We start from the raw sequence: 56,866 nt of genomic DNA on the forward strand, positions 1-56,866 counted from the left end.
GAAGCTAAGCCTCTCAGCGCCGATGGTACTGCCCGGGGGACTGGGTGGGAGAGTAGGACGCCGCCGGACATCATTCCGAAAAGGGGGTCAGAGCACATGCTCTGGCCCCCTTTTCGCTGTCTGTCGTCCGAGTACGACCGCCTGGAGACTCCACGGCGTTGCCCCACGAACGAAGAGGTACCTGGCTCATGACTTCACCCCGACGTGGCGCCGGCGGCGCCGACCGCGGCCGCGGCTCCGGTGGCAACCCTGGGCAGGCTGGTCGTCCGCAGGGCCGTGATGGTGCCCGTCCGGCTCGGCCGGCGGGACACCGCGGCCAGTCCGGCGGTACCGGGGGCGGCGGAGGCGGGTACCGCGGAGCTGCGTCACGTGATGATCGTGGCGGTCAGGGTGCTGGGCGCCCTTCGGGCGACCGCCCGCAGTGGCAGGACCGTCGCCCCGCCGGCGGCGGTGGCGCTGGTGGTGGCGGCGATCGACTCCGTGGGGACTGGCAGGAGCGTCGTCCCTCGGGCGGTGGCGAGCGTCCCCGTGGCGACTGGCAGGACCGGCGCCCCAGCGGTGGGCAGCGCCCCGCCGGCGGCAGTGGGGGTCGACCCCAGGGCGGGCAGCGGCCGGACCGCGGTGGTCGCCCGACGGGTGACCGGCCGGCGTGGCAGGACCGTCGCCCCGCCGGTGGCGACGGCGGCCGCGACGCCCAGGACCGCGGGTCGGTTTCTCCCCAGCGCCCGCCGGGTGCACGCGAGCGCGAGCGTCTGAGCGGCGACTGGCAGCCCAGGTACGGTGCGGGCCGGCCGCAGCGCGGCGGTGACGAGCGTGGCCGACCGGGTGGTGACCGTGCCGACCGTGGCGCGCGCCCGTTGGGTGACCGCCCGGCCTGGCAGGACCGCCGCCCGTCGGGTGACCGCCCACAGCGTCCCTCGGGCGACCGCCCCGATCGTGGCAACCGTCCCTCCGGCGACCGTCCGGCGTGGCAGGACCGTCGCCCCTCGGGCGACCGTCCCGACCGTGGTGGGCGGCCGGCGGGTGACCGTCCGGCGTGGCAGGACCGCAACGGTTCCGACGACCGTCCTGACCGGGTGAACCCGGCGTACGGGCGCAGCGAGCGGCCGGGTGGCGATCGTCCCGACCGTGGCGCGCGCCCGTCGGACGACCGTCCCGCCTGGCAGGACCGTCGTCCCTCCGGCGACCGGCCGCAGCGTCCCTCCGGCGACCGGCCCGCGTGGCAGGACCGTCGTCCCTCCGGGGACCGTCCCGAGCGTGGCGCCCGTCCGTCCGGGGACCGGCCCGCGTGGCAGGACCGGGGCCCTGCGAGCGACCGTCCGCAGCGTCCCTCTGGCGACCGTCCCGACCGTGGCGGCCGGCCGTCCGGCGACCGTCCGGCGTGGCAGGACCGCCGTCCCTCAGGGGAACGGCCGGCCGGCGCGGGGCGTCCCTCCGGCGACCGTCCCGCGTCGCAGGACCGTCGCCCCTCCGGCGACCGTCCCGACCGTGGTGGTCGCCCCTCGGGTGACCGTCCGGCGTGGCAGGACCGCCGCCCCTCCGGGGGTGAGCGGACCGGGGGGTTCGCCGAGCGCAGGCCCGCCGGCCCGCCGATCCCCGAGTGGGCCGACCCCCGCCAGCTGGACTCGTCGGTGCGCCAGGCCCTCCGGGGTCTGGACTCCCGCAACGCCGAGGTCGTCGGCCAGCACCTGGTCGCCGCCGGTGGCCTCGTCGACGAGGACCCCGAGACCGCCCTGGCCCACGCTCGTGCAGCCCGGGACCGCGCGTCCCGGATCGCCGCCGTGCGGGAGGCCGTGGGGGTTGCCGCGTACCACGCCGGTGACTACGCCGAGGCTGCCAGCGAACTGCGGGCGTACCGCCGGATGAGCGGCGACCAGGGCTACCGGGCCGTCCTCGCCGACTGCGAGCGCGCCCTGGGCAAGCCCGAGGTGGCCCTGCGCCTGGTGTCGGAGGCCCTCGCGGCGCGGCCAGAGCCCGAGGAGATCGTCGAGCTCCAGCTCGTCGAGTCCGGGGCACGACAGGACCTCGACGAGCTGCCTGCCGCGGCGCTCGTCCTGGAGAGTGCCCTGGGCGGGCGACCGGATCCGGAGTCGCTGCAGGCCGGCGACCTGGGCCGCCTCCGGTTGGCCACGGCCTACGCCGACCTGCTCGTGGTCCGGGGGGACGCCGAGCTCGCCGACCAGTGGTTCAGCGCCATCATGGCCGCCGACCCCGAGGACGAGACCGGCGTGTCCGAGCGGTTCTCCGGCATCGAGTTCGACGAGGACGACGACGACCTCGAGGACGGCGACGACCTCCAGGACGACCTCGACGACGACCTCGACGACGACCAGGCCGACGACGAGGTGGGTGACGAGCCGACTGCAGTCCCCGAGGCCGTCGACTCCTCGGATGCCGGCGACACGGGTGACTCCGACCTCGACACCTCCGTGGACACCGCCGGTGGTGCGATGGTCGAGCCACAGGCGGCCTCCGGGTCTGAGGCGGTGGCAGAGGCGGCCGCAGACGGTGCCGGGGACAGCTCCGAGGAGACCGACGACGACGAAGACCTCGTCGACGGCGAGGACGTCGGGCCGGGCTACGACCCGGACGAGGACGACGTCGAGGCCGAGGTCGCCGAGCTGCTGGGAGAGATCCCGGCCCCCGGGTTCTCCGACGAGCAGGCACCCAGCACCACGAGCGTCCCCCGGTCGGGTGCCGCCGGGCACACCGGGCTGTTCCAGGCCGCCGAGATCGCCGAGGACACCCACGGTGACGACGACGGCGACGAGCAGGTCCCGACCCGCAGCTGACGGTCGCCGTCCACATGCACCGGGCCCGTCCACAGATCGTGGGCGGGCCCGTCGTGTGTCCACCTGGGGGGTGAGGCTCCTGCCATGAGCCTGGCCCTGATCGACCGCAACGACGTCGTCCTCCGCGGACGCCTGTCAGCACCCGTCGAGCTGCGTCCCCTGCCCAGCGGGGACACGCTGCTCCTGTTCAAGCTCGTCGTCCGCCGCGAGTCACCACGCCCGCGGGGTCCCAAGAGCGACGTCCTCACGTGTGTCAGCACCGCCAAGGGCCTGATCACCCGGGCGCAGGCATGGCACCCCGACGACGTCATCGAGGTCGACGGCGCACTGCAGCGCCGCTTCTGGCGGACGCCGAACGGCACGGCGGTCGCCTACGAGGTCTCGGTCCGTGGGGCTCGCAAGGCCACCCGGTCCCACGCCCGGCGCGAGACCGCGGTGGACGGTGCGTGAAGGTGTGAGCCGCGCGAGGACGCCTGCCTCAGTGAGGCCGCAGCACCAGGCCCGTGCGCGGCTTGGGCACGAAGAGCGTGGACTTGCGGGGCATGCGGGCGCCGGACCGCGCCACCGCAGCCACGTCGTCCGGCGTGGGGGAACGCAGGAGCAGCGCCACCCCGGCGGTCTCCTGGGCGGACCGCAGGGCCTCGTCGGGGTCGTGGGCGACGAGCACGTGCGCCGGGTCGTCGGGGAGCCCCCAGAGCGCGCCGACCAGGCCGTGGTGGGCGAGGACCACGTCGAGTGCCCGCCAGCTCGCGGGCTGGTCGGTCGGCACCCGGTCCCGCACCGCCGTTGTCGGGTCGCCGAGCTCCAGCAGGTCGTGGCCGTCACTGAGCAGGATCCGGCCCCGGTCGCTCCCGCGGGTCCACTCGTGGACGGCTGCGACCACCCCCTCGGCGGGCACGGGCAGCTTCGTCACGGTGAACCCGGTGGCGGCCGCGCCTCCTGCCGCGGTCAGCTCGAGCCCCGGCACGACGCGGTGGATGGCGCGCAGCCGCAGCCCGCCGGGTCCCATGGGCGTCAGCAGGGCGAGGACGGAGCCCGACCCGGGTGCCCCCGAGGCAGCGTGCGCGCGGGCGGCGGCGAAGCGGTGGTGGCCGTCGGCGATCACGGCACCGGTCCGTCCCAGGCCGGAGACGACGCGGTCCAGCAGGTCGGCGTCCTCGACCCGCCAGAGCGTGTGCCGTACGCCGTCCGGGTCGGCCACCGTCATCGTCGGTCGACCGGTGGCCACCCGGTCGGCCACCGCCGCCACGTCGGCGTCGGGGTCGTGGGCGAGCACGATCGGCTCCAGGTCGGTGCGGGTCGCGGCCAGCAGCAGGCGTCGGCCCTCCACCGCGGGCGCGTACGTGTCCTCGTGCGGCAGCACCGCACGCGACCCGTCCTCCGGGACGGCCACCGCAGCCAGCCAGCCGGTGGTCTCGGAGCCGTCGGCCGAGAGCATCCGGTACAGCCACAGCGCTGGGCCGGCGTCCTCGGTGAGCACTCCCGAGGCGCGCCAGGCAGTCAGCGTCCCGGCCGCCGACGCCGCTGTCGCGGCGGGGTCCGCGGCGGTGGGCCGGTCGTCGTCCACACCGGGCAGGATCAGCCGCACCACGTTGTGCGGGTCGGCGGCTGCCAGACCCGCCCGCCCCTGCGCGGTGACCAGGTCGTAGGCCGGCGAGCTGACCCGGGACAGGTGGGCCGGGTCGTGCTGCGCGTAGACCAGGGCCCCGAACGCCGCGACCCGCAGGGTGTCCGACCGTGACGACGGCGGGGGACCGGGGGGTGGCGTGGGCATCCCGCGATCGTAGGAGCGGCTCCCGGACGGACGCCCGCCCCACCGACCGCCGGCCCCGGCAGCCGCGGGACGGACGGGCCACAGCGTGCGACCCGGGGGGTTGTGGTGCGATCAACCGGCAGACCGACCCGGTCACCGCCACCACCACCCCGGAGGACCCCGTGACCGTCGAGCACCCCGAGGTGCCCCTGCTGGCCGCAGGCAGCGCCCAGCCGCCGACCGCCGTCCACGACGTTGCGCTGCTGGACCTGGACGGCGTGGTCTACGTGGGCCCCGACGCGGTCCCGGGTGCCGCCGAGGCCCTGCGGGCAGCCCGTGACACCGGCATGCGCCTGGGCTTCGTCACCAACAACGCCGCGCGTACCCCCGAGGAGGTCGCCCGGCACCTGACCGAGCTCGACGTGCCGGCCGAGGCCGCCGACGTCATCACCAGCTCCCAGGCCGGTGCCACCGTCGTCGCCGAGCGGTTCGGCGACGGCGCCGCGGTGCTCGCCGTGGGTGGTCCCGGCGTCGCTGCTGCGCTGCGGGCCGCGGGTCTCCAGGTGGTCGACAGCGCCGAGGACGGCCCGGTGGCCGTGCTGCAGGGCTACGGCCGGGACGTCGGGTGGGTCCAGCTGTCCGAGGCCGTCGTGGCGGTGCGCGGGGGAGCGGTGCACGTGGCCACCAACACCGATGCCACCATCCCCTCGCCGCGCGGGGTCCTGCCCGGCAACGGCGCGCTGGTGGGTGTGGTCAGCGCCGTCACCGGCCAACGGCCGGTCGTGACCGGCAAGCCCGACCCGGCCATGCACGCCGAGTGCGTGCGACGCACCGGGGCCCGCACCCCGCTGGTGGTCGGCGACCGGCTGGACACCGACGTCGAGGGAGCCCAGCGGGCCGGTGCGCCCAGCCTGCTCGTGTTCTCCGGCGTCACCACCCCCGACGTCCTGCTGGCCGCCGGCCCCGAGCACCGGCCCGACCTGATCGCCGACGACGTCGCCGGCCTGACGCGCAGCCACCCCGAGGTGGTCCGCGAGGGTGCCGACTGGGTGTGCGGTGGGTGGCGGGCCACGTCGGACGGGGAGGGCGGGCTGCTGCTGGCGGGCCCGGACGGCGGCGCAGCGGGCACGGACGACGGCCTGGACGGCCTCCGCGCGCTGTGCGTCGCGCACTGGGCCGACCACCGTGCCGACGCGGCCCCGGCCCGGGTCAGCGCCGCCGACGGGAGCGGCGACGAGGCGGCGGCGGCGTTGCGGCGCTGGCAGCTGACGGAGGGCTGAACCCTGGACCGCCGGCGAGCGCCCGGGACCTCAGAGCAGGGAGCGCAGGCGCAGCATGTCGCGGAGGCCGGCCTCCAGCTTGACCCGACCACTGGCCCAGGCCGAGCCGAACGACAGCTGCCCGGCGGTGAGCTCCAGCAGGTCGTCGCTGGTCATGGTGAACCGGATGTCGGCCTTGGGCACCGACGGGCTCTCGGGCACGGCGGTCACGTCGTGCGCGGAGCCGCTGGCGAGGCGGCCCTGGACCACCTGCTGGAGGTCGGTCAGGCGGCAGGAGACGGTCCGGTCCAGGCCCTGCGCGGCCGGGTTGGCGGCCAGCTTGCCGACGAACCCCTCCAGGGCGCTCATGCACTGCTCGAGGGTCGCCACGCTCGGGTGCCTCCACGGTCGGCGGGTCGGCAACGCGTCTGCGGCGCCCCGGGCACGCTACCCCGGGGGTCCCGCGGCCCCGGTCCTGTCGGTGCCGGGCAGTAGCCTCGGGGATGAGCGGTGCCGGTCGTCGCGGTTGTCGCGGCACGCCCTGGCCCACCGGTGCAGGCCGGGGGAGAGGACGGTCCGTGGGTCCCCCGTGGACCTGCCGCCGGGACCCAGGCACCTGCACACCGACACGGCCACGAAGGCAGGGAGGGGCACACGTGACGCAGACCGGTCGCCCGCTGCCCGGACCCCCGCGGCCGGTACCCGGGTCCCCGAGCCCGACCGCCCGTCCCGGTCCGGCACCCGCCGCGGTCTCGGAGGGCGACGGTCCCGATCCCGCGGCCGCCCCCTCCGGCTCCCCGGCCGACCCGGTGGACACCCTCGCCGAACGACTGCAGGCGGTGCCGGTCGCAGGCCACGCGGCCGTGCTGGAGGCCGAGCACGAGCGGCTGCAGCGCCGCCTCGCCACCATCGACCAGCTGTGACCGCACCCCGACCCACCCCGTGCGCGACGACGGTGGGCTCCTGATGGCCCGCCGTGCCCGGCTGGACGCCGAACTCGTCCGGCGCAAGCTGGCGCGCTCCCGGGAGCACGCCCAGACCCTCATCACCGAGGGCAGGGTCACCGTCGGCGGGCAGCTGGCCACCAAGGCGGCCACCGGCGTCGAGGCCGGCACGCCGGTCGTCGTCCGCACCGACCCGGACGCGCCCAGCTGGGTGTCCCGGGGGGCGCACAAGCTGATCGGTGCGCTGGACGCGTTCGGTGTCGACGTCACCGGCCGGCGGGTGCTCGACGCCGGCGCTTCCACCGGGGGCTTCACGGAGGTGTCGCTGGACCGTGGCGCCCGGGAGGTCGTGGCCGTCGACGTCGGCTACGGCGAGCTGGCCTGGTCGCTGCGCACCGACGAGCGGGTCGCCGTCCACGAGCGGACCAACGTGCGCACCCTGACACCCGAGGACATCGGCGGCACCGTCGACCTCGTCGTCGCCGACCTGTCCTTCATCTCCCTGCGCCTGGTGCTGCCCGCCCTCACCGGGTGCACTCGGCCCGACGGGGAGCTGCTCCCCATGGTCAAGCCCCAGTTCGAGGTCGGCCGGGAACGGCTGGGCACCGGTGGCGTGGTCCGCGACCCCGCACACCGGGCCGACGCCGTCCTCACCGTGGCCGGGGCAGCCGCCGACCTGGGCTGGGGCACCGCCGGGGTGGTCGCCAGTCCGCTGCCCGGCCCCGCCGGCAACGTCGAGTTCTTCCTCCGGCTGCGGCGGGACGCCGCACCCCCCGACCCCGAAGCCGTCCACCGAGCCGTCCAGGAGGGCCCCCAGTGAACCTCGAGAACAGCGTCACGCCGGACACCGACCAGGCCTGCGCGCCCGCCTCCGACGGGGTCCGCCGGGTCCTGCTGGCCGCGCACACCGGGCGCGCCGACATCATCGCGCTGGCCCGCACCGCAGCGGCCCGGCTGACCGCGGCCGGGATCGTCGTCCGGCTGCTGGACGACGAGGCCGTCGACCTGCAGATCGAGGGCGCCGAGGTCGTCGCGTTCGGGCCCGAGGCCGCGCAGGGCGCCGAGATCGTGCTCGTGATGGGCGGGGACGGCACGTTCCTGCGTGCCGCCGAACTCGCGCGCTCCACCGACGCCGCGCTGATCGGGGTCAACCTGGGCCGGGTCGGGTTCCTCGCCGAGACCGAGCCCGAGGCCGTCGAGGAGACCCTCGCCGCCATCGAGCGCTGCGAGTACTCCGTGGAGGAGCGGCTCACCCTGGAGGCGCACGTGTTCGACGCCGACGGGGAGCGGGTGGGCGGCACCTGGGCGCTGAACGAGGCCTCCGTGGAGAAGGTCGAGCGGTCCCGGGTGCTGGACGTGGTGCTGGCCATCGACGGACGGCCGCTGACCAGCTTCGGCTGCGACGGCGTGCTGGCCGCGACCCCGACCGGCTCCACCGCCTACGCCTTCTCCGCGGGTGGCCCCGTCGTGTGGCCCGACGTCGACGCGATCCTGCTGGTGCCCACCAACGCGCACGCGTTGTTCTCCCGGCCGCTGGTCACCTCGCCCAACGCGGTGCTGACCATCGCCATCCCGCCGGACGGGACCCGGGCCCGGGTGTCCGCCGACGGGCGCCGGGTGGTCGACATCCCGGCCGGCGGCCGGGTCGACGTGCGCCGCTCGGACCGGTCGGTGCGCATCGCCCGGGTGCACCCCACGACCTTCGGCGACCGGCTGGTGGCCAAGTTCGGGCTGCCCGTCCGGGGGTTCCGGGACGCCCGGTCCGCGCACGCCGGCCCCGGCCGGGAGCTGGCCCCGACGCGGCGCAACGTGCTGCTGCGCGACGACACCGCGGAGCCGGCCTCGACCCCCGGCACCGGTGAGCAGCACGGAGGGGCACCGCATGGCACCGCGTGAGCGGAAGAAGGCCACCCCGGCGCCCTCGCCGGCGGTCCAGGCGGCGCCCGTGGCGTCGGCGCGGCACGGGGCGCTGAGCGAGGTCCGCATCCACGGCCTGGGTGCCATCGACGACGTGACCCTCGACCTCAACCCGGGGTTGACGGTCGTGACGGGGGAGACCGGTGCCGGCAAGACCATGGTGGTCACCGGGCTCACCCTGCTCTTCGGCGGGCGAGCGGACCCGGGCCGCGTCCGGGCGCAGGGTCGAGCCGGGGTCGAGGGTCGGCTCGTGCTGCCGCCGGACAGCCCGGTGTGGGCGCGGGCCGCCGAGGCCGGCGCCGAGGCCGACGAGGACGGCAGCCTCATCCTCGCGCGCACGGTCAGCGCCGAGGGGCGGTCCCGGGCCTACCTGGGGGGACGCAGCGTCCCCGTCGGCGTCGTCGCCGAGATCGCCGAGGACCTCCTGGCCGTGCACGGCCAGACCGACCAGCTCCGGCTGACCCGTCCGGCCGAGCAGCGCCGGGCCCTGGACAGGTACGCCGGTCCGGCGCACCTCGAGCTGGTCGAGGCCCACCGGGCCGCGCACGCCCGCTGGCGTCAGCTCGCCGAGGACCTCGAGCGCCGACGGACCCAGACCCGCGAGCTCGCGCAGACCGCCGAGGTGCTCCGGCGCGGTCTGGAGGAGATCGCCGCCGTGGCACCCCAGCCCGACGAGGACACGGCACTGGACGCCCAGGCCACCCGGCTGGGCGACGCCGACGCCCTGCGTGGCGCCGCCGACGAGGCCCGGCTCGCGCTGGTCGGTGACACCACCGGCGACCTGGGCGGTGGCGAGGACCTCCCGCAGGACGCGACGACCGCGCTGGCAGCCGCCCAGCGGGCGTTGGCGGCCTCCGGCGACCCGGCCCTCGTCGCCCTGGCCGAGCGGCTGGGTGACGTCGGGGCGGTCGTCGCCGACGTCGGGGTGGAGCTGGCCGGGTACGTCGCCGACCTGGACGCCGACCCCGCCCGCCTGGCCGAGGTGCTGGACCGCCGAGCCGCCATCACCACGCTCGTGCGCACCTACGCCGACCACGGCGCCGGGGTGGGTGGGGTGCTGGCCTGGGCGGAGGACGCCACCGACCGGCTGTCCCAGCTCGACGTCTCCGACGAGGCCCTGGAGGCGCTGACGGCGTCCCGGGACGCGGCCCGTGCCGAGCTGCGGGAGCTGTCCGAGCGGGTCTCGGCCGGCCGGACCGCCGCCGCCGAGGGGTTCGCCGCCGACGTGGGCCGCGAGCTGGCCGGCCTGGCGATGAAGACCGCCCGGGTGTCCTTCGCCGTCACCACCGACCTGGAGTCGCCCGGTCCGGAGGGGGCCGACGAGGTCGCGCTGCTGCTGGCCGCGCACCCCGGCGCCCCCGCCCGCCCGGTGCACAAGGGCGCGTCCGGCGGCGAGCTCTCCCGCGTCATGCTGGCCATCGAGGTGGTCTTCGCCGGTGCCGACCCGGTGCCGGTGATGGTCTTCGACGAGGTCGACGCCGGGGTCGGGGGTCAGGCCGCCGGGGAGATCGGCCGAAGGCTGGCCCGGTTGGCGGGGGAACACCAGGTCGTCGTCGTCACCCACCTGGCGCAGGTCGCGGCGTTCGCCGACACGCACCTGGTGGTCGACAAGACGCCGGACTCCGGGGCCGGGGTGACCGCCACCGACATCCGCGCGGTCGCCGGCGAGGACCGGGTGCGCGAGCTCGCCCGCATGCTGTCCGGGCTCAGCGACAGCGACACGGGGCAGGCGCACGCCCGCGAACTCCTGGCGGTCGCCGGGCAGCCCCAGTGACCTGAGCGGAGGGCCGGGACCGGCCGGCCGAGGTGCCCAGCGCACGCCGGTCGGTGCGGTCAGGCCCTCCGCTTGTCGTAGCCGGCCAGCCCGAACTGCAGCAGCGCGAGGCCGCGTTCCCCGCGGGCCCGCAGCTCCTCCACGAGGTCGTCGGTGCCGTCGGGGCCGAGCACCCGGTCCCGCGCGAGCTCCAGCAGCGCCTGGTAGAGCCCGAGGACGGCGTTCGCGGTCAGCCAGGGCTCCAGTTCGCCGGGCTCGGCGCGGGTCTCCAGGGTGATCTGCTCGGCCAGGGCGTCGGTGAGCTGCCCGAGGATCTCCCGCTCCCGCACCTGCAGGGTCCGGGAGCCGCGGATGACGCGTGCCATCTCCGCCACGGTGCCCGCGGCGCGCGGGTCACCGAGCCGGCTGCACGCCGCGACGATGAACGTGCCGGCCGCGGCGGCGACGGACTCCCCGGCGCGCCGACGCCGCACGGCGTCCAGCAGGGCTGCCTGCATCGGCGGGTCGGCCTCGAAGACCAGGCCCTCCTTGACCGGGAAGTGGTTGAAGACCGTCTTCTCGACCACCCCGGCGCGCTGGGCGATCTCCAGCACACTGACGTGGTCGAAGCCGCGCTCCACGAACAGCGCGGACGCCGCGTCCACGATCGTCTCCCGGGTCTGCTGCCGCCGGACCTCACGCAGGTTCTGCCCGCCGCGGCGGCGCTTGGGCGCGGGCGCACCGGAGGCGGTGCTGCCGGTCGGCGGCGTGTCCGCCGGGGTCGCGGCGGCCCGGGCAGCGGTCGCCGCAGCGCCCTTCGCGGCAGCGCCTTCCACCGCAGCGCGCTTCGGCACGGCGCGCTTGGTCGCAGCGCGCTTCACCGGAGCGCCCTTCGGCGCGGCGCTCTTGGTCGCAGCGCGCTTCACCGGAGCGCCCTTCGGCGCGGCGCTCTTGGTCGCAGCGCGCTTCACCGCAGCGCCCTTCGGCACGGCGCTCTCCGGCACGGCGCGTTCGGCCACCGCACGCTCGGCACGGTCGTCGTCACGCAGTGACGTGTCGTCCACCACGGGGTCGGCGTCCGGCTGTGGACCGGCGTCGGTGGACGACCCGGCGGGGGAGCCGTCAGCGCCGGCAGCGGGGGCGGCGTCCACGTCGGGACCGGGGTCCGGGACGACCGTCAGGCCCGCGTCCAGGACTGCGTCCACGGTCGGCACCGCGGGTTCGGCGACGGCGAGCTCGTCCTCCTCCGGGGAGGCGGCGCGAGCGGCCTCGCGGGCGTGGGCGCGCGCCTGGGCTGCGACGACGTCCTCCGCGCGGACCTCGGCTGCCGTCGCTGTAGCGACCGGCACCTCGATCCCGGTCGCCTCGGACAGGACAGTCGCTGCAGCTCGCCTCGTCCGGGCCCCACCAGTCACCCGAGCCACGCTAGACACCCCACCGGCCGGCCCTCCACGCCGCTCCGGGCGGCGGCCGGGCGAGTCGCCGGGGGGTGGTGTCGTTCACCCTCCGTGAGCGGACGAGTGCGTCTCAGCCGGCCGCGGGAGCGCGTCGGGCGGGAGCGTGATCAGCCCCGCGTGCGACCATCGCGGCCATGCGCATCGGCACCATCCGGCGGAAGAGCGCCGCTGACACGGCCCCTGGGGTGACCGGGACCGTGCGACTGGACCGCCGCACCAAGAACCTGACCAAGCGGCTGCGCCCGGGCGACATCGCGGTCATCGACCACGTGGACATCGACCGCGTCAGCGCGGACTCCCTCGTCTCCTGCAAGGTCGCCGGCGTCGTCAACGCCGCGGCCAGCACCTCGGGCCGTTACCCGAACCTGGGTCCCGGGATCCTCGCCGCGGCCGGCATCCCGCTGCTGGACAACGTCGGCAAGGAGGTCTTCGCCGACCTCAAGGAGGGCACCACCGTCCGCCTGGACGGCGACACCCTCTACGTGGACGACACCGCCGTCGTCACCGGCACGGAGCAGACCGACGAGACCATCGCCGTGGCGATGACCGAGGCCCGCGCGGGTCTGTCCACGCAGTTGGAGGCCTTCGCAGCCAACACGATGGAGTACATGAAGACCGAGCGGGCCCTCCTGCTCGACGGTGTCGGCGTCCCGGACGTGGCGACCCAGATCGACGGCCGGCATGTGCTGATCGTCGTCCGTGGGTACGACTACAAGGAGGACCTCGGGGCGCTGAGGTCCTACGTCCGGGACTACCGCCCGGTGCTGATCGGGGTCGACGGCGGGGCCGACGCGCTCATCGAGGCCGGCTACCAGCCGGACATGATCATCGGGGACATGGACTCGGTCTCGGACTCCGTGCTGCGCTGCGGGGCCGAGGTGGTCGTGCACGCCTACGCCGACGGCCGCGCCCCCGGTCTGCAGCGCGTGCTGGACCTCGGTGTCGAGGCGATCACCTTCCCGGCCGCGGCGACCAGCGAGGACATCGCGATGCTGCTGGCCGACGAGAAGGGCGCCACGCTCATCGTCGCGGTGGGCACGCACGCCACGCTCGTCGAGTTCCTCGACAAGGGCCGCGGTGGCATGGCCTCCACGTTCCTCACCCGCCTGCGGCTGGGCGGCAAGCTGGTCGACGCCAAGGGCGTCTCCCGGCTCTACCGCAGCCGCATCTCGACCCTCGCCCTCGTCCTGCTGGTGCTGGCCGCATTCGTGTCGATCGGGGCCGCGCTCGCCGTCTCGACCACCGGTCAGATCTACCTCGACCTGCTGGTCGACCAGTGGGACAGCCTCGTGTTCTGGTTGGAGAACCTCTTCTCGTGATCGACTTCCGTTACCACCTCGTCTCGCTGATCGCGGTCTTCCTGGCGATCGCGCTGGGCATCGTCATCGGGACCACCGCCCTCAACGGCCAGCTGACCGACAACCTGCGCACCCAGGTCACCGGCCTGCAGGAGGACAAGCGGGCCCTGGAGGACGAGACCCAGGGGCTGCAGGCGCAGCTGGACGCCACTGGCGGGTTCGCCGAGGAGGTCGGCCCCGCGCTGGTCGCCGGCACCCTCACCGGTCGCTCGGTCGTGCTGGTCGTGGGCAACGAGGACGTCGACAGCGACGTGGTCGACGAGATCAGCTCGCTGATCACCGACGCCGGCGCGACCGTCACCGGGACCGTGGAGCTGTCGCCGGCCTACAGCGACCCGGCCACCGCGCAGAGCCTGCAGACCTACGTCACCGGCCCCGGCGGCCTGCCCCCGGGCATCACCGCCCCGGAGACCAGCGACACCGCCGAGCTGGTCGCCAGCCTGCTGGCCCAGGTGCTGGTGATCGCCCCCAGCGGTGCGGTCGCCGAGGACGGCAGCGTCGTCCCCGGCACGGCACCGGACAGCACCGCCACCTCCCAGGTGCTCGCCGGCCTGGCCGCCCTGGACGTGCTCAGCGTGGGCAGCGACTCGGTGAGCGCGGCGGACTACGCGGTGTTCCTCACCGCCGGCGCCGTCACCGGGGACGACGCCGAGGCGCGCAACGCCGCCCTGCTGGACCTGGTCAGCGCGCTGGACGCGCAGGGCTCGGGCGCCGTGGTCAGCGGCAACGCCGCATCCGCCGGCGACGGTGGGCTGGTCGGGGTCATCCGGGCCGACACCGAGGCCTCCACGACCATCTCCACGGTCGACAACGCGAACGCCCCCGAGGGCCGGATCAGCACCGTGCTGGCTCTGTCGAGCGAGGGCCAGGGGACGTCGGGCCGGTACGGTACGGGCGAGGACGCGCAGCCCGTCCCGCCGGTCCCCGCCCGCTGATGGCCTCCCGGCTGGTCCTCGCCGCCCTCGGCGCGGGCGTCGTCCGGGCCGGGCTCGCCGGGGCGCTCGAGGCCGCCGAGCGGCCCGCGGCCGCCCGCTGGCGGCGCACCAACTACGCCCGTCGGCCGCTGACCCTGCTCGGCGGCCCGGTGCTGGCCGCGGCCGCCACCGGGTCGGCGGTGCTGGGCGCCCCGGCGGGGACCCGTGCGGCGGCCGCCCTGGTGGGGACGGTGGGTGCGGTCGTCGGGGGCTACGACGACCTGGCGGGTGCACGTCCTGAGCAGGCCCGGGACAAGGGCCTGGCCGGCCACCTGGCCGCGCTGCGGGCCGGCCGGGTGTCGGCCGGCGCGGTCAAGGTCGCCGGACTCGGTGCGGCGGCGGCCGTCGCGGCCGTGCTGACCCGCCGGGGGACCGGCGCCGGCGCATGGGTGGACGGCGTGCTGACCACCGGCCTGGTGGCGGGCACCGCGAACCTGGTCAACCTGCTGGACCTGCGCCCGGGCCGGGCCGCCAAGGCCGGCTCGCTGCTGGCCGCCGGCACGCTGGCCGGTCCCGTCGGCGGTCTGGTCGCCGGCCCCCTGGGTGCCGCGCTGGCGGTGCTGCCCGAGGACCTGGGCGAGCAGGTCATGCTCGGTGACTGCGGAGCGAACTCCCTGGGCGCGCTGCTGGGTCTCCGGTTGGCCGGTGCGGAGTCCCGGGCGGCCCGCGTGGGCGCACTGGCACTGGTCACCGGGCTCACGCTGGCGAGCGAGAAGGTGAGCTTCACCGCCGTCATCGAGTCCACCCCGGGCCTGCGCGAGCTGGACCGTCTCGGCCGACGCCCCGCCTGAGGTGACCCGCCAGCAGGCCGTGCGCGGCGTCGCCGGGGCTGCCGCGCTCATCGCGGTGCTCACCGTCGTCGCCCGGCTCGCCGGGTTCGGGCGCAGCGTGGTGTTCACCAACACCGTCGGTGCCGCCAGCACCGGTGACACCTACCTGGCCGCCAACAACGTCCCCAACATCGTCTTCGAGGTCGTCGCCGGCGGGGCGCTGGCCAGCCTGATGGTCCCGATGCTGGCCGGCGGGATCGCCGCCGGGGACCGGGAGCAGGTGCGCCAGACCGCCTCGGCGCTGCTGGGCTGGGCGCTGCTGGTGCTCACCCCGTTGGCCGTCGCGCTGGCGCTGCTGGCCCGCCCGATCGCCGTCGGTCTCCTCGGGGACGACGCCGCCGACCCGGCCAAGGTGGACCTGGCCGCCCGTTTCCTGGTCGTCTTCGCCCCGCAGGTCGTGCTCTACGGCATCGGGATCGTGCTGACCGGGGTGCTGCAGGCGCACCGTCGTTTCGCCGGACCCGCGCTGGCCCCGCTGCTGTCCTCGGTCGTCGTCGCCGGGGCCTACCTGACCTTCGCCGGCATCGGCGGCGCGCGGGCGGCGGAGGACCTGTCCCGGCCCGCCGAGCTCGTCCTGGGCGTCGGGACGACGCTCGGGGTGGTCGCGCTGGCCGGCTGCCTGCTGCTGCCGCTGCGCGGTCTGCGCCTGGGGCTGCGGCCCCGGCTGCGGTTCCCGGTGGGGGCGGCGCCGAGGGTGCGCCGGCTGGCCGTGGCCGGGGTGCTGACCCTGGCCGGGCAGCAGCTGGTCGCCGTCGTCGCGATCCGGCTGGCCAACGCCGGGGGCGTGCCCGACGGCACCCAGGTCGTGTACTTCGCCGGCATGACGCTCTTCCTGCTGCCCTGGGCGGCGCTGGCGGTCCCGCTGGCCACGTCGGCCTACCCCGGGCTGTCCGAGCGCGCTGCCCGCGGTGACGACGAGGGCTTCCGCCGGGTGCTGGCCCCGGTGGTGGTCCTGGTGGTGGCGCTGTCGGCGCTCGCCGCAGCGGGACTGGTCGCGGTGTCCGGGCCGATGGCGCGGGTGTTCCTCGCCTCCGACCGGGACGCCGCATCGGCGGCCGCCCTGGCCCCGACCATCGTGGCGTTCGTGCCCGGCCTGCTCGGTTACGGGCTGGTCGCGGTGCTGACCCGGGCCCTCTACGCCCGCGGGCTCTGGAAGGCGCCCACCGTGTGCGTCGGCGGGGGATGGCTGGTCGCCGTGGCCGCGGACCTGGTGCTGGCCGGTGTGCTGCCGGGCGACCAGCGGGCCGTCGCGCTGGCCACCGGCCACACGATCGGGGTGACCGTCGCCGGGCTGGGCCTGCTGATGGTGGTCCACCGGGTGGTCGGGGCGCAGGGGCTGGCCGGACTGCCGCGCACCGGCTCCGTCGCCGTCCTGGCCGGGGTGCTGGGCGGTGCTGCGGGGCTGGCCGTCTCCCGCGCGCTGGACTCGGACCCCGTGCCCGGTGGCGGGGTGCTCGCCGCGGTCGGCATCGGCGTCCTGGCCGGGGGCACGGTGCTGGTGGTCGCGGCGGTGGTCATGATGGGACTGGCCCGGCGACCGCTCACGGCCGCCGTGCGCGGGCTCCGGTCCGGCGGGGACGCGGACACCGGGACGGACCGGGCACCGACCGAGGGCACGGACCGAGCAGACAGGGGTGACCGGTGACCGAGCAGGAGCAGCAGGTGCTCGCCGGGCGCCGGGTCGCGCAGGTGCTGGCCACCAGCACCGGCGGGGTCGGCACGCACGTCCGGTCGGTGCTGGCCGCGCTGGGCCGTGCCGGGGCGCAGGTCCGGGTCTGCGGGCCGGCTGCGACCGACGCACTCTTCGGTTTCGCCGCGCTCGCGGCCTTCCGGCCGGTGGGCATCTCGGCCGGGCTGGACCCGGTCGCCGACCTGCGGGCCGTCCGCGCGCTCGCCCGGGCCACCGCCGACGTCGACCTGGTGCACGCCCACGGGCTGCGCGCCGGCCTGGTCGCGGCCGCCGCCCGCCGCGCCGGCCGGGCCACCCACCCGCTCGTGGTCACCCTGCACAACGAGCTGCCCCCCGGCGGGGGGCTCAAGCGCGCCGTGCTCGCCCGCGCGGAGGCCGCCACCGTCCGGGCCGCCGACGTGGTGCTGGCGGCGTCGGGGGACCTGGCCGAGAACGCCACCCGGCTCGGCGCCCGCGACGTCCGGGTCGCCCCGGTGTCCGCCCCGCCGCTGCCCGCCCCGCAGCGGGACCGGGCGCAGGTCCGCGCCGACCTCGACCTGGACGGCGACCGGCCGCTGGTGGTCGCCGTGGGCCGGTTGCACCCGCAGAAGGGCTACGACACCCTGCTGGACGCCGCACGCAGCTGGACCGACGCCCTCGTCGTCGTCGCCGGTGACGGACCGCTCGAGCAGCCCCTGCAGTCCCGCATCGACGCCGAGGGCCTGCCGGTGCGGTTGCTGGGGCGGCGCGCCGACGTCGCCGACCTGCTCGCCGCCGCCGACGTGTGCGTGCTGCCCTCGGTCTGGGAGGCCCGCTCGCTCACCGCCCAGGAAGCGCTGCGCTCGGGCACCCCGCTGGTCGCGACCCGGGTCGGCGGCATCCCCGAGCTGGTCGGTGACGCCGCGGTGCTGGTGCCCGCCGGTGACGCCGGTGCACTCGCCGACGCGGTCACCGCCGTGCTCACCGACCCGGCGCTGCGCGACCGGCTGACTGCAGCAGGGCCGGCCCAGGCGGCCCGCTGGCCCGACGAGGCGGGCACCGCCCGCCAGCTCGTCGCCCTCTACCGCGAGCTGCTCGGACCGGCGGACCGGTGACGGTCGCCCGCCGGGCCCTGGTGGTCCTGCTGGCGTCGGTGGCCGTGCTCCTCGGCCTGGGAGCGCCGGCCGGTGCCGCCGAGGAGACCTCCTACGCCGCGGACCGGGTCGTCGTCCTCGGCGTCCCCGGGCTGGTCTGGTCCGACGTGGACCCCGACGTCATGCCGCAGACGTGGACGCTCGCGCAGGAGTCCGCGATCGGCGCGCTCAGCGTCCGGGCCGCGCGCTCCACCACGTGCGTCCTGGACGGCTGGGCCACCCTCGGGGCGGGCAACCGTGCGCGCTGGGCCCAGGCCGTCGAGCCGATCCCGCCCGTGCCGCTGCCGCCCGACCCCGGCGCGGAGGCCCAGGACGACCTGCCGGCCGCCGTCCCGGACATCTTCGGACCCGACACCCCCGAGGACACCTCGCTGTCCTACTGCGGGCTCCAGGAGCAGGTCGCCAACGTCGGGATCGCCGCCCCGGCGGTTGCCGTCGCCCGGGTCGCCGAGGACGAGGCCACCGCGCGGTTCGGCGCCGAACCCGGCGCCCTCGGGGACGCCGTCCCCTGCGTCAGCACCGTCGGCCGGGCGGCGTCCGTGGCCGCCGCCGGCCCGCAGGCGACGCTGACCCAGGTGGGGGAACTGCCCGCCGACGCGGCCGGCATCGCCGGGGTGGTCGCCGGGTGTCCGCTGACGCTGGTCTCGCTGGGCGACCTCACCGACGCCGGCGCGCCCAGTGCCGACGAGACCGACACCGGCACCCAGCCGCTGCCCCGCGGTGCCGCCCTGGGCCAGGTCGACCAGGCCGTCGGCGCCGTGCGCGCCGCACTCACCACGCTGCCCGGGGACACCCTGCTGCTCGTCCAGGGTGTGTCCGAGGTCAACGACGGCCGCCCCCAGCTGCACGTCGCGATCGCGAACGGCCCCGGCTACGACGGCGGCTGGCTCACCTCCGCCAGCACCGGGCGGGCGCCGTTCGTGCAGCTGATCGACACCGCGCCCACCGCGCTGCGCGCCCTGGGACTGGACGAGCCGACCTCGATGAACGGCCAGCCGATGAGCGCCACGGGGGAGCGGCCGGCACTCGCCCGGGCCGTGGCCGACCTCGACGAGGCCAACACCCGGGCGATCGTGCACAACCGCACGACCGGGGACTTCTTCTGGATCCTGGTGCTGGTGTCGGCGGTCGTCGTCGGACTGGGGCTGCTCACCCTCGGCGGCTGGCGGGCCCCGCGGTACACCCCGCAGCGGCTGCGCGACTGGTGGGCCCGCCGGCAGCCCAGCATCGCCACCCGCAACCGGCTGCGCCGCTTCGTCCGGCCGGTCTGCCTGGCCGCCGCGTCACTGCCGGTGGCCACCTACCTGGCCAGTGCCGTGCCCTGGCAGGACGGCGGCGCCCCCCGGACGGCGCTGGCCGGCTCCGTCGCCGTCCTCACCGCGCTGGTCACCCTCGTCGCCTCCCTCGGCCCGTGGCGGCGCCGGCGGCTGGGCCCCGCGGTCGCCGTCCTCGTGGTCACCCTGGTCACCCTCCTCGGAGACGTCGTCACCGGCTCGCACCTGGAGCTGGACGGCCTGCTGGGCTACGACGCGATCGTCGCCGGCCGGTTCACCGGCTACGGCAACCTCACCTTCGGCCTGCTCGCGGTCAGCGGGCTGCTGCTGACCGCGGGCCTGGCCGTGGTTCTGGCCCGACGCTCGGCGGGTGGGGGACGGCGGCAGGTGCTGCTGGTGACCCTCGTCGTGGGTGTCGTCGTCACCGGGCTGATCGGCGCGCCCTCGCTGGGCCGGGACTTCGGCGGCGTGCTGGCCGCGGTGCCGGGGTTCCTGCTGCTGGCCATGCTGCTGGCCGGCATCCGGGTCACCGTCGTCCGGCTGGTGGCCGTGCTGGGCGTGGCCGTGCTCGCCGTGGGCACCGTCGCGGTGCTGGACTGGCGGCAGCCCCCCGCGGAGCGCAGCCACCTGGGCCGGTTCGTCGCCCAGCTGGTCGACGGGCAGGCCTGGACGGTGGTCAGCCGCAAGGCCGAGGCCAACCTGGGCATCCTGGTCGGGAGCCCGCTGTCCTGGACCCTGGCCGTCGCCCTCGTCGCGGCGCTGTGGCTGCTGCGCCCGGGTGGCCTGCTGCGCAGCCGGCCGGTCGGCAGCCCCGGGGACCTGCCCGCGGCCGACGTCCTGGTGCTGCGGGCCGCCCTGGTCGCCACCGCGCTGAGCCTGACTATCGCCGCCGCGGTCAACGACTCCGGCGTCGCCGTCCCGGCCACCGCGGCGACCCTGCTGGTGCCGCTGCTGGTGTGGTTGGCCGCTGCCCCGCGGCGCCTGCCGGACGGTGACGCAGCACCCGCGGCGGACGACGGGGGAGCGGCTGGGGACCGTGTTAGCGTGAGCGCCCGTGGGTCGACTGGCTGAAACGCGGAATCTGCTCCCCAACTCGCAACCGACGAAGTTCGTCTTCGTGACCGGTGGCGTCGTCAGCTCCCTGGGCAAGGGACTGACCGCGAGCTCGCTGGGGGCCCTGCTCTCGGCCCGCGGTCTGCGGGTGACGATGCAGAAGCTGGACCCCTACCTCAACGTGGACCCGGGCACGATGAACCCGTTCCAGCACGGCGAGGTCTTCGTCACCGAGGACGGCGCCGAGACCGACCTGGACATCGGGCACTACGAGCGCTTCCTGGACGCCGACCTCACCGGGCGGGCCAACGTGACGACCGGGCAGGTCTACTCCGACGTCATCGCCAAGGAGCGGCGCGGGGAGTACCTGGGCGACACCGTGCAGGTCATCCCGCACATCACCAACGAGATCAAGGCCCGGATGCTGGCCGGCGCAGACTCCGCCGAGCGGGTCGACGTCGTCATCACCGAGATCGGCGGCACCGTCGGCGACATCGAGTCGCTGCCCTTCCTGGAGGCCGCGCGCCAGGTCCGGCACGAGCTGGGCCGGGACAACTGCTTCTTCCTGCACATCTCCCTGGTGCCCTACATCGCGCCGTCCGGTGAGCTGAAGACCAAGCCGACCCAGCACTCGGTCGCCTCGCTGCGCAGCATCGGCATCCAGCCCGACGCGCTGGTCTGCCGTTCCGACCGGGAGATCGGCGAGGGCCTCAAGCGCAAGATCAGCCTGATGTGCGACGTCGAGGCCGAGGGCGTCATCTCCTGCGCCGATGCCCCCTCGATCTACGACATCCCCAAGGTGCTGCACACCGAGGGCCTGGACGCCTACGTCGTCCGCCGGCTGGGGCTGCCCTTCCGGGACGTCGACTGGACCGTCTGGGGCGACCTGCTGGACCGGGTGCACAACCCCCAGCGCACGGTCACCGTCGGCCTGGTCGGCAAGTACATCGACCTGCCCGACGCCTACCTGTCGGTCACCGAGGCGCTGCGTGCCGGCGGGTTCGCCAATCACACCCGGGTGCAGATCCGCTGGGTGCCCAGCGACGAGTGCCAGACGCCGGAGGGTGCGGCCACCGCGCTGCACGGCGTCGACGCGGTCTGCATCCCCGGCGGGTTCGGTGTCCGCGGCATCGAGGGCAAGCTCGGCGCGATCCGGCACACCCGGGTCAACGGCATCCCGACGTTGGGGCTGTGCCTGGGGCTGCAGTGCATGGTCATCGAGACCGCCCGCGACCTGGCCGGCATCCCCGACGCCAACTCCGCGGAGTTCGACCCGGACACCGAGCACGCCGTCATCTCCACGATGGCCGAGCAGCTCGACGTCGTGGCCGGCGACCGGGACATGGGCGGCACGATGCGGCTGGGCTCCTACCCGGCCGCGCTGGTCAAGGGCTCGGTCACCGCCGCCGCCTACGGCTCCACCGAGATCACCGAGCGGCACCGGCACCGCTACGAGGTCGCCAACGCCTACCGCGACCAGCTGTCCGCGGCCGGCCTGGTCTTCTCCGGCACCTCACCGGACGGCACGCTGGTGGAGTTCGTCGAGCTGCCCGCCGACGTGCACCCCTTCTTCGTCGGCACCCAGGCGCACCCCGAGCTCAAGAGCCGTCCGACCCGGCCGCACCCGCTGTTCGCGGCGTTCGTCAAGGCCGCAGTGGGCTTCCAGGAGTCCGCCCGGCTGCCGGTGCCCGAGGCCGCCGAGATGGGCATCTGATGTACGAGGTCCTCGCCTCCGAGAAGGTCTACTCGGGGCGGGTCATCTCGCTGCGGCGGGACACGGTGGCGATGCCCGAGGGCGGCACGTCGGTCCGTGAGGTCGTCGCGCACCCGGGTGCGGTCGGTGTCGTCGCGCTGGACGAGGACGGCGCGGTGGTGATGCTCAAGCAGTACCGGCACCCGATCGGTGAGCACCTGTGGGAGCTGCCGGCGGGCCTGCGCGACGCCGAGGGCGAGCCGCCGCTGGAGACGGCGAAGCGCGAGCTGGCCGAGGAGGTCGGGCTCGCCGCGGAGCGCTGGCAGCTGCTCACCACCTCCTACTCGACGCCGGGATTCTGCGACGAGCAGGTCGGGCTCTACCTGGCCGAGGGCCTGTCGACCGTGGACCGGCCCGAGGGCTTCACGGTGGAGCACGAGGAGCTGGACATGACCGTCGAGCGCGTGCCGCTGGACACCGCGGTGCAGATGGTCTTCGACGGCACGGTGCGCAACGCGCTGGCCGTCATCGGGCTGCTCGCCGCGACCCGCGCCCGCACGTCCTCACCGCAGCTGCGCCCGGTCGACACCGGCTTCTGAGCCCAGGCGCAGGCCCAGCCGGCGCAGTTCCAGCTCGGCGAGGGCCTGCGTCGCGGCCGGGTCCCGGTCCCGCCAGGCGGCACCGGTCCCGGCCGGCAGCGCGGCCAGCGCGGTGAGCGGGGCGGTCGCGACGGCGCGGGCGGCCAGCAGCTCGAGGTCCAGCCGGGTGGTCGCGGCCGCCTGCCGGGCCCAGCCCAGCCGCCACGGCAGCCAGCGCACCAGCGCCCAGCCGACGGGGATCACCACCAGCGCGACGGCGAGCACCAGCGCCAGGGTGGCGACGGCGTCCTGCAGGCCCTGCCCGGCCCCGGCCACCCCGCTGCCGGAGTCGCCCAGTGCCTGGAAGGGCACCGCCAGGTCGTCGCCGACCAGCGGCACGTCCTCGGCGACCCCGGCAGCGTCGCCCATGGTGACGCTGATCGAGCGACCCAGGTCCTCGACCGCGACGCCGGGCTCGGCCAGCACCAGCACCGCGCGGTGCACGACCCGGGCCAGCCACACCCACAGCGCCGCCCAGGCGAGCAGGCCGACGTCGGCGGCGAGCTGGCGGCTCCGCAGGGCGGGTCGTTCGGCGTAGAGCAGCATCGCGGGGCCCCCGGTCTCCGTCGGGGCCGGCGGACCCCGTGCCCGGCCATTCTCGCGGTGCCGGTGCCCCGGCGTGTCCCGGGGCGGGAGCGGCGGGCGTCCGGTGGAGTGGGGGGCGTGGCCGACGTCGCGGTGGAGCGGGTGGTGACCGGGTACCTGGACCACCTGACCGTCGAACGCGGGCTGTCGGCCAACACGACCAGCTCCTACCGGCGGGACCTGCGCCGGTACTGCGCCTTCCTGGACGCCGCCGGGGTCCGGGGGCTGGGCGAGGTCGCCGAGTCCGACGTGACCGGGTTCCTCACCGCCCTGCGCACCGGGGACGACGAGCACCCGCCGCTGTCGGCCACCTCGGCGGCCCGGGCGGTGGTCGCCGTCCGCGGGCTGCACCGGTTCGCCCTGCTCGACGGTCTGGTGCCCGACGACGTCGCCGCCCAGGTCAAGCCGCCCGCGCCGGCCCGGCGGCTGCCCAAGGCGGTCACCGTCGAGCAGGTCGAGGCGCTGCTGGAGGCCGCCGGCCTGGACGAGGGCCCGCGCGGGCTGCGGGACCGGGCGCTGCTGGAGCTGCTGTACGGCACGGGGGCGCGGATCTCCGAGGCCGTCGGGCTGGCGGTGGACGACCTGGACCTGACCCACGGGTCGGTCCGGCTGGCCGGCAAGGGCGGCAAGCAGCGGGTGGTGCCGGTGGGCAGCTACGCCGTCCGGGCGGTGGAGGCCTACCTGGTCCGCGGCCGTCCGGCGCTGGCCACCGGGTCCGGCGTGCGGGGTGCGCTGTTCCTCAACGCCCGGGGCGGTCGGCTGTCCCGCCAGTCGGCCTGGGCGGTGCTGCGCACGGCGGCGGAGCGGGCCGGGCTCGCCGAGGTCGCGGACCTGTCGCCGCACACCCTGCGGCACTCCTTCGCCACGCACCTGCTCGACGGCGGGGCCGACGTCCGGGTGGTCCAGGAGCTGCTCGGGCACGCCTCGGTGACGACGACGCAGGTCTACACGCTGGTGACCGTGGACCGGCTGCGTGAGGTGTACGCCACATCCCACCCGCGTGCCCTGCACTGACCTCGGGAAGCGCGCCTTCCCGCGCTACGGCGTTGCTCTGGGTCGATGTCTGCTCACCACGGGTGGTCACACACCCGTGCAGCACTGCCGATGACGGTGTCGGAGGGCGACAAGTCGACACGGCGACAGCCGGGACGACCCGCCACCGGGGACTGCACCAGCTGCACCGAGGGAAGAGGCACCGAGGATGGCGACACCCGTCGTGACGAGCTCCGCCGTCGCGCACCCGCACGTGGGGGCGCCGGAGGTGGAGATGGGCGTGCCCGCCGGCCGCCAGGACCCCGCGCGTGCGCGGCAGCGTCCGCTGCCCACGCCCAAGCCCATCGACCGGCACGGACCGGCCCGCATCGTGGCGATGTGCAACCAGAAGGGCGGCGTCGGCAAGACCACGTCGACCATCAACCTGGGTGCCGCCCTCGTCGAGCAGGGCCGCCGCGTGCTGCTCGTCGACCTGGACCCGCAGGGCGCGCTCTCGGTGGGCCTGGGCATCCAGTCCCAGCAGCTGGAGCGCACCGTCTACAACGCGCTCATGGAGCGGCACACCACGCTGCGCGACGTCATCGTCCGCGACGTCGGCAACGTCCGCGGCCTGGACCTGGCGCCCTCCAACATCGACCTGTCCGCCGCCGAGGTGCAGCTGGTCTCCGAGGTCGCCCGCGAGCAGTCGCTGCTGCGGATCCTGGCCGAGGTGCGCCAGGAGTACGACTACGTCCTCATCGACTGCCAGCCGTCCCTGGGCCTGCTGACCGTCAACGCGCTGACCGCCGCGCAGGGCGTGATCATCCCGCTGGAGTGCGAGTTCTTCTCCCTCCGCGGCGTCGCCCTGCTGGTGGACACCATCGACAAGGTCAAGGAGCGCCTCAACCCCTCCCTGGAGGTCGACGGCATCCTGGCCACCATGTACGACTCGCGGACCGTGCACGCCCGCGAGGTCTTCAGCCGGGTCGTCGAGGCCTTCGGCGACACCGTCTTCCAGACCGTCATCACCCGCACCGTCCGCTTCCCCGAGACCACCGTGGCCGGTCAGCCGATCACCACCTGGGCCTCCACGTCCATCGGCGCCCAGGCCTACCGCGACCTGGCCAAGGAGGTCCTCGCACTGTGACCCGTCGCCCCGTCCTCCCCGGCGCGAGCGAGCTCTTCTTCCGTCGCACGGACGCCCCCTCCGTCGGCCCGGCCCCCGCGCCGGTGTCCGAGCTGCCTTCCCTCGCCGCCGCCGCGTCCTCCCCGGCGCTGCGCGGCAACGCCTCCCGCCGTCCCGAGGACGACGACGCCCCCGTCGGCGTGGACGACGCCGCCCCCGGCGCCACCCCGCTGCAGCTGGTCCGGGACACCCCCGACGAGCTGTCCTCGGTGCGCAGCGCCCTGCCTGCCGTCGGGCCGGCGGTCCGGGCCCGGCGGAGCGCCCGTGAGCGCACCAAGCACGAGGAGAAGATCACCGTCTACTGCTCCGCAGAGGAGCTGCTGGCCATCGAGAGCGCCCGGCTGGTCCTGCGCGGCCAGCACGGCGTGGTGGCCGACCGCGGGCGGATCGTCCGCGAGGCGGTCGCGGTGCTGCTGGCCGACCTGGAGTCCCACGGCGAGGACTCGGTCCTGGTGCGGCGGCTGCGGCAGGGCTGACCGGAGGGGCGGGTGGGGGACCGGGCGGTGCTCGGTCCCCGGTCCTGTCGGTGGGTCGCCCTAGGCTCGGCCCCGTGATCACGCCGTGACCGCGCTCGCCGAGCGCCCCGACGTCGCCCCGGGCGACGCCGGGCGGTTCACCGTGCGGCTGGTCAACTTCGAGGGCCCCTTCGACCTGCTGCTGCAGCTGATCGGCCGGCACCAGCTCGACGTCACCCAGATCGCGCTGTCCCGCGTCACCGACGACTTCATCGCCCACCTGCGGGCCCTGGGCGACGAGCTCGACCTGGACCAGGCCTCGGAGTTCCTGCTGGTCGCGGCCACCCTGCTCGACCTCAAGGCCGCGCGGCTGCTGCCGGCCGCCGACGTCGAGGACGAGGAGGACCTGGCCGCCCTGGAGGCCCGGGACCTGCTCTTCGCCCGGTTGCTGCAGTACCAGGCCTACAAGCGGGTCACCGGGTTCCTGCGCGAGCGGGAGGCCGAGGCCGCCCAGCGCTTCCCCCGCGACGTGGCGCTGGAGCCCCGGTTCGCCGCCCTGCTGCCCGAGGTGCTGCTCGGGGTCACCCCCGAGCAGTTCGCCGCGCTGGCCGCCCAGACGCTGACCCCCAAGCCGCCGCCGACGGTCAGCGTCACCCACCTGCACGCCCCCGCCGTCAGCGTGTCCGAGCAGCTGCTGCTGGTCCGCGGCCGCGTCGCCGACGCCGGGCGCATCGACTTCGCCACCCTCGCGGGCGACTGTGTGCACACCCTGGAGAAGGTGGCCCGGTTCCTGGTGCTGCTGGAGCTGTACCGGCAACGACTGGTCGACTTCGAGCAGGAGACGCCGCTGGGCGAGCTCACCGTGCTCTGGACCGGGCCGGTACCGGGGGAGGACCCGGGGGCGGTGCTGTGACCGGCCCCGACGTGACCGGCCCCGACCCGACCGGCCCCGACGACGGGTTCTCCTGGGACCGGGTCGCCGCGGAGCTGGCCGCCGCCGAGGCCGCCGACGAGCAGGCCGAGGTCGACGACTGGGACCAGGCCGCCACCGCGCTGGCCGCCTCGCTGGGCATCCCGGTGCGCCAGGCGCCGGAGCTGCCGCCGGCCGTCCCCGAGCCGGCCGCGGCACCACCACGGCCCCGGGTCGAGCTGGAGGACCTGCCGCTGCGGCCGCTGGACGAGGTGTCGGTGGAGGAGGCGTCGGTCGAGGACAGGGCGCCCGACGTCCCCGACGACGCCGACCCGCACGCACTGCTCGGCGCCCTGGAGGCGCTGCTGTTCGTCGTCGACACCCCGGTGGACGAGGGCACGCTGGCTGCGACCCTGCGCTGCCCGGTCGGCACGCTGCGCCGGGCGCTGGCCGAGCTGGGGGAGTCCTACGACGCCCGCGAGGCCGGGATGGTGCTCCGCCGGGTCGGCGAGGGCTGGCGGCTCTACACCCGGGAGGCGCACGCCGGGGTCGTCGAGCGGTACCTCCTGGAGGGTCAGCGCAGCCGGCTGACCCAGGCCGCGCTGGAGACCCTCGCGGTCATCGCCTACCGGCAACCGGTCACCCGTGCGCGGGTCTCGGCCATCCGTGGCGTGGGTGTGGACGCGGTGGTGCGTACCCTGGTCAGCCGGGGTCTGGTCTACGAGTGCGGTACCGACCCCGACAGCGGTGGGGGGCTCTACGCCACGACCCCGCTGTTCCTCGAACGGCTGGGTCTGACCGGCCTCGACGAGCTCCCCGAGCTCGCCCCGCTGCTGCCCGAGGCCCAGACCGTGCTCGACGAACACCCAGGATCTTGAGGACCACCATGAGCGAGAACACCACCCCCACCGACGAGCCCACCCCTGAGCAGGGTGACGAGCAGGGCGTCTGGTCCGAGGACATGGAGCTCGCCCCGGCCCACCCCGGCGACCGCGAGGACGCCCCGGAGCCGGAGGAGAAGCACGCCGAGCGGCTGCAGAAGGTCCTCGCCCGCGCCGGTGTCGGCTCCCGCCGGGTCTCCGAGGAGATGATCGACGAGGGCCGCATCGCGGTGAACGGCAAGACCGTCCTCGTGCAGGGCATGCGGGTGGACCCCCGCACCGTGCAGATCGCCGTGGACGGCGTGCGCATCGAGGTCCGCAACGACCGGGTCACCTACGCGCTCAACAAGCCCTTCGGCGTCATCACCGCGATGAGCGACGACCGCGGTCGGCCCACCGTCGGGGACATGGTGGGCGACCTGCAGAAGGGCATCGTGCACGTCGGGCGGCTGGACCAGGACACCGAGGGCCTGCTCATCCTCACCACCGACGGCGAGCTCGCCCACCGGCTGGCGCACCCCTCCTACGAGGTCAAGAAGACCTACATGGCGCAGGTCTCGGGCAGCGTGCCGCGCGACCTGGGCCGGCGCCTCAAGGACGGCATCACCCTCGAGGACGGGCCGGTCTCCGTCGACGGCTTCGAGCTGATGGACACCCACGCCGGGCAGTCCGTCGTGGAGATCGTGCTGCACGAGGGCCGCAAGCACATCGTGCGCCGGCTGCTGGCCGAGGTGGGCCTGCCCGTCTCCCGGCTGACCCGCACCGCCGTGGGCCCGGTCCAGCTGGCCCGGATGCGCACCGGCGTCATCCGCAAGCTGTCGCGCGCCGAGGTCGGCTCGCTGCAGGAGCTCGTCGGGCTCTGAGCGCCCCGCGCAGCGCAGGGGGCGGGTGGCAGCCGCTCTCTAGACTCGATCGAGGTGCCCGGCGACCCGGGCACCGGTTCCACGATGTCAGGAGAGTGCAGTGGCCGTCCGAGCCATCCGGGGTGCGACCCAGGTCGACGCCGACGACCGCGACCAGGTCCTCGAGGCGACCCGCGAACTCGTCGCCACGGTGCTCGAGCGCAACGAGCTCACCGGCGAGGACCTGATCAGCATCCTGTTCACCGCCACCCCCGACCTGGTCAGCGAGTTCCCCGCGCTGGCCGCCCGGGAGCTGGGGCTGGGCGACGTGCCGCTGATGTGCGCCACCGAGATCGCCGTACCGCACGCCCTGCCGCGGGTGCTGCGGCTGATGGCGCACGTGGACACCCCCCGGCCCCGGGCCGAGGTCCAGCACGTGTACCTGCGTGGCGCCGTCGCCCTCCGCCGGGACATCGCCCAGTGACCGCCCCCTTCCAGGGTCAGGTCACCCTCGACGGCCCCTCGGGCACCGGCAAGTCCAGTGTCGCCCGCATGGTCGCCACCCGGCTCGGTGCGGCCTACCTGGACACCGGCGCCATGTACCGGGCGGCCACCGTCGCCGTCCTGGACGCCGGCGTCGAGCTGGAGGACGCCGGCGCCGTCGAGCGGACGGTGGCGGCCGCCGACATCCGGGTCGGCACGTCCGCCGACACCGAGACGGTGACCGTCGACGGCGTCGACGTCGCCACCCGGATCCGCGGGGGAGAGGTGACCCGGGCCGTCTCGCCGGTGTCCGCCGTCCCCGCCGTGCGGCGGTTGCTGGTGGACCGACAGCGGTCCCTGGTCGCCGACGCGCACGCCGTCGTCGTCGAGGGGCGGGACATCGGCACCGTCGTCCTGCCCGACGCGACGGTGAAGGTCTACCTGACCGCCGCCCCGGAGGCCCGGGCGCAGCGGCGGGCCGGACAGCTCGGCGTCACCGACGCCGGCGAGGTGGCGGCCCTGGCCGCCGACCTGCGCCGCCGGGACGAGTACGACAGCAGCCGCGCGGACAGTCCGCTGCGGCCGGCCCAGGACGCGATCGTCGTCGACAGCACCGACCTGGACCGCGATGCGGTCGTCGAGGCCGTCGTCGAGCTCGCGCTGCAGGCCGCACGAGCAGGAGAACGCACATGAGCAAGACCCCGAACCCCGTCGTCGCCGTCGTCGGACGGCCCAACGTGGGCAAGTCCACCCTGGTCAACCGTTTCATCGGCCGCCGCGCCGCCGTCGTGCAGGACATCCCGGGCGTCACCCGCGACCGGATCAGCTACGAGGCGCTGTGGAACGGCAAGACGTTCACCGTCGTGGACACCGGCGGCTGGGAGCCCAAGGCGTCCGGCATGGCCGCCTCGATCGCCCGGCAGGCCGAGTACGCGATGAAGACCGCCGACGTGATCGTGCTGGTCGTCGACGCCTCGGTCGGCGTCACCGAGACCGACCTGTCGGCCGCGCGCGTGCTGCGCCGGTCCACCACCCCGGTGATCCTGGTCGCCAACAAGGTCGACGACGAGCGCGGTGAGGCCAACGCCGCCGAGCTGTGGTCCCTGGGCCTGGGCGAGCCGTTCAGCGTCAGCGCGCTGCACGGCCGCGGCGCCGGTGACCTGCTCGACCTGGTCCTGGACGCGATGCCCGAGGCGCCCCGCGAGTCCCTGGAGGAGGGTGGCCCGCGCCGGGTGGCCCTGGTCGGTCGGCCCAACGTGGGCAAGTCCAGCCTGATCAACCGGCTCTCGAAGTCCGAGCGCTCGGTCGTGGACTCCGTCGCCGGCACCACCGTCGACCCGGTGGACTCCCTGGTCACCCTGGGCGGGGAGCAGTGGCGCTTCGTGGACACCGCGGGCCTGCGCCGCAAGGTGGGGACGGCGAGCGGCACGGAGTACTACGCGAGCCTGCGCACCGAGGCCGCCATCGAGGCCTCGGAGGTGGCGATCGTGCTGCTGGCCGCCGACGAGGTCATCAGCGAGCAGGACCAGCGGGTCATCACCCAGGTCATCGAGTCCGGCCGCGCGCTGGTCATCGCGATCAACAAGTGGGACACCCTGGACGAGGACCGGCACGCCCAGCTGGAGAAGGAGATCGAGCGCGACCTGTCCCGGGTGAAGTGGGCGCACCGGGTCAACATCTCCGCGCTCAAGGGCCGTGGCGTGAACAAGCTCGCCGACCACCTGCGGGACGCCCTCGCCTCGTGGGAGTACCGCATCCCGACGGCAGAGCTGAACAACTTCATCCGCGCGCTGGTCCAGGAGACCCCGCCCCCGCCCCGAGGTGGCAAGGTCCCCAAGATCAAGTACGTGACGCAGGCCGACGTCCGCCCGCCGCGGTTCGTGGTCTTCTCCACGGGGTTCCTGGAGGCCGGCTACCGGCGCTTCCTGGAGCGCAAGCTGCGGGAGAAGTGGGGCTTCGAGGGCACCCCGATCGACGTGTCGATCAAGGTCCGGGAGACCAAGGCGCGGGACGCCCGCAAGCGCTGACCCGCTCCCCGGGGCCTCCAGGGCGTCGGGTAGTCTCTTCCATGCAGCTCACCGGCGCCACGGCGTCGCGAGCTCGGGCTGTAGCGCAGCTTGGTAGCGCACTTGACTGGGGGTCAAGGGGTCGCAGGTTCAAATCCTGTCAGCCCGACAGAGATAGAGCAGGTCAGAGGCGGGTCGACCGAAACGGCCGGCCCGCCTTTCGGCTGAGTACAGCCACGGGTACAGCCACGCGGTGCTTGGGACGTCCCGAGACGCGGTGAGCGGTGGCGCATCGACGATCGTGGGCGTCCTCGGGTGTGACTTCAGCGAATCACTTTCGCCTGGCGCTCATCCGTGTCACCAATCGTGGGCTGCGTCGATCCCGTCAGCGGCTTCGCGTCGTAGCGCAGGCGCGATGTTCCCCTGTACACGTCCGCTGTGCGATCCAGCCGTGAGCTTGTGCACCGTCACCACGGCTGCACAGGCAGCGCCCCTCCTGCATGCGTGTCACCCGGGGTGCATCAGGTGTGTCTGGGTTGGCCCGGTCCCGGTCCAGACGCCGGGATGGGTTGACCGTCACTGTGGGGTGAGACTCCGCGTCTGTCTCCCTGCGTCCCGACGCATCACAGGGTCATCTGCCGCGCCGGCGATGGTCCATGGGCGGGGCTTGCACATTGAAGCGCACCCTCCGTCTGCACCATCAGCACATCGAGCTCCGCGGGCCTGAGTCGTTGCCATGGAGGCGAACGAGCCGGTGGGGGGCAGTCATGTTCGCCGTGCGCCCCGTGACGCCGGTTGTTGCCTCCCCGTCCGAGCAGAACACGTGTTCCCGCTGGCTGCCCGCAGGCTCACCGCCGGGCAGGCCATGGTGCGGGTCGTCGTGGTCGCCGACGAGACCTGCGACGACGCCGGGTCGGTGCACCGGCTGGTCACCCGCTGGGCGGAGAACGAGCACCGGGCCGGGCTGACCACCGCCGAGCGGGCCGACGTCATCGGGTAGTTGTCGGCGCTCGGGGTCAGCGCCATGCAGGTCGCCCGGCGCACTCGTGCCACCAAGTCCGAGGTGACCGTCGCCCTGGCCGTGACCGCCTCCGAGCTGGCCCGGGCCGCCACCGTCACCTGCAGGCACTGGGCTACGTCCTGGGCGACGTCGAGCGCCGCGCCTGCTGGCAGGACCCCCTCCCCACCGACTGACCCCATCGCTCACTGACACCGGCCCCGGTGGGCCGCACGCCCAAGTGCGGCCCACCGGCGATCCAGCCCCAGGGCACTCGCCCTGGGGATGCCGGCCGGCGGCGGTGGTCGCGCGCACCCGGCGCTGAGGCGTGCGGCAGGCCTGACGGCCCGAAGCGCTGGCAGCAGCGGACACCCTGGCAGCCCGGATTTGCGCTCACCCGGCCCTCCGTTCGCAAGGCGGTCAAGGCCTACGGAGTGCGTAGTACCTGAACCGGATCCCGCAGGCTGGCCGTGATCGCTGAGGGCACCTGGGCCAGAACAGCGCCCACGACGGCGCAGACGGGCACGGCCCAGATCAGGTCGAAGGGCAGCAGGGTGCCGAAGCGCCAGTGGACGATGACGAGACTGAGGACCAGCCCCACGAGGGCACCGGCGGAGAAGACCAGTAGACCTTGAGTCATGACCAGGCCGATGATTCCGGCCCGAGTGGCACCCAGCGCTCTGCGTCGGCCGAACTCCTGGCGCCGGGAGTGCACCATCAGAAAGGACAGGAACGCCAGGACCACGGAGCCTGCAGCAAGTGTGATGAGCACGAAAGTCTGCCCGAACCGGTTGACGGTCGTGGAGATGCTTGCCCGTAGCTCCTCGGCGTCATCAGATTGGCCGACGACGATCTGACCTGGTTTGGTCGATTCCGACAGGGCGGCCAGGATGCGCGCGGTGGCCGACGTGTCAGCAAGGGCCACGCAGGTCACGACCAACGAGTGGACTGTCTCCGCATCGGAGAAGACCAGGACGTGGGATGGCGCCCCTGAATAGTCGCTCGAGAACGTACCTACGACGGCCCACTGTCGTCCGGCAGCGTCCTCCACAACTCCACCGAGTGAGCTGATCCGCAGACTGCGCGCATCGTCGACCTCCACGACCGCTTCGCCGGGGCCGGCGGGGAGACGCCCGTCCCGCATGGTGATCGGCACCTGGCCCCAACTGCCGGCGACTGCCCGACCCGATACCCGCCCGGCCTCAGGGAATGCGCCGTTGTAGACGTCGAAGGCCGTTCCGAGGCCCCAAGCAGACTCGACGGTCGACAGCAATCTCGCCTGATAGGCCAAGGACGCGGGGATCAACCCCAGGTTCTGGTCATCTGTCAGGGTCACGGTGCGCAGGTCGGGCCGCGCGAAAGTCTGCTGCACCTCTTGTCGCTGCGCTCCTACCTGTCCCGCCAGAACGAGGATTCCGGTGACCACGGCGACCATCACGATCGCGAAGATCGCGGAGAACGTCTTGGCGGCCAGGGCAGTGGCCCACGATTCGCGCAGCAGTACCAGCAGGCTCATGGCAGCACGACTCTTTCGTCGCAGCGCGCGACGACGCGGTCGTCGTGGGTGGCGATGATCACGGTGCTGCCCGACTCCGCAGCCCTGCTGAGCGCCCCGAGTACGGCGTCGGCCGAATCGCTGTCCAGGTTGCCGGTGGGCTCGTCGGCGAAGACGACCGCTGGCTCCATGAGCAACGCTCTGCAGACCCCAACCCGTTGAGCCTGCCCACCCGACACCTGACCCGGCTTCGAGGTCATCGGGATGGCCACCTGTAGTTCGGCCAGCAGAAGTTGGGCCCGTCCTCGCAGGGTCTTCCGAGTCGACTTGGAGTAGAGGCCGGGTTCGACGACAGCATCGAGAACCGTGCGGCGGGGGTCCAAGACAGCGTCCTGGAAGACGAAGCCGAACCTGGTCGCCCGTGTCCTCGCTCTGTCGGGATCGGATGCCGCGGTCTGGGACTGCCCTTCGAAGTACACCTCGCCCGACCACGGCGTCAGCAGTCCGGCGAGGAGGTAGAGAAGCGTGCTCTTCCCGGTACCCGAGGGGCCAGTCAGCGCGATCATCGACGCGCGCTGGAGGTGCAGGTCCATGTCATCGAAGATCGGACGGTTCTTCCGGTAGCCGTAGGTCATCCCTCGGGCCGACAGGAGGGGTTCAGTCATCGGCGGCGTCGACGAGGACCACTTGGCCGACATCGATCCCGGTGACCAGCGCCATCCCTCCCGAAGAGCCGACCACGGTCACGTCGATCTCGATGCCGTCGGGGACACGGAGGAACGTGGTCTCGTCCGGGCGGGTCTGGATGGCCTGGATCGGCACACCTGTGCCCGTCTGGGCTGGGATCACCTGGACGGCCACCTGGACCACGGCCGATGCCTGGCCGTTCAACAGGACGGTGCACTCGGTGGTGGCCGTGCACACGCTGGTGCCGTCAGGTGCGTTGATGGGGATGTCGAGTCCGCCGTCCTGGGATGCGGCATCCGAGGCCGTCGTACCCGGCACGGCCGGTCCGGTGACGCCCTGGCCACCCGTCCCGAATGTCGCCCCGACGCCGGCCGGGACCAGCTCGGCCTGCGCCGGCGTCACGCGCAAGACCAGCGTGGGGGAGCCGGCGAGGACGAGCAAGGGACGGGTTGTCGAGGTCATCCGTTGACCGACGGTGAAGTCGACGGCCGGTCTCACCACCAACGGAAGGCTCGTGAAGTACATGAGGTCTGATGGCTGCACGACCCCGTCCTGGGTCGTGCCCAGGTCCTTCTGCCACCTCATGACCGCAGCAGTCATCGCCTGGGTGAACGTCGAATCGGTGCGGCAGTCCCGGAGGTACCTACCCGAGCACAGGAAAGACCGCAGCTGCGTGACGTCCTGCCCACGGTCACCAAGCTGCAGGGCCCGGAAGGAAGGCACGTCACCGACCGCCGCGGTGGTCGGCCTGAGGTTCACCTCGAAGAGCCTTGAGCCGCTGTCGATGGTGGAGCTACCTGCCACGTCCACTGCCGTCACGGTGCCGTCTCCGTTGGCGTAGGGGCCAGGGACCGTGACATCGGACAGGGTGCCGGAGAACGTCAGTGTCCGCCCGATGCTGACTTGGTCGGTGGTCCAACGGTCAGGTTCGCCATCGAGTGTCGCGGATCCCGCCGGCTCGGCCGAGATGTCGGCGATTGTGACGCGGCCGGCCCAGAATCCGAGCGCCAGGAGCAGGACTATCGCCACGGGCACGGCCAGGACCCGCAGCGTCGGTCGCCGTGGTTTCACCATCGGTTAGTTCAAGGCGGTGAAGTCGTCTGGGCACGCCTCTTGTGCTGCGTCCAGCGACACCGGCGCGGTGGCGTCCAGGACGTTGAAGGCGCCGTCGGCGTCGAGGTAGACCTGCTCGGAAGGCCAGTCCGTGAGGGGGAAGCCAGCCGCGACCAGGCAGTCGTGCAGCCGGCTCAGGCTGGCGTAATCCTGCTGGAGAGAGGCCGTCGAGTCCGCCGGGAGTAGGCCTTGGGACTCCAGTTGCGAGTTGCATTCGGTCAGAGCGTCCTGGTACTCGGTCTGTCGCGCAGAGTCGTCGTCCTGGAAGTTCACCGACCCGTCCTCCCCGCGTGTGACGGCGAAGCCCTCGTCCAAGAGGCACTGGTAACGGGCGTTGTTGACGGCCGCGTCGTCAACGGCGGTCGTCGCGGTGGCCGCCATCGCGGGCGCGTCCTCGCCGGAGCAGGAGGACAGCGCGCACATCAGGCCGATCGCAGCGACTGTGGCCGCTGTGCGACGGAGCGGAGCGGTGAGCATCACTGCGGGAAGACCTCCACGGTCACTAACGAGCACGTTTCGCGATCATCGGGTCGATCATCGGAGACCGTACGGGTCTGACCTGGGGGAATGACATTGGAGGAGTACTGCTCGTCCTCGATCAGGCCGGCCCGATCGATCCGCACGGTGACGGTGTAGGCGGCGGACGCGTCCGAGGTGTTCGTGATCGCCAGGTCGATGGACCCCGGTGCGCACGTGATGGCGACGTCCGGCTGCGGCGCGGCCTGGCACGCGGACAGCGTGATGCCGGCCGCGCAGATCGTCCCTAGAACGCGTACTTGCCCATGCCTGTTCTGCATCACGCTCCCAGTCCTTCCATGACGAGGTCGGCGAATCTCGTTGACTCCACGTTGCACACGGACATCTCGGCTGGTGAGGACCGGATGAAGATGTGGGAACCACCCAGGCAGTCCCCTGTACGCAGGGTCATCTGGAACCTCAACACCTCAGGTTCGACCGGCCAGGAGCCGGTCACACGATGGATGAGGAATGACGCCCCGAAGAGGACTTGACTGTCCAGCTCATCGACTGGAGACCCGCTCAGCGCCGTCCGCAACCGGTCGAGCAACGGCTCCAGCGCCGGGGCTGCGTCGATGAGGTGGTCCTGCCCATCGAGTGCACCCAGGAAGAGGAGAATCGAGGGGGCCGTGACGGCCACGTCCTCGCCTGCCCACTCGGCCAGCGCCGCGTCGGTGATGCCGGGGAAGGGCAGAGAGACGTCCATGGCCGTTGCGTACTCCGCCAAGGAGCTCCAGCCAAGTGCGTGCTCCAGGTCTAGTGGGGATTGCAGGTCTTCGGTCTGCGCGGTCGACGTGACCAGGTCCTCCCTCGCGCTGGCCGTCCCGGAGGAGCGATCCGCCATGTAGAGCAGTGCGGTCCCGGCGAGCTCGTGAGACAAGTCCTGGTGCAGCTGACGGGTCGTTGCGGCCGTCATCGCGATCATCGCCTCGGGGGAGAAGAAGCTCCCGGCAGCAGGGGATCCTTGCTGCCAGCGCAACATTCGGAACGATGAACCAACACTGCCCACGAGCTGGGGGACCTCCAGCACCCGTCCATCAGGCAGGCGTCTGCGCTCGTCGAACTGTCCGGCTGCCCTGCGGGCCTCATCGGCGTGGCCGTTGGTGACCAACGCTCGCACGAGGAAGGCGCGGGACCAGTCGTCGGAGCCGGCATCGGCCAGAGCCGCCGACCTCAGGTCGGCGAGGAGGTCGTCATCCACGGGGAAGTCCACGGCGCCCAGCTGGGCGAACGCCAGGGCGGCGTCTCGTGGCACACGCAGGTTGTGGGCGCCAGGAACGTATGACTGCGGTAGGAGGCCGGTGACGTCGAGGATCTCGCCGGCGAGGAGTGCTGGAACGAGATCAGAACCGTCAGCGGCATCCCTCAAGGCTGTCTCCTGCACTGCCGTCACAGTCGGTCGCTCACTCGCGGTAGTCAAGGTCCAGGCCATCCATGCGTGGTCGATCGACTGATCGAGGAACCCGTCCTCCCACCATGTCTCGATGTCCTTCGGTGACCACAGCCCAGCCGGCGGTAGACCCGCCACCGTCATCAGGTACGCCGCCTCCACGGGGGGCAGCTCGGCTGTGAGTCCCGTCCAGGTGTCAGCTGGTGAAGCGACCCACGTCATCGGTTCGCCGAGGTCTTGTTGGACCGTCGCATCCAGGAGTTCGGCCTGGGTGGACATGCTCAGCGCCCCCCAAAGCTCTGGGGGGTATAGCAACCCGTCGGGGGACGCGAACGACGACGCCAACGACACGCCCGACCTTTGCGCCTCATCGGTCGCCGAAGTCGTGCAGCCGGTGGTGACGAGCAGGACGGCGATGAGCGCAAACACCAGTTGGGGGGAGCCTCCGAAGAGTTTCCCCCCAACCGTGCGCGCGTGTATTACCAGGTCGTCCAGCCGGAGTTGACGCTCGTCGAACCGCTGCTCAGCCTGGACCGAGCGGCCACGGAGACGCTGAAGATGCTGGGGCGGGCGGTCCCGGAGACGGAGTTCGAGCGGCCGTAGCCGCTCTCGGTCGCCGTGGCCAGGGTGGTCGAGTTGCCGGTGATGGTGGCACTCGGGTCCGCGGAGATCGAGACGGAGACGTTGATGCCGTTGGCCTTCACGTCCGCGCGGTGGGTGAACGACCGGTTGGCCGAGAGGGACGCACCCGCGCTGTAGCTGCACGCATTCAGGTAGACGTTGCAGGAGTTCGCCGAAACGGAGTACGTGACCCCGCCGGTGGTGATGGAGCTCCCCGAGCTGAACGCCTGTGCCGGGCTGGCCGCGAGGGCGCCCAGGGTGAGTGCCGCGGCAAGCGGGACGCCGACCCGGCGGACGAGTGTTGACGACATGTGAGACCCCTTCGCGAAGGCTGTGAAACGGGGACCGCTTCACATGCCCACAGAAGACTGGGGGGTCGCCTCGGTGAAATCAAGACCGACAAGGCTCGCATTTAAGACTGTGTGGGCCCGCAAATGGCCGGTGCTGAGCTGTGGGGAACGCGTGAGACCGTCAGGCCGGGTAGAGGATCAGCTAGCGCCCAGCTGGCACCGCCCGCAGCCTGGCCCCGGCCGCAGCGCGCCAGCCCCCGGGTCGTCCTCAGGTGGCCGGGTGCCCCGCGACCTGGGCGTCCACGCCCTGGGTCTTCAGCTCGGCGGCCATCTCCTTCGCCCACTGACCGGTGCCCGCCGGCGGTGACCGGCCACCCAGCTCCACCTGGGCCAGGGTCGCCAACCCGCTGGGCTCGGCCGCGGTCAGGGTGGCGTCGTGCTCCCCGGGACGTGGGCCCGGCCACCACCCGCCGCCGGAACGGGTCGGTGCCCGGCAGCGCCGACAGCAGCTCGAGCACTGCGTCCCGGGCCACCTGCAGTACCGGCTCATCAGGCTCAGATTCCCGACTTCCCCCCGGACCGCGAGCCTCCCCGGCCACCCAGGCAGCGCACCCGCGGGCAGCGGCACATCACCCTGCCCCGCTCCAGCCACCCACCCCAGACGCGACCACCAGAGCCCCACGGCCCCACGCTCGACAACCCGGCTACGCCGGCACCGACCCCACCGGGCCATCCCCACCGTGGCCGACGGCGACGCCGTCGATCCGCTCGCACCAGAACTCGTCACAGTCCCGACGCTCGACTCGGGGTCACCGGCACCGTGCCCCGAAAGTCAGGACCAGGGAACCCGGGTGCGGTCTCCAGCAGGCGCCACGCCCGCGCCCGCCAGATCGCGTCCTCGACGTCGCGCTCCCAGGCGTAAAACAACCCGGGCTGGACGTCATCGCCGGCCGAGAACAGTGGAGTGGTGACCCACACCGCACGCGGCAGGGCCACGGCACGGTTGTCCACCGCGACAGCGGTAGAAGCGCCCCCGTCAGGACGCTCACAGCCGTGGCCTCTGGGGTGCGGCACGCGGTAACGATCCCAGTAGACGTCATGCTGCGTGCCTGACTTACTGCTTTCAGTTAGCCCTAGGCTGTCCGGTCGGGCCGACCACGAGGTGGCCCGGAAGCCGGGGGGCCAGCGTGGATGCAAGCGTCGTCGTCGGAGTCGTGGTCGGTGTCGCCGGGCTGGGGATGTCAGGGCTGACCTACCGCCTGGGTCAGCGCTCCCAGGGCATCCTGGAGGTCCAGCACCACGAGCAGCGACGGCCGCGGATCACCGCCCGCGGCTACCGGCTCAACGGGCCTGCCGGGCCGCCGCACGTCGTCCTGGTCCACGAGCATGGCCCTCGGCTCGCCGAGCTCACCCTCTCCGTGCTGCCGCCCCTTGCCGGCACCCGGGCCGCCGGCCAGCTCATGGAGACCGGGCGCGGCACCCCGCTGGACACCATCGTCCTGCCCGGGCCGATGCGGGTGGGGGACCAGCGGCAGGTGCGGGTCACCCTGGCCCAGAGCGACCGCGGACCGGATCTGCGCCTGCGGATCACCGCCCGCGCCGACCAGCCCCGCCCCTGGTGGCACCCGGGCCGCCCGGCCCGTGAGGAGTGGAACACCGACGTCGTCACCGTCACCTACGACCTGCCCGGCGCGGTGCACTCCCCGGTCGGGGTGAGACTGCCCCCGCGGCGGCTCGGCTGACCTCGGCCTTCGATCAGGTGCAGCGCCCTTTGACCGTTCCGGTACCCGCCATAGCTGGTGCCGCTGGCGACCTTGCCCAGGTCACACCCGACTGCCACCCTCGGTGCAACTCGGGGGTGCAGGTATGCGTTTCGGTTTCAGCGTCGGAATCTCAGCCATCGCAACGGCCACGGCCATCGTGGTCAACGTGGCCACCGACTTCAAACACGACTGGCGTGCGTGGGCGGCAGTGGTTCTGCTGACCCTGGTCGGTGGTGCCGTGAGCTACTGGGCTCGCCCCCGACCTGCGACTCCCCCCGTCCCGAATACCGTGCCTGCTGACATCGCCCGGGCCGGGGCGGTGTGGAATATCAGTCACGTCGGACGGAACGTCCACGTCGGCAACCGTATCGGGTTGCAGGGAGGGCCCATGGTCGCGCTCGTCGCGCTCATCCTCGTCGCCGTCCTGGTGCTCTACTTCTTCGCCGGGCGCGACATCGGGCAGGTCCCCGCCGCCGCTGCTGACGCACCGCCGGGCCCACGCATCGAGGCTCAGGTCGCCGATGGGAACTGCGGGAACTACGGCTGGCTGGCGCCCGGGACGTTGGACGACCTCGTCGCCGCGCCCCCGAAGGGGCAGGACGAAGGCTGGCTCGACTGGGGACCCACCACCCGCGGTGCTGCTTACAGCCAGATGTTGCTCACACTCACCATCGATGCCGCCTCGGATGCCCAACTCGTCATCGACGACATCTCGGTCCGCGTCGTCGACCGAAGTGCCCCTCTTGAGGGCGTAGCGGTCGCCGGCGCCTGCGGTTCGCCCAGTGCGTACCGGTTCAGCACCGTGGACCTGGCGGCTGAGAACCCGACATCGACTCCCGCCGGCCAGGACGACTTCGATCCCCCACCTGGGGCGCCGGCCTGGGCGCTCACGCCCCTGACCTTCCCCTACGAGGTCTCGTCAACGGATGCGGAGGCATTTGCCGTGCACGCGGACCTCGACGACGGGACGGTCACGTTCGAACTCGACGTGCGGTGGAGCAGCCAGGGTGAATCGGGAACCGAGACGGTCCTCGGCCCCGGAGGTGAAGCGTTCCGGGTGACCTCAGGTGGTGCCTCGAACACGTGCGACTACAGCGGTGGGCCGGTGGACGTCAGCCGCTGCTCCTGACGTTGTCAGCGCGGCGTGGTGGGCAGGCCTCGTCTCTGAACTCGTCGGCGTTCTGGCGGGGCGGCCAGCCCGCGAGGAGTAGGACACCGACGTCGTCACCGTCAGGTACGACCTGCCCGCGCGGTGGTGCACTTCCCGGTCGGGGTGAGACTGCCCCGCGGCGGCTTGGCTGACGTCGACCTGCTGGGAGGCGCGGTCGACCCGCGGCTGGTGCTCAGAGCCGGGGGCTGACCAGAGCAGAGATGCGGACGGCGTAGACCCGGAACACACTCGAGCCCGTGACCCAGTCCCGGTCCGACCATCCGGGGAACCGGCACCCACCTCAATCGAATCGGGAACGGCTCGATCCCGTTCGCGCCGTTGAACCCTTCACGGGGGCGACTGGGGTCGGCTCGTGATCGGCCCTGGCGACGACGTCGAGGCAGCGATCATGCGAGCGCTCGGGCACCCGGCGGACAGTGCGGCGTCGCCGGGTCCCCCGGACCGGCTCACGGCGGCGTGCGCCCGGGTGCTCCCGGTCGCAGGGGCTTGTTTGAGCGTCACCTTCGCCGCGGACCGTCGACTGCCCATCGGGGCCGCTGACGGGCTCAGTGCGCTGGCCGAGCGGCTGGAGTTCGCCACGGGGGAGGGTCCCTGCTTCGACGCCCAGCATGGTGGGCGGCCGGTGAGCGCCTCGGCGGAGGTCCTGGCCCGTCGGTGGCCGGTGTACTGGTCGGGGCTGATCGCCAGCACCCCGTATCGCAGTGCGGTGGCCGTGCCCGTCGGTCCGCCGTTGTCCGGGGTCGCGGTGCTGGGGCTCTTCCTGGAGTCCAGTGAGCACCCGCCCCGGGCGGTGGTGGCGGCCGCGGCGGCCGCCGGGTTCGCTGTCGGCGGGATCCTGGCCCGCGACCTGGGTGGCGGCGATGATCTGGTGCTGGGTGTCCCGACGTGGTTGGACACCCCGGGCACCCGGGGTCGGCAGCAGGTGTGGCAGGCCATCGGGTACCTCAACGGGCAGCGCGGTGTCCGCAGCGATGAGTCCCTGGCCCTGCTCCGCAGCCACGCCTTCCACCACTCGCTGGACCTGAAGTCAGCAGCAGCAGCCAGCGTCCTCGGTGGCGAGCTGCCCTCCATGTGAACCCGGACCAGGCTCACGCGGCCCAGAGGGCTACGGTGCTGGTCAGGCCGCCCCGGCGGTGCTCGTCCGCCCAAGGGCGCACTCACGTCACACCCCACCGGTGTGACCGTCACGGCGTAGCTGCCCGGCAGCACGCCGGGATCGGTGCGACCCCGATGAGCAGTCACATCCCCGACGACGACACCGCCGATGACCGCGCCGCCGATGACCGGGTGGCTTCGGTGTCCGGTGATCCGGACGCGCTGGACCGGGAGACGCATCGGGCAGCCGGGCAGCCGATCACCTCACCGCAGCTGGGGTCGGTCGACGTCGCCGGCCTGGATGCCCTGGGTCGCCTGCTGCTGGGGTCGGAGTCGATCGCCTCGGTGCTGCACCGGGCGGCCAGCTACGCCCACCGGGCGTTGTCGGTGGCCCAGGAGGTGTCGGTGTCGCTGATCTCAGGCGGGCACCGGGCGTCGGCTGCCTGGACGGGTCTGCTGGCCTTCGAGCTGGATGAGTGCCAACACGACACGAGGTACGGGCCGTGCCTGGAGGCCGCCCGCACCAACAGGGTCGTCGTCATCGAGGACACCGCCACCAAGACCCGGTGGCCGGAGTTCGTGGCCCTGGCGGCCCGGCAGGGGGTGGGGTCCACGCTGTCGGTGCCCATCCCGATCGCCGGCGAGGCCCAGGCCGCCTTGAACCTGTACGCCTCCACGGCGGGGGCCTTCGAGCCGCTGGCCGTGGCCGGGGCCCGGCACGTGGCTGGGCAGGTGGCCGCGGCGATCGCGAACATGCACGACCTGGAGACCGCCCGCAGCGAAGTCACCAACCCGCAGGCCGCGCTGCAGACCCGCGCCGGCATCGAGCAGGCCAAGGGCATCCTGATGCCGTACACGGCTGCAGCGCCGAGGAGGCGTTCGCGATCTTGTCCAAGGAGTCCCAGGACACCAACACCAAGCTGCGCGAGGTCGCCGAGCAGGTCGTGGCCCGGATGCGGGGGCGGTCGACCGGTCTGTAGGCGCTGCCGTTGCACCGAGCGATGTGGGATCTCGGGTGCCCGGGCCGGGATCGTGGCGAACTGCATCCTCGCGCAACGAGGGGCCCAACAGAGTGGCCAGGCGTGGTGCGGTGGAGGTACTGGTGAGGCAGGAGGGTGCGGGGGATGCCCCTGCTGGCTCCTCCGAGGGTCACCTGCATCTGGCCGCCTCATGGCAGCGTGATGCACCGCCCCCACCGGCCGACCCAGCACGGCTGGTCCTCCAGCTCCGTTCGCTGCGCGGGCTGAGCAGTGTGCGCCGCCAGGTCGGGGAGTTCCTGCGGACCTCGTTGCCCCCAGCGCTGGGCGATGGTGTCGTCGACGACGCTGTCGACAGCGCGGTGCTGGTGATCGATGAGATGACGTCGAATGCCCTTCGACACGGACGACCCCCCTTGGACTTGCACATCGGGGACGAGCCCGGCCGCTGGACGGTCGTAGTCACCGATGCAGCGCCGGACCTGGTGCCCGTGCCCGCCGTGAACCGGCCGGCTGGTGCTGGCGGCTACGGCCTGTACGTGATCACCGACCTCACCGCCAGCCACGGCGTGCACTACGAACGGGACCGCAAGATGGTCTGGGCGACCGTGCTCAAGCCGGACGGCCCATGACCTGCCCCGGTCGCGACGTGGGCAGGTCCGGCAGGCCAGCCGCCTGGATCAGGCCGCTGGCCGGCGGCCGAACGCCCGCTGCTGGCCGACGCCGCCCTCACGGGCAGGCACGTCAACGACGTGCCCTGCAAGGCCAACGAGGTCCGGGAGGCGTGCCAGGTGCGGCCGCGGTGCGTGCAGGGTCAGCGGGATGGCGTGCCGGCTGGCGGTGTGGCTGGTCTGCACGAGCAACCGCAGGCCGCAGGCGCCACAGAACGACACCCGGGACAGGTCGATGGCCACCGAGGCCGGCGCAGTGCGCCACACGTTGTCCAGGGCTCGCGCCAGCGGGTAGCTGGTGAAGGAGTCGATCTGTCCGCCGACAGTCAGCAGGGGCCGCCCGGGCACGCTCAGCACCACCCAGCAGTCCCCATCGTCGTGCAGGCGCTCGCCGGGCAGGATGCTCGCGACGGGCTTCATCTGCGCCGCGGGATCCTGCACGGGAGCACACATGGCTGCCTCTCCGCCCAGCAGCTCCGCGACCCGGCTGTTGCCGGACTGGCTGAACTGAGCCCCCCCGCTGGTCGCCCACCCCAGGACCTGGGGTGGGCGTGGGGGACTCTCCTCCGCCCCGGCCCGCACTGTCCACCGACCGAAGGCTTGATCTCCCAGCTCGTGCACCGGGTGGCACTGTGCGGGACCCAGATCACGACATCTGCTCGCGGAGCCAGCAGGGACGACGCGCCCTCGTGCAGTCGGAGGAGTGCGCTGATCACGAGGACGACCGTGGCGCGCCAGGGGATGCCTTCGCTACGGCGGGCAGGGAGGCCCACAGCCCGTGGATCGACATGCCGCGCCGAAGGTGTGTCCACCGCGGTCCCGGGCCGAGCGAGTGAGTCGGGGCAGAGCGGGGTTGTGCGCGGCGTCGTCACGTCAGATGCCCACTGCGTCGACCAGGTCGTGGAGCCACATGCCGGCGGCGTCAGCGGCCTCGAAGGAGGGGCGAGGTCGCCGAGGTCGGGAACAGGGGAGCGGGCTTGCGGGCCAGGCGGAACCATTCGTCGATCGGTTGCGGGCGTCCGGTGAGGTAGCCCTGGGGGCTGTCGCATCCCAGCTCGTGGGCCAGTCGGATGCTGTGTCGAACGATGGCGACGGCGGCTGGGTCGCTGTTGATGCCGGTGATGAGTGCTCGGTCGAACTTGACCTCGTCCACGGGCAGGCGGTGGAGGTAGGCCAACGAGCTGTAGCCGGTTCCGTAGTCGTCGATGGCGATGCTGAGACCGTTGCGGCGCAGTGCCCACAGGGTCTGGATGGCTCGTTGGGGGTCGATCATGGAGCTGTCCTCGCTGTCCTCGCTGTCCTCGACGGTCAACGCTGCCGGGGGGGCGTGACCGACGCACCGCGCGATCGATTGGTGGTCCCCGACGGGCACGCGCGACGGTCTGCGCCATCCGCCACGAGTTCTGACGACGGCATGCGGGGCCGGTCTGGTTCACGTGCGTTTCGATCCGTGGGCTCAGGTAGGACGGGGACTGCTCACGCCCCCGGGCTCCGCTTCGGCCGGTGCTGAGAGCTCCGGACATCACGCCCGGTCCCGCGTGAGGGCCCTCTGAGCACCACCTGCGGCAGCTTGCCCGTCTGCTGGAGCTCCCTCGCGATGTCGAGCAGTCTGCGGTTGGTGTTCTGGCTGGCCGTCGCGAGCACTGTGAACGCTGCGTCCTGGGTGATGCTGTGCCGCTCGACGAGCATCCCCTGCGCGATGCCGATGTCCCGGCCGCTGGCCAGTGCCAGACGCAGGTGGTCGTTCTCCGCGCGCAGAGCCTGGACCGCGGGGGGCTCGACCGCGACCTCGGCGCAGCGCTCAGAGGTGGCGTCGGTGACCGCACGGGTGCTGGGAGGACCTCCGCCCGGTGCGGGCTGTGCTCGAGCGGGCGCGGTCACTGGCGTGCACCCAGCGGGCGGCAGGCACGCCGGTGGGATGCCGGGGCGCGATGGGTGGCTGAGCCACCCCAGCCGAAGACGGGCTTCCGGCACATACGGCACCGCCGATCTGTCAGAGGGAGGGGGCGGGGACGCGCGGGAGCGGGGGAGCGGGCAGCTCAGGCCGGGGCGAACCCGGGAGGACCACCCACACGTGCTTGCTGGCATCAGCGGGCCACCAGCCCGAGCGGCACGCCGTCGCGGCCACCATGCCCATGCCCATGCCACCTTGACCGGGGTCACGGGTGTGCGTGGGACGGACCGGGATCTCCGGCGCGTGGTCGGCCACGTCCAGCAGGATGCCTTCTGCGATGACCGATACGGTCGCCGTCACCGGGACCCGGCCGTGCCTGATGGCGTTGGACATCAGCTCGTCCAGTCCGGCGACGGCCTCGTAGGCCTGGCCGTCGTCCAACTGCGGCGTCCCCGGTGCCCCGCGCACGAGTAGCGCCCGGAACTCCCGGCGGACACGGGCGAGATCGGACAAGCCGGTGGGATGCCACATCCAGCACGACACGGCCGCCGGCGCCGGCCGGTTGACCCACTCGACTGGTGCGATCTGCCCCGCTGCTCCAGAAGTCTCCGCAGGTCTCAGCACGCCGGTGAGCACACGTGCGCGCTCATCGGGACACCGTCGCCGCTGTCGACCGGGGCATCGGTACAGCCGGGGCGGCAGGCACCGAGCCCTCCAGCAAGCACGTGGCTCCGGCCACGTGGGTGCGGGTGACGTCCAGTCGGCGCCGCACCTCGTCGATCAGCTCACTCTCGCCGTGCGGGACTGTGGCCAGCACCCGCTGCCCGGGCACCAGCGCCGCGTGACCGAAGGCGATCTCGGCGAGTCGGGTGCGGGTGTCGTGGGTCAAGGACTGGAGCGACACCCACATGCGGATGACCACCTGGGGGCCGGGGACGACGTCGGCCTGGGCCACGGTGAGGCCACCGCTCACCACGGTCACCTGGTCGGGGCCGGTCAAGGTGACGGTCTCGACGGGTGGCTGCCCGGAGGTGGCCAGGGCATCGGTGGCCCGGCTCCGAGAGTCGGTCCAGCGGTGACGGTCGTCGTTCCGGGACGTCATGACCCCGACTGTGAGCTCGCCGTCCCGGGGCGGGTAGAGCCGAAGGTCCTCCCGTGGGGGCGACGGGGACGTCCGGCTGGGTCGGGACCGGGGGCCTTGCCCGGGCTGTTCTACTGAGCCGCAGGCGCTCACACACGAGGCGACCCGAACACGTCGGCGGTGCGGGTGGCCTCTGGCGGCCGTGCACGTGTTGCTCAGTCAGGCTTGTCATGCCCGAACAGACGCTGCCCTCCCACGCCGTCGTAGGGGACCCCGACCTCGGTCCGCCCGCCGGTCCTCACAGCTCGGCGATCACCGTGGTCCAGCCGACCGCGGGCGCGGCCGAGCCCGGTGAGATGGACCCCGCCGTCATCCACGAGCTGCTCGAGGACGCCTTACGAGCCACCGACGTCTGTTTCGTGATCACGGATGCCCGGCAACCCGACAACCCGGTCGTCTACGTCAACCCGGCTTTCACGCAGGTCACCGGCTACACGGCCGCAGAGATCTTGGCCCGCAACTGTCGCGTGCTGCAGGGCCCCACGACCGACCGGGCGGGCATCGCCGAGCTGCGTGCAGCCGTCGCTGCCGAGGAGCCGGCAACGGTCACCCTGGTCAACCACCGACGGGACGGCACCGCATTCTGGAACCAGCTGACCGTCACTCCGGTGCTCGACCGCGCCGGGGAGCTGGTCAGTTTCGCGGGTGTCCAGTCCGACGTGTCCGCACGGGTCCGTCGGGATCAGGACCTGGTGAGGTCGCTGCAGGCCGAACAGGCAGCCCGCGCGCACGCCGAGCACGTTCAGGACCGGCTGCGGCTGATGGTCGAGGCCACCGGCCAGCTGAGCGCCAGCCTGGACACCGGGACGCTGCTGCGCAGCTTGGTCGGGCTGTGCGTCCCGTCGCTGGGCACGTGGGCCTACGCGTTGAGCACCAGCGTCGGCGGCATCGTCTTGGAAGCGGCCGGCGCCCACGCCGACGGACGATCGGCAGAACTGGGCCAGCTGTCCGCGTCGCTGGTGGGCTGGCCCCAGCCACCAACGCTGACCCCGCAGACCCCCCATGGACATGCCACCGCCGACGGCGGGCGGATGTTCCGCACCGCCGAGGAACTGGCCCTGGCCGAGGGATTGGGGATGCGCTCGGTGATGACCGTCCCCATGACCGCCAGGGGCCACACCCTGGGGGTGTTGGTCCTGGTGTCCGCCGCCGGTCCTCTCGCCGCCGACGACATCGACGTCGCCCGCGACCTGGGACGTCGCGCGGCCATGGCCATGGACAACGCCCGCGTCTACCAACAGGAACACGCCACCGCTGAGACTCTCCAGCGGGCCCTGCTCCCGGCACTGCCGGTCTTCCCGGGCGTCACCGCACATGCTCATTACATGGCCGCCTCGGCATCTGCAGCCGTCGGCGGGGACTTCTACGACCTGCTCGCCCTGTCTGACGGGTCCATCGGGTTCGTCATCGGCGACGTCGCCGGCCCCGACATCGACGCCGCGGCGCAGATGGGCCAGCTCCGGGCGCTGCTGACCGCGTGCGCCCATGAGGCGCCCGACCCCGACCCGGCAGCTGTGCTGAACCGGCTGGACCGACTGGTCTTGAGCCTGGGCCTGCCCCTGCTGGCGACGGTCGCCTACGCCCGGGCCCACCGGCTACCCGGAGGGAGCGGCCGTTGGCGGCTGCAGGTGGCCAACGCCGGCCACCCGTCCCTCGTGGTGTGCGACCCCGACGGCAGCGTCCGCGAGCTCGACGAGGTGCACGGCCTGATGTTGGGGGTCACCACCGACCGGCCCCGGACCTCGGTCACCGTCGACGTCAGCCCCGGGACCACGGTCCTGGGCTACACCGACGGCTTGGTCGAGCACCACGGAGCCGATCTGGACGACGGGACCGGTGAACTGCTGGACCTGCTGCGCGCGGTGGGGGCCCGACCTGCCGCGGCAGCCATCACCCGTGCGGCGATGACCATGGCCGACAACCGGCGCGACGACGTTGCCTGTCTCAGCCTCACCCTCGACTGACCCGACCCACTCACGTCGAGAGGCCGCGCACGTGCACGGGCACAAAGACCCTGCCGGGCCCCGGGGACGGCGGCCTACGGTCCTGGAGAGCGACGTGCTCACCCCCGCCGCACCCGGGCGGGACGAGTCCTGGGGGCCCCATGAGCACCGCCCACGCTGCCCGACACCGGCCCAGCCGTGCCCAGCTGGCCCTGGAGGACGCCGCGGACGCAGCCCGTCTAGCGCCCTCCATGCTGAACACCCAGCCCTGGCAGCTGGTGCTGCACCCCGACCACCTGGAGGTCCAGGCCGACTGGACCCGGGCGGTGGCCGGACTGGATCTCACCGGCCGGGCCGTCGTCCATGCCGTGGGCGCCGCGGTGCTCAACGCCCGGGTCGCCCTGGCCGCCCGCGGCTGGTCCACGCACGTCGAACGGCTGCCCGACGATGCCGGGCGCGACACCCTGGCCCTGATCCACCTGGTGGACACCCCCGACCCGGCGCTGGCACGCCTGGGCGGACTCCTCGGCGTCAGCGACACCGACGAGCTCCCAGCAGTCGACGACGAGTCGGGTGCACCGACCGAGGAACGGCTGCGGCAGCTCGTCGCGGCAGCGGTCGAGGAAGGGGCCCTGCTGATCCCCGTGCTGACCCTCGAGCAGCGTGGGCAGGTGTCCCGGCTGGCTCAGCAGGCCGCAGCCGTCCTGGGCAACGACCCCACCGCCCTGGCCTCGACGTTCCACTGGACGCACCGACCCGGCGCCACTGGCGACGGCGTGCTCAGCGTCCGGGGCGCCCGGCCGGTCTCCGGCGGCCCGGGGGTGGCGACGTGGGTGACCGACCGGGACAGTGCACTGCTGGTGCTGACCACCCACACCGATGACCGGCTCGCCTGGCTGCGCAGCGGGGAGGCCGACCAGCGTGTGTCGCTGGAGGCTGCGCTCGCCGGCTGGACGGTCACCCCCATCATGCCTGCCCTGGAGGTCGAGCTGGTCCGCTCCGCCATCCGTCAGGACCTCACCTGGGACACCTGGCCGCAGAGCCTGGTCCTGATCAGCCACCGGCACGAAGCACCCACCACCCCCCGGCGCCGCCGGTCCGACGTCCTCCGCAACAGCACGAGCCCCACCGGGCGACCGGGCGGGCCGGCCCTGCGACGACTGAGCCCGCGCAGCGCGGTCCCCCGGCCTCCGCGGAGCCTCTCCGCGGCCCCTCCGGTCGGCTGACGAGGGGCCCCGACCGCCGGGGACCGCCCCGGAGACGAGCCCCGGCCGCCACCCTGCGGCGCTGGGCCGCGCCGCTCCCCACCACCACCTGCCACCCCCGGAGCAGCCCATGGACGGCACGATCCCGCCCCACGACCCCGACCTGGACCGCGGCCCCAGGGTCCTGGTCGCCTTCTCCAGCCGACACGGGGCCACCGCCGAACTGGCGCGCTGCGTCGCGGACGCCATCCGCGTCGGGTCGGGTGACACTGCGCGCGTCGACGTCCGGGAGGCGCCGGACGTGACCGACGTGGGCGAGTACGACGGCGTCGTCATCGGCAGTGCCGTCTACAGCGGGCACTGGACCGGTGAGGCGGGCGACCTGGTCCAGCGCTGCGCCATCGGGCTCTGGGCGCGCCCGGTGTGGCTGTTCTCCAGCGGTCCCCTGGGGGACCCGCCACGACCGGCGCCCCGGCGGATCGACGTCGACCGGGTGCTCGCCCTGAGCAAGGCGAGGGACCATCGCGTCTTCCGCGGTCGGCTGGACTCCGCCGGGCTGAGCTGGAAGGAGAAGCTGCGTACACGGTTGGTCCAGGTCCCCGACGGGGACTCCCGTGACTGGCTCGCGGTCGCGACCTGGGGATCGGCCATCGGCCGCGAGCTCACCGGCCGGGTCGCCACCCCGTGACCGACCCGCCTGGGCCTCCCCGCTCACCCCGGCCCCCGCCGTCAGGTGGCCGCCCGCGGCACGGGCAGCACCGGGCACACGGCCCACGGTGAGGCGGGTGCGCACCCGCCGCCGGTCCAGCCTGGCCCGAGGCACGGTGGCGGCGCCACAGGCCGAGGCGTCGGGCCCCGCCTGTGCGTGGTGCGGACCCGGACACGGCCTGGAGTGGACGTCGCCGGCAGGTGAGCCGCCTGTCACCGTCATCGAGCTCGCCACCGCGACGGATGGGGCCTGGTCCTACCGCCTGTCGCTACACCCAGTCACCGGGCAACCGGCCCACGACCACCAGGGCCGCCTCGTCTACCTCCCGCTGGCCCGGCTGCCCCGCTCGACACCGTGACAGTCGGCGCCCGACCGGGTGGCCGAGAGACAACCAGCACCCCTTGCAGGACCTGCGGCTCTGTCGGCCCCAACAGCTCCCAGCCACCCTTCGGCCAGGAGTCCCGGCACCGTGGCCGCGACCCGAACCCGAGGAGCACCGTGAGCGACGTTCGAGAGCACGCTGAGGTGCCCGGTGGCCTGGTCGTGGGCCATGACGGCTCCACAGGCGCCCAGGAGGCACTGACCTGGGCCATGCGCGCAGCCGCTCGAGGTCGGTGGCCGGTGACCGTGGTCCGGGCCTGGTCGATGACCAGCTGCCCACAGCCGACCTCGGCGACCCGGGGTTTCGTCCCGCCGCTGGGGGAGTGGGAGCAGGCAGTCGAGGCCGAACTGCGCCGGCACGTGGCCGAGGTCGACCGAGGCGGGGTCGACGTTGCCTGCCAAGTGGTGCACGCCGCGCCCTCGCGGGCGCTGGTGGAGGCCTCGACAGCCGCGGACCTCGTCGTCGTCAGTGCCCGCGGTCAGGGCGGGTTCCGCGGGCTGCTGCTGGGGTCGGTCAGCAACCAGGTCGTCGAGCACGCCCACTGCCCGGTGACGGTCGTCCGCTCCGGGACCGGGGCCCGACCCGACGGGGTACCCCAGAGCGAGGAATGAGGACCCCCCGGGCGCAGACTCGGCCACCGGGGCCCTCGGGCCCGCGTCCGCCCGGAGGTGCACGGTGCCCCACGAACGACCGCCCGTCCAACGGGTGACAGCGGACGACCAGCGCGACCGTCTGGACGGGCTCACCCGCACCCAGCTGCGGCTGCGGGGCCTGCTGTCGGCCTTCCTCGACGTCCAGGGCGGCACCGACCTCGACGACACTTTGCACCGCGTGGTGGAGGTCGCCGTCGACCTCGTCGACGCCCGGTACGGGGCGCTGGGGGTGCTCGACCCCGACGGCGGGTTGTCCCGCTTCGTGCAGTCCGGTCTGGACGACGCCACCGTCACCGGAATCGGTGACCTCCCGCAGGGACTCGGTGTGCTCGGTGAACTCGTGACCCGACCGGTAGCCCTGCGTACCGAGGACCTGGGCACCCATCCGGCCTCCGTCGGTTTCCCCCCAGGACACCCACCGATGCGCTCCTTCCTCGGCGTCCCCGTCGCCATCCGGGGAGAGGTCTACGGCAACCTCTACCTGACCGAGAAGCGCGACGGGCCCTTCACGGCGCAGGACGAAGAGCTCGTCACCGCCCTGGCGGGCGCCGCTGGCATCGCCGTGGACAACGCCCGACGGCTGGCCGATGAGCTGGAACGGCGGCAGTGGGACGCCGCCGCCGACGCTGTCCGTGCCCAGCTCCTCGGCGGCACCGCCCCCGAGCAGGTGCTGCAGTCGATCACCGACGCAGTCCACCGGCTCACCGGTGCCGACGCCGCCCACCTCATGGCGCCTGTCGGGGAGCCCGGCACCTGGGCCACCCGAGCGCAGAGCAGGCCCGGGTCGACCGACATGATCGGCGTGCCCCTGACCGGGGACACCTCCGCGGTGGTGGCGGCGCTGGCCGCAGCAGACGGCGGGGCGCCCTTCGTCCTGGACCTCGCCGGCCGGTCCTGGACCGACCCGGGGGACGACGTCGGGTGGGGGCCCGTACTGGGCGCCACCCTGCACACCGCCGACGGCAGTGAGGCCGTGCTCATCGTCGCGCGCCGGGCCCGCAGCCGACCCTTCGACCGCAGGCTGGTGCCGTTGCTGCGGTCCCTCGCCGACCAGGCCGCGCTGGCCCTGGACATGGCCGCCAGACAACGGCTGGCGGCGAGCCTGGACGTCTACGCCGACCGGGACCGCATCGCCCGGGACCTGCACGACCACGTCATCCAACGGCTCTTCGCCGCCGGCCTGACCCTGCAGGCCACGCTCCCGCGGCTGGACGAGGGCGGTCCCCGCGAGCAGGTCCTCGACGTCATAGGCCAGCTCGACGTCGTCGTGCGCGACATCCGCTCCACGGTGTTCGACCTTCACACCACCGCCGCCGACAACCGGAACCCCGGCCTGCGCCGGCGGGTCCTGGACGCTCTGACCGAGTCCGCCGGCGCGCTCTTGACCAGCCTGCGCACCCAGGGCCCGGTGGACACCCTGGTCACGGGCTCGCTGGCAGCCGACGTCGAAGCCGTCGTCCGGGAGGCGGTCACCAACGTGACCCGGCACGCCGCCGCCCGCTCGGTCACGGTGACCGTCGTCGTCGGGAGCGGCGTCGTGACGGTGGAGGTCCACGACGACGGGAACGGCACCGACCCCTCACTCGCCCGCAGCGGGCTGGACAACCTGCGCACCCGGGCGCTGGCGCGGGGTGGCACCTTGGACCTGGGGCCAGGGACCGTCGGCGGTACTCGACTGCGCTGGGTGTCACCGCTGGGGTGAACCGGCCCGCAGCTCGGTGGCCAGGATCGCGACCTGCGTGCGGCGTTGCATCCCCAGCTTGGCCAACAGGTGCGACACGTAGTTCTTCACCGTCTTCTCGGCCAAGGACATGCGCTCGCCGATCTGACGGTTGGTCAGCCCCTCACCGATCAGCTCCAGCACCGTGCGCTCCTGCTCGGACAGCTGCCCCACCGGACCAGCCGGCACCGCAGGTCGTCGTAGCCGGTCCAACACCGCTGCAGTCGCCGCGGGATCCAACAGCGAGCCCCCAGCAGCCACTGTCCGCACCGCGGCCACGAGGTCCTGGCCGAGGATCTGCTTGAGCAGGTAGCCCGCCGCCCCCGCCAGGACCGCGCTGAAGAGGGCCTCGTCGTCGCTGAAACTGGTCAGCATCAACACCCGCAGGCCCGGCATCGTGGACAACAGGTCACGGCACACCGTGACCCCGTCGCCGTCGGGCAGACGAACGTCCAGGACGGCCACATCCGGTCGCAGCGCCGGGATGCGGACCATGGCGTCGTGGGCGGTGCTGCCCTCACCGACGACCTCGATCACCGGATCCGTGGCCAGCACCGCACCGATACCCCGGCGGACCAGCTCGTGGTCGTCGAGCACGAAGACCCGGATCGTCGGCGAGGCGCCCGCCCCGGCCCCCGTCACGACTCGGTCGCTCCCGCAGCAGTCCGTCCCATCCCGCCAACGTAGGACCCTCGCGTGCGTCCACGGCAGGGCAGGAGGTCCCCTGGCTACGGCAGGGTCCTGGGACCCTCACGGTCGGGACGGCAGGCCCTCGTCAGCAGCCCCGGACCAAGACACGGTGGGGACGTGGCAGCCAGCCCGCGGAACCCCCCGACGACGGGCATCGGGCCGGTCGGGGTCGTGTGTGGCGTCGACGGCTCGCCCGGCGCCGTCGACGCCGCCGGCGCCGCCGCCCGGGCCGCCGACCGGCTCGGCCTGGGTCTGCACCTCGTCCGTGCCTTCGACTGGCCAGCCACCGGCGTACCAGGGCTTCCCGAGGGTCGCCGAGGGGACTCGGTCGCCCGGCACTCCGCGCTGGTCGACCTGCTCCGCCTGACCGACCGGTTCTCCGCCGCCCGGCCCTCTGGCGTGGTGGCCGGGTCCCTGACCGACGGAACGGCGCTCTCCGTGCTCTTCGCGGTGAGCGAGACCGCCGCGCTGCTGGTGGTGGGCGCCCGCGGCCACAGCTGGCGAGACGGACCCCGCACCGGGTCCATCGCCCTCGGCATCGCCACGACCACCCGCTGCCCGCTGCTGGTCCACCGGCCGCCACCGCACAGTGGCACTCCCAGCAACAGCGTCGTGGCGGCCGTCGACGGTGGTCCGGCCACCGGGGAGCTGCAGGCCATCGCCGTGCGTGCCGCAGGGCCGACCGGTCAGCTCACCGTCGTGGAGAAGACCGGCACCGTTGCGGTAGCCGACCACGAGACCGGCCACCCCACCTCCATCGACGAGGCAGTCACGGCGATCTGCGCCGCCCACCCTGGCCTGTTCGTGCACCGTCGTCGTCACGACGGTCCCCCCGGTGCCCTGCTGGTGGAGCTGTCAGTGAATGCGTCCCTCATCGTGGTCGCAGCACCTGGGCAACCCGGCCAGCAGTCAGCGCCGGAGAGGGTCCTGAGCGTCTTGCGTCGAGGGGGCTGTTCCACCCTGGTGATCCCCGTTCGGGTACAGCTAGGCGTCGCTGATCCCGAGGTGATCAGCTCAGGGACGGCCACGCCAAGTACATGAGCGATGGCCGGCAGGTGATGACGTGGGATCGGTGTGATCCCGCGTTCCCAGTGGGACCACGTGGAGCGCGAAACACCCAAGGCCTGGGAGACGTGGGCGCCCGGTAGCTTCGTACGCGCTCTCAGCGCCGCTAGATCAGGGAGCACGACCGCATCCGCGCGGCTGGGGGGATGGCCTACCAGTGCTTCGGTAAGACAGCCAGGAGCGGTTTTTAGCAGGCGGGCCAAGTGGGTTTGGTAGGACGGCGCCGGGCTATGTGTGCCGGCTTCCCAATGGGCAATCGTTGAACGGGACACTCCCAGTTCGGTCGCGAGACCTGCTGCAGTAAAGCCGGCCACCCGACGAAGTTGGGCAAGGGTGGGCGGTGAGATTGATGCCTCGGACGCTTCATCAAAGTGCCCGTCAGCCGCCGGTGTCGATCGATGCAACGTCATCCCCAAGCCAGACGTCTGGCTCACCGACGATGCTCGAAGCACTGCCGGTGAGCCAGACGGGGATGTCAGGGCAGCAACCGGACCGGCATGTGCTCGAAGGCCACGAGACGGTCGGTCCGGACCTCCGTCGGGGAACTGACCAGCTCGATACCGGAGTACCGCTTGGCGACCTCGGTCAGCACGGCGTCGACCTCGGCCCGGGCCAGCATCTGCCCGGCGCAGGAGTGCACGCCCAGTCCGAAGGTGAGGTTGCGGCTCTCGTCCGGGGATCGGGTGTGGTCGAATTCGTGCGGAGCACTGAACACCGCAGGGTCACGGTTTGCTGCGCCGATGGGGAACTTGACGCAGGAGCCCGCGGGTACCGCGACACCGTGGATGTCGATGTCCTCGGTCGGGAAGCGGGTGATGATCAGTTCGACGGGGTTCAGGCGAGCGACCTCGTTGACGATGTTCTCCCGGCTGGCGGGTTCATCGCGGTAGACCTGCATGATGTCCGGACGCTCGGCGAACAGCTTGATCGCCGAACCGATCAGGTAGGCGGGATTCGGCCCGCCGGACATGTAGAGGATGACCGTGGTCTCGAGGACCTCCCGCCAGGTCAGCTCACCTCGGGCGTGCGCTGCAAGCAGGTCATCAGCCAGCCCGACGCCCGGCTCGGCCTGCTTCGCACGCAGGTGCTGTTCGGTCTCGGCGAACAGGTAGTCCAGCCCGGCCTGGCTGGTGGCGGCGATCTCGTGGCCGGGCGCGGTGGCGTTGATGAGCATGGCATCCCACAGCGCCCAGAAGATCCGCTCGACGTCGCCTTCGGGCATGTCCAGCATTCGGCACATCGTGATGTGGGTCGGGCTGACCCCGATGTCGAAGTGGGCGTCGACGACCTGGCCAGGCTCAAGTGCGTCGAGGAAGGCAGCGGTCAGCTCGCTGGTCGTCGCCGACCACTTGGCCGCGCTCTTGGGGGACAGCCAACGGTTGGTCAGCCGCCGCATCCGGGTGTGCAGCGGGGGGTCCAAGGACAGCACCGTGCTGTTGAAGATCTGCCACGGGTGACTCTCCGCCCACCCCGGCTCCACGATGCTCATGACCGGCAACCGCGCGGCGTGCATGGTGTCCCCGTGGCCGAGCACCACGAAGGTCCCGTCGCCTGTGCGGTGCACCGGGGCGATCTGGCGGGCCCGGTCGTACCAAGGGTGCGGGTCGGCCCGGAACGCCTCGTCGTTCCAGGGAAACAGGTCCTCGGTCGGGGGCGAGACGGTCATGGCAATCCTTCGGGAGTAGGAGCAGAGGTTGAAGCGGGAGGGCGGAGTCTCAGGCTGAGACGCCGAGCAGCGTGGTTGCCCACTCCTGGGCGAGATCGGTGGCCGGCTCGCCGGACGCGGCGTCGTGCTTGGCGGTCTCACCCAGCTGACGCGCCCCGAGCTCGACGAGGGTCGACCGCAGGGTGTCGATGCCGT

Annotated in this window: 56 protein-coding genes, 1 tRNA gene and 2 pseudogenes (1 of these 59 cut by a window edge); 38 read left to right on the forward strand and 21 right to left on the reverse strand. The window is 73.3% G+C overall.

The window, feature by feature from the left end:
• The first annotated feature begins 1,631 nt into the window (after positions 1 to 1,631).
• Both AC0IVP_RS08985 and AC0IVP_RS08990 read left to right on the forward strand, forming a co-directional pair.
• Complete coding sequence (locus AC0IVP_RS08985; protein ID WP_056300211.1) at positions 1,632 to 2,792, forward strand: tetratricopeptide repeat protein; 1,161 nt, start codon at positions 1,632 to 1,634, stop codon at positions 2,790 to 2,792.
• Between the two features lie 84 nt (positions 2,793 to 2,876).
• Complete coding sequence (locus AC0IVP_RS08990) at positions 2,877 to 3,242, forward strand: single-stranded DNA-binding protein (RefSeq protein ID WP_471756031.1); 366 nt, start codon at positions 2,877 to 2,879, stop codon at positions 3,240 to 3,242.
• A gap of 28 nt (positions 3,243 to 3,270) precedes the next feature.
• On the opposite strand, the gene AC0IVP_RS08995 is transcribed toward AC0IVP_RS08990, so the two are convergent.
• Complete coding sequence (locus AC0IVP_RS08995) at positions 3,271 to 4,566, reverse strand: DUF1015 family protein (RefSeq protein ID WP_471756033.1); 1,296 nt, start codon at positions 4,564 to 4,566, stop codon at positions 3,271 to 3,273.
• 161 nt (positions 4,567 to 4,727) lie between these two features.
• On the opposite strand from AC0IVP_RS08995, the gene AC0IVP_RS09000 reads away from it, so the two are divergent.
• Positions 4,728 to 5,825 (forward strand): HAD-IIA family hydrolase, encoded by a 1,098-nt coding sequence (locus tag AC0IVP_RS09000; RefSeq protein WP_471756035.1) that lies wholly within the window; start codon positions 4,728 to 4,730, stop codon positions 5,823 to 5,825.
• Positions 5,826 to 5,855: 30 nt separating this feature from the next.
• Here the strand turns inward: AC0IVP_RS09000 and AC0IVP_RS09005 are convergent, their stop codons facing one another.
• Positions 5,856 to 6,173, reverse strand: coding sequence for an alkyl sulfatase C-terminal domain-containing protein (locus AC0IVP_RS09005; RefSeq protein ID WP_235564981.1), 318 nt, complete (start codon positions 6,171 to 6,173; stop codon positions 5,856 to 5,858).
• 287 nt (positions 6,174 to 6,460) lie between these two features.
• Here AC0IVP_RS09005 and AC0IVP_RS09010 point away from each other — a divergent pair, with 287 nt between their 5' ends.
• Genes AC0IVP_RS09010 through recN form a run of 4 tightly spaced genes read left to right on the forward strand, consistent with a single transcriptional unit; the run spans position 6,461 to position 10,439 of the window.
• Positions 6,461 to 6,727, forward strand: a complete 267-nt coding sequence (locus tag AC0IVP_RS09010; protein ID WP_056300198.1) for a hypothetical protein — start codon at positions 6,461 to 6,463, stop codon at positions 6,725 to 6,727.
• Positions 6,728 to 6,746: 19 nt separating this feature from the next.
• Complete coding sequence (locus AC0IVP_RS09015) at positions 6,747 to 7,568, forward strand: TlyA family RNA methyltransferase (RefSeq protein ID WP_471756037.1); 822 nt, start codon at positions 6,747 to 6,749, stop codon at positions 7,566 to 7,568.
• Positions 7,565 to 8,644: an NAD kinase gene (locus tag AC0IVP_RS09020; protein WP_082557195.1), complete on the forward strand. Its 1,080-nt coding sequence runs from the start codon at positions 7,565 to 7,567 to the stop codon at positions 8,642 to 8,644. The genes AC0IVP_RS09015 and AC0IVP_RS09020 overlap by 4 nt, the downstream gene beginning before the upstream one ends.
• On the forward strand, positions 8,631 to 10,439 hold the full coding sequence (gene recN, locus AC0IVP_RS09025; RefSeq protein WP_471756039.1) for a DNA repair protein RecN: 1,809 nt from the start codon (positions 8,631 to 8,633) through the stop codon (positions 10,437 to 10,439). Before AC0IVP_RS09020 ends, recN begins: the two co-directional genes overlap by 14 nt.
• 59 nt (positions 10,440 to 10,498) lie before the next feature.
• Here recN and AC0IVP_RS09030 read toward each other — a convergent pair whose 3' ends face one another.
• A complete protein-coding gene (locus AC0IVP_RS09030) occupies positions 10,499 to 11,767 on the reverse strand; it encodes a TetR/AcrR family transcriptional regulator (RefSeq protein WP_471756041.1) in 1,269 nt (422 codons plus the stop codon).
• A gap of 242 nt (positions 11,768 to 12,009) precedes the next feature.
• Between AC0IVP_RS09030 and steA the strand changes: the two genes are divergently transcribed.
• From steA to AC0IVP_RS09070, 8 genes are read left to right on the forward strand one after another with little or no spacing between them, the layout of a single operon-like run.
• A complete protein-coding gene (gene steA / locus AC0IVP_RS09035; protein ID WP_471756043.1) occupies positions 12,010 to 13,194 on the forward strand; it encodes a putative cytokinetic ring protein SteA in 1,185 nt (394 codons plus the stop codon).
• Positions 13,191 to 14,168: a copper transporter gene (locus tag AC0IVP_RS09040; protein WP_471756045.1), complete on the forward strand. Its 978-nt coding sequence runs from the start codon at positions 13,191 to 13,193 to the stop codon at positions 14,166 to 14,168. The genes steA and AC0IVP_RS09040 overlap by 4 nt, the downstream gene beginning before the upstream one ends.
• Positions 14,168 to 14,998, forward strand: a complete 831-nt coding sequence (locus AC0IVP_RS09045; protein WP_471756047.1) for a hypothetical protein — start codon at positions 14,168 to 14,170, stop codon at positions 14,996 to 14,998. Before AC0IVP_RS09040 ends, AC0IVP_RS09045 begins: the two co-directional genes overlap by 1 nt.
• Before the next feature lies 1 nt (position 14,999).
• Positions 15,000 to 16,682, forward strand: a complete 1,683-nt coding sequence (gene murJ / locus AC0IVP_RS09050) for a murein biosynthesis integral membrane protein MurJ (protein ID WP_471756049.1) — start codon at positions 15,000 to 15,002, stop codon at positions 16,680 to 16,682.
• On the forward strand, positions 16,679 to 17,800 hold the full coding sequence (locus AC0IVP_RS09055) for a glycosyltransferase family 4 protein (RefSeq protein ID WP_471756051.1): 1,122 nt from the start codon (positions 16,679 to 16,681) through the stop codon (positions 17,798 to 17,800). The genes murJ and AC0IVP_RS09055 overlap by 4 nt, the downstream gene beginning before the upstream one ends.
• Positions 17,797 to 20,184: a hypothetical protein gene (locus AC0IVP_RS09060; protein WP_471756053.1), complete on the forward strand. Its 2,388-nt coding sequence runs from the start codon at positions 17,797 to 17,799 to the stop codon at positions 20,182 to 20,184. Before AC0IVP_RS09055 ends, AC0IVP_RS09060 begins: the two co-directional genes overlap by 4 nt.
• Positions 20,168 to 21,880 carry a CTP synthase gene (locus tag AC0IVP_RS09065; RefSeq protein WP_471756055.1) on the forward strand — a complete coding sequence of 571 codons (1,713 nt, stop codon included), beginning with the start codon at positions 20,168 to 20,170 and terminating at the stop codon, positions 21,878 to 21,880. The genes AC0IVP_RS09060 and AC0IVP_RS09065 overlap by 17 nt, the downstream gene beginning before the upstream one ends.
• Positions 21,880 to 22,458, forward strand: a complete 579-nt coding sequence (locus AC0IVP_RS09070; protein ID WP_471756057.1) for an NUDIX domain-containing protein — start codon at positions 21,880 to 21,882, stop codon at positions 22,456 to 22,458. The genes AC0IVP_RS09065 and AC0IVP_RS09070 overlap by 1 nt, the downstream gene beginning before the upstream one ends.
• Here AC0IVP_RS09070 and AC0IVP_RS09075 read toward each other — a convergent pair.
• A complete protein-coding gene (locus tag AC0IVP_RS09075; RefSeq protein WP_471756059.1) occupies positions 22,423 to 23,043 on the reverse strand; it encodes a hypothetical protein in 621 nt (206 codons plus the stop codon). The genes AC0IVP_RS09070 and AC0IVP_RS09075 overlap by 36 nt on opposite strands.
• 117 nt (positions 23,044 to 23,160) lie before the next feature.
• Between AC0IVP_RS09075 and xerD the strand changes: the two genes are divergently transcribed.
• The 11 genes from xerD to AC0IVP_RS09130 all read left to right on the forward strand — a co-directional run bounded on the left by xerD (position 23,161) and on the right by AC0IVP_RS09130 (position 31,817).
• The gene (xerD, locus tag AC0IVP_RS09080) at positions 23,161 to 24,096 is read left to right on the forward strand and encodes a site-specific tyrosine recombinase XerD (protein WP_471756061.1); all 936 of its coding nucleotides are present in this window, start codon (positions 23,161 to 23,163) and stop codon (positions 24,094 to 24,096) included.
• Positions 24,097 to 24,298: 202 nt separating this feature from the next.
• Positions 24,299 to 25,201, forward strand: coding sequence for a ParA family protein (locus AC0IVP_RS09085; protein WP_471756063.1), 903 nt, complete (start codon positions 24,299 to 24,301; stop codon positions 25,199 to 25,201).
• Positions 25,198 to 25,716 (forward strand): hypothetical protein, encoded by a 519-nt coding sequence (locus AC0IVP_RS09090; protein WP_471756065.1) that lies wholly within the window; start codon positions 25,198 to 25,200, stop codon positions 25,714 to 25,716. Before AC0IVP_RS09085 ends, AC0IVP_RS09090 begins: the two co-directional genes overlap by 4 nt.
• An 85-nt stretch (positions 25,717 to 25,801) precedes the next feature.
• The gene (locus tag AC0IVP_RS09095; protein ID WP_471756067.1) at positions 25,802 to 26,608 is read left to right on the forward strand and encodes a segregation and condensation protein A; all 807 of its coding nucleotides are present in this window, start codon (positions 25,802 to 25,804) and stop codon (positions 26,606 to 26,608) included.
• Positions 26,605 to 27,483, forward strand: coding sequence for an SMC-Scp complex subunit ScpB (gene scpB / locus AC0IVP_RS09100; RefSeq protein ID WP_471756069.1), 879 nt, complete (start codon positions 26,605 to 26,607; stop codon positions 27,481 to 27,483). Before AC0IVP_RS09095 ends, scpB begins: the two co-directional genes overlap by 4 nt.
• An 8-nt stretch (positions 27,484 to 27,491) precedes the next feature.
• Positions 27,492 to 28,349 carry a pseudouridine synthase gene (locus AC0IVP_RS09105; RefSeq protein ID WP_082557193.1) on the forward strand — a complete coding sequence of 286 codons (858 nt, stop codon included), beginning with the start codon at positions 27,492 to 27,494 and terminating at the stop codon, positions 28,347 to 28,349.
• Between the two features lie 100 nt (positions 28,350 to 28,449).
• Entirely contained in the window at positions 28,450 to 28,812 is a 363-nt protein-coding gene (aroH, locus tag AC0IVP_RS09110; RefSeq protein ID WP_471756071.1) for a chorismate mutase, read from the forward strand.
• Entirely contained in the window at positions 28,809 to 29,504 is a 696-nt protein-coding gene (gene cmk / locus AC0IVP_RS09115) for a (d)CMP kinase (RefSeq protein ID WP_056300157.1), read from the forward strand. Before aroH ends, cmk begins: the two co-directional genes overlap by 4 nt.
• Positions 29,501 to 30,838, forward strand: a complete 1,338-nt coding sequence (gene der, locus AC0IVP_RS09120) for a ribosome biogenesis GTPase Der (RefSeq protein WP_056300154.1) — start codon at positions 29,501 to 29,503, stop codon at positions 30,836 to 30,838. The genes cmk and der overlap by 4 nt, the downstream gene beginning before the upstream one ends.
• Positions 30,839 to 30,912: 74 nt before the next feature.
• Positions 30,913 to 30,986, forward strand: a tRNA-Pro gene (locus AC0IVP_RS09125).
• A 654-nt stretch (positions 30,987 to 31,640) separates the two neighbouring features.
• The gene (locus AC0IVP_RS09130; RefSeq protein ID WP_471756073.1) at positions 31,641 to 31,817 is read left to right on the forward strand and encodes a hypothetical protein; all 177 of its coding nucleotides are present in this window, start codon (positions 31,641 to 31,643) and stop codon (positions 31,815 to 31,817) included.
• 424 nt (positions 31,818 to 32,241) lie between these two features.
• Here the strand turns inward: AC0IVP_RS09130 and AC0IVP_RS09135 are convergent, their stop codons facing one another.
• The 8 genes from AC0IVP_RS09135 to AC0IVP_RS09170 all read right to left on the reverse strand — a co-directional run bounded on the left by AC0IVP_RS09135 (position 32,242) and on the right by AC0IVP_RS09170 (position 38,329).
• On the reverse strand, positions 32,242 to 33,330 hold the full coding sequence (locus tag AC0IVP_RS09135) for an ABC transporter permease (protein ID WP_471756075.1): 1,089 nt from the start codon (positions 33,328 to 33,330) through the stop codon (positions 32,242 to 32,244).
• The gene (locus AC0IVP_RS09140) at positions 33,327 to 33,974 is read right to left on the reverse strand and encodes an ABC transporter ATP-binding protein (RefSeq protein WP_471756077.1); all 648 of its coding nucleotides are present in this window, start codon (positions 33,972 to 33,974) and stop codon (positions 33,327 to 33,329) included. Before AC0IVP_RS09140 ends, AC0IVP_RS09135 begins: the two co-directional genes overlap by 4 nt.
• A complete protein-coding gene (locus tag AC0IVP_RS09145) occupies positions 33,967 to 35,025 on the reverse strand; it encodes a peptidoglycan-binding domain-containing protein (protein ID WP_471756079.1) in 1,059 nt (352 codons plus the stop codon). The genes AC0IVP_RS09140 and AC0IVP_RS09145 overlap by 8 nt, the downstream gene beginning before the upstream one ends.
• Positions 35,026 to 35,073: 48 nt before the next feature.
• Positions 35,074 to 35,586 (reverse strand): hypothetical protein, encoded by a 513-nt coding sequence (locus tag AC0IVP_RS09150; RefSeq protein ID WP_471756081.1) that lies wholly within the window; start codon positions 35,584 to 35,586, stop codon positions 35,074 to 35,076.
• Positions 35,586 to 35,909, reverse strand: coding sequence for a hypothetical protein (locus AC0IVP_RS09155; RefSeq protein ID WP_471756083.1), 324 nt, complete (start codon positions 35,907 to 35,909; stop codon positions 35,586 to 35,588). The genes AC0IVP_RS09150 and AC0IVP_RS09155 overlap by 1 nt, the downstream gene beginning before the upstream one ends.
• A complete protein-coding gene (locus AC0IVP_RS09160) occupies positions 35,906 to 37,444 on the reverse strand; it encodes a hypothetical protein (protein WP_471756085.1) in 1,539 nt (512 codons plus the stop codon). The genes AC0IVP_RS09155 and AC0IVP_RS09160 overlap by 4 nt, the downstream gene beginning before the upstream one ends.
• A 50-nt stretch (positions 37,445 to 37,494) precedes the next feature.
• Positions 37,495 to 37,947 (reverse strand): hypothetical protein, encoded by a 453-nt coding sequence (locus AC0IVP_RS09165; protein WP_471756087.1) that lies wholly within the window; start codon positions 37,945 to 37,947, stop codon positions 37,495 to 37,497.
• Between the two features lie 247 nt (positions 37,948 to 38,194).
• Positions 38,195 to 38,329: a hypothetical protein gene (locus tag AC0IVP_RS09170; protein ID WP_471756089.1), complete on the reverse strand. Its 135-nt coding sequence runs from the start codon at positions 38,327 to 38,329 to the stop codon at positions 38,195 to 38,197.
• A 784-nt stretch (positions 38,330 to 39,113) separates the two neighbouring features.
• On the opposite strand from AC0IVP_RS09170, the gene AC0IVP_RS09175 reads away from it, so the two are divergent.
• From AC0IVP_RS09175 to AC0IVP_RS09200, 6 genes and pseudogenes are all read left to right on the forward strand, one after another.
• Positions 39,114 to 39,668 (forward strand): hypothetical protein, encoded by a 555-nt coding sequence (locus AC0IVP_RS09175; protein WP_471756091.1) that lies wholly within the window; start codon positions 39,114 to 39,116, stop codon positions 39,666 to 39,668.
• A 187-nt stretch (positions 39,669 to 39,855) separates the two neighbouring features.
• Positions 39,856 to 40,818: a hypothetical protein gene (locus AC0IVP_RS09180; RefSeq protein ID WP_471756093.1), complete on the forward strand. Its 963-nt coding sequence runs from the start codon at positions 39,856 to 39,858 to the stop codon at positions 40,816 to 40,818.
• 532 nt (positions 40,819 to 41,350) lie between these two features.
• Positions 41,351 to 41,935, forward strand: a complete 585-nt coding sequence (locus tag AC0IVP_RS09185) for a hypothetical protein (RefSeq protein ID WP_471756095.1) — start codon at positions 41,351 to 41,353, stop codon at positions 41,933 to 41,935.
• 155 nt (positions 41,936 to 42,090) lie between these two features.
• Positions 42,091 to 42,693: pseudogene (locus tag AC0IVP_RS09190) on the forward strand (GAF domain-containing protein); the annotation flags it as partial.
• A gap of 149 nt (positions 42,694 to 42,842) precedes the next feature.
• Positions 42,843 to 42,935, forward strand: a complete 93-nt coding sequence (locus AC0IVP_RS09195; RefSeq protein ID WP_471756187.1) for a hypothetical protein — start codon at positions 42,843 to 42,845, stop codon at positions 42,933 to 42,935.
• Between the two features lie 272 nt (positions 42,936 to 43,207).
• Positions 43,208 to 43,564, forward strand: coding sequence for an ATP-binding protein (locus AC0IVP_RS09200; RefSeq protein ID WP_471756097.1), 357 nt, complete (start codon positions 43,208 to 43,210; stop codon positions 43,562 to 43,564).
• Positions 43,565 to 43,612: 48 nt separating this feature from the next.
• Here AC0IVP_RS09200 and AC0IVP_RS09205 read toward each other — a convergent pair whose 3' ends face one another.
• From AC0IVP_RS09205 to AC0IVP_RS09225, 5 genes are all read right to left on the reverse strand, one after another.
• Complete coding sequence (locus AC0IVP_RS09205; RefSeq protein ID WP_471756099.1) at positions 43,613 to 44,023, reverse strand: STAS domain-containing protein; 411 nt, start codon at positions 44,021 to 44,023, stop codon at positions 43,613 to 43,615.
• Positions 44,024 to 44,525: 502 nt separating this feature from the next.
• Complete coding sequence (locus AC0IVP_RS09210) at positions 44,526 to 44,975, reverse strand: EAL domain-containing protein (protein WP_471756101.1); 450 nt, start codon at positions 44,973 to 44,975, stop codon at positions 44,526 to 44,528.
• A 104-nt stretch (positions 44,976 to 45,079) separates the two neighbouring features.
• The gene (locus tag AC0IVP_RS09215; RefSeq protein WP_471756103.1) at positions 45,080 to 45,484 is read right to left on the reverse strand and encodes an ANTAR domain-containing protein; all 405 of its coding nucleotides are present in this window, start codon (positions 45,482 to 45,484) and stop codon (positions 45,080 to 45,082) included.
• A 112-nt stretch (positions 45,485 to 45,596) separates the two neighbouring features.
• Complete coding sequence (locus tag AC0IVP_RS09220) at positions 45,597 to 46,010, reverse strand: ATP-binding protein (RefSeq protein ID WP_471756105.1); 414 nt, start codon at positions 46,008 to 46,010, stop codon at positions 45,597 to 45,599.
• A 133-nt stretch (positions 46,011 to 46,143) separates the two neighbouring features.
• Complete coding sequence (locus AC0IVP_RS09225; RefSeq protein ID WP_471756107.1) at positions 46,144 to 46,599, reverse strand: hypothetical protein; 456 nt, start codon at positions 46,597 to 46,599, stop codon at positions 46,144 to 46,146.
• 209 nt (positions 46,600 to 46,808) lie between these two features.
• On the opposite strand from AC0IVP_RS09225, the gene AC0IVP_RS09230 reads away from it, so the two are divergent.
• The 5 genes from AC0IVP_RS09230 to AC0IVP_RS09250 all read left to right on the forward strand — a co-directional run bounded on the left by AC0IVP_RS09230 (position 46,809) and on the right by AC0IVP_RS09250 (position 53,232).
• Positions 46,809 to 48,602: a SpoIIE family protein phosphatase gene (locus tag AC0IVP_RS09230; RefSeq protein ID WP_471756109.1), complete on the forward strand. Its 1,794-nt coding sequence runs from the start codon at positions 46,809 to 46,811 to the stop codon at positions 48,600 to 48,602.
• Between the two features lie 140 nt (positions 48,603 to 48,742).
• Complete coding sequence (locus tag AC0IVP_RS09235) at positions 48,743 to 49,807, forward strand: nitroreductase family protein (protein ID WP_471756111.1); 1,065 nt, start codon at positions 48,743 to 48,745, stop codon at positions 49,805 to 49,807.
• Between the two features lie 109 nt (positions 49,808 to 49,916).
• Positions 49,917 to 50,474: a flavodoxin domain-containing protein gene (locus tag AC0IVP_RS09240; RefSeq protein WP_471756113.1), complete on the forward strand. Its 558-nt coding sequence runs from the start codon at positions 49,917 to 49,919 to the stop codon at positions 50,472 to 50,474.
• A gap of 519 nt (positions 50,475 to 50,993) precedes the next feature.
• Entirely contained in the window at positions 50,994 to 51,488 is a 495-nt protein-coding gene (locus AC0IVP_RS09245) for a universal stress protein (protein WP_471756115.1), read from the forward strand.
• Between the two features lie 94 nt (positions 51,489 to 51,582).
• On the forward strand, positions 51,583 to 53,232 hold the full coding sequence (locus tag AC0IVP_RS09250) for a GAF domain-containing sensor histidine kinase (protein WP_471756117.1): 1,650 nt from the start codon (positions 51,583 to 51,585) through the stop codon (positions 53,230 to 53,232).
• Here the strand turns inward: AC0IVP_RS09250 and AC0IVP_RS09255 are convergent.
• The gene (locus AC0IVP_RS09255; RefSeq protein WP_471756119.1) at positions 53,218 to 53,847 is read right to left on the reverse strand and encodes a response regulator; all 630 of its coding nucleotides are present in this window, start codon (positions 53,845 to 53,847) and stop codon (positions 53,218 to 53,220) included. The genes AC0IVP_RS09250 and AC0IVP_RS09255 overlap by 15 nt on opposite strands.
• Before the next feature lie 264 nt (positions 53,848 to 54,111).
• Here AC0IVP_RS09255 and AC0IVP_RS09260 point away from each other — a divergent pair, with 264 nt between their 5' ends.
• A complete protein-coding gene (locus tag AC0IVP_RS09260) occupies positions 54,112 to 54,981 on the forward strand; it encodes a universal stress protein (protein WP_471756189.1) in 870 nt (289 codons plus the stop codon).
• A gap of 32 nt (positions 54,982 to 55,013) precedes the next feature.
• Here the strand turns inward: AC0IVP_RS09260 and AC0IVP_RS09265 are convergent.
• From AC0IVP_RS09265 to AC0IVP_RS09275, 3 genes and pseudogenes are all read right to left on the reverse strand, one after another.
• Positions 55,014 to 55,415: pseudogene (locus AC0IVP_RS09265) on the reverse strand (helix-turn-helix domain-containing protein); the annotation flags it as partial.
• A 65-nt stretch (positions 55,416 to 55,480) separates the two neighbouring features.
• Positions 55,481 to 56,671, reverse strand: coding sequence for a cytochrome P450 (locus tag AC0IVP_RS09270; RefSeq protein ID WP_056298365.1), 1,191 nt, complete (start codon positions 56,669 to 56,671; stop codon positions 55,481 to 55,483).
• A gap of 49 nt (positions 56,672 to 56,720) precedes the next feature.
• A protein-coding gene (locus tag AC0IVP_RS09275; RefSeq protein ID WP_471756121.1) for a flavodoxin domain-containing protein crosses the window boundary here: on the reverse strand, positions 56,721 to 56,866 show its end. The gene runs 304 nt beyond the window's last position; only the last 146 of its 450 coding nucleotides appear in the window; its start codon lies beyond the right edge, outside the window; the stop codon is at positions 56,721 to 56,723.

This window comes from Klenkia sp. AC732, from assembly GCF_979256525.1.

Bases quoted from the DNA above. Each gene is read 5' to 3' on its own strand.
- AC0IVP_RS08990 (WP_471756031.1), top strand. From the start codon at position 2,877: ATGAGCCTGGCCCTGATCGACCGCAACGACGTCGTCCTCCGCGGACGC.
- AC0IVP_RS08995 (WP_471756033.1), bottom strand. From the start codon at position 4,566: ATGCCCACGCCACCCCCCGGTCCCCCGCCGTCGTCACGGTCGGACACC.
- AC0IVP_RS09005 (WP_235564981.1), bottom strand. From the start codon at position 6,173: ATGAGCGCCCTGGAGGGGTTCGTCGGCAAGCTGGCCGCCAACCCGGCC.
- recN (WP_471756039.1), top strand. From the start codon at position 8,631: ATGGCACCGCGTGAGCGGAAGAAGGCCACCCCGGCGCCCTCGCCGGCG.
- steA (WP_471756043.1), top strand. From the start codon at position 12,010: ATGCGCATCGGCACCATCCGGCGGAAGAGCGCCGCTGACACGGCCCCT.
- AC0IVP_RS09045 (WP_471756047.1), top strand. From the start codon at position 14,168: ATGGCCTCCCGGCTGGTCCTCGCCGCCCTCGGCGCGGGCGTCGTCCGG.
- AC0IVP_RS09070 (WP_471756057.1), top strand. From the start codon at position 21,880: ATGTACGAGGTCCTCGCCTCCGAGAAGGTCTACTCGGGGCGGGTCATC.
- AC0IVP_RS09075 (WP_471756059.1), bottom strand. From the start codon at position 23,043: ATGCTGCTCTACGCCGAACGACCCGCCCTGCGGAGCCGCCAGCTCGCC.
- AC0IVP_RS09105 (WP_082557193.1), top strand. From the start codon at position 27,492: ATGAGCGAGAACACCACCCCCACCGACGAGCCCACCCCTGAGCAGGGT.
- der (WP_056300154.1), top strand. From the start codon at position 29,501: ATGAGCAAGACCCCGAACCCCGTCGTCGCCGTCGTCGGACGGCCCAAC.
- AC0IVP_RS09135 (WP_471756075.1), bottom strand. From the start codon at position 33,330: ATGAGCCTGCTGGTACTGCTGCGCGAATCGTGGGCCACTGCCCTGGCC.
- AC0IVP_RS09140 (WP_471756077.1), bottom strand. From the start codon at position 33,974: ATGACTGAACCCCTCCTGTCGGCCCGAGGGATGACCTACGGCTACCGG.
- AC0IVP_RS09150 (WP_471756081.1), bottom strand. From the start codon at position 35,586: ATGCTCACCGCTCCGCTCCGTCGCACAGCGGCCACAGTCGCTGCGATC.
- AC0IVP_RS09165 (WP_471756087.1), bottom strand. From the start codon at position 37,947: ATGTCGTCAACACTCGTCCGCCGGGTCGGCGTCCCGCTTGCCGCGGCA.
- AC0IVP_RS09205 (WP_471756099.1), bottom strand. From the start codon at position 44,023: ATGAAGCCCGTCGCGAGCATCCTGCCCGGCGAGCGCCTGCACGACGAT.
- AC0IVP_RS09225 (WP_471756107.1), bottom strand. From the start codon at position 46,599: ATGACGTCCCGGAACGACGACCGTCACCGCTGGACCGACTCTCGGAGC.
- AC0IVP_RS09230 (WP_471756109.1), top strand. From the start codon at position 46,809: ATGCCCGAACAGACGCTGCCCTCCCACGCCGTCGTAGGGGACCCCGAC.
- AC0IVP_RS09235 (WP_471756111.1), top strand. From the start codon at position 48,743: ATGAGCACCGCCCACGCTGCCCGACACCGGCCCAGCCGTGCCCAGCTG.
- AC0IVP_RS09240 (WP_471756113.1), top strand. From the start codon at position 49,917: ATGGACGGCACGATCCCGCCCCACGACCCCGACCTGGACCGCGGCCCC.
- AC0IVP_RS09270 (WP_056298365.1), bottom strand. From the start codon at position 56,671: ATGACCGTCTCGCCCCCGACCGAGGACCTGTTTCCCTGGAACGACGAG.